The sequence below is a fragment of the Gammaproteobacteria bacterium genome (assembly GCA_011375345.1).
Taxonomy (GTDB): Bacteria; Pseudomonadota; Gammaproteobacteria; order DRLM01; family DRLM01; genus DRLM01.
Genome location: DRLM01000126.1, coordinates 1 through 42,047 on the forward strand (window position 1 = coordinate 1; position 42,047 = coordinate 42,047).

Consider the following 42,047-nt stretch of genomic DNA (forward strand, 5'->3'; position numbering starts at 1 on the left):
AGCGACAATGCGCCGGGCCGGAGCGGCGCTCCGGCGCGGGCCAGCCACGGCAAGGCCCCCGCCACAAACAGCCACGCCCCCACCAGGCCCACCACGGAAAACAAGGCCACCTGCCGCAAGCCGGGCAGCGACGTGGACGCCAGACAGGCATAGGCGATCACCGTGGTGACCAGGGCCAGCGCCATCCCGGGAAACACGGCGGCCAGGGCGGCGCGGCCGCCACCGCCCGCCCCCATGGCATACAAGCGGGTGAAAAAATGCAGGGCATAATCCACCGCCACACCGATCAGACTGGCGCCGAACACCAGGGTGAGCACATGCAGGCCGCCGAACACCGCATGGCTCACCCCCACGGCGCACAAACACCCGAACGCGATGGCCGTGAGGCTGAGCAACAGGGGGGTGAGGGAGCGAAAGGCCGCCCAGAACAACAGCACAATGCCCGCGAGCGAGCCCAGGGCAATGACGGACACGTCCCTTTGGGCCTGGGCGGCGGCGGCGGCGGCGTGGAAGACGAACCCCGAACGCAACACGGCCACGCCGGGATGGCGCCCGGCCACGGCGGCGCTCAGCGCAGCGACGGCCGCGGCCACCTGCCGCTGTTGCGCCAGGCTGAACGCGTCACCGCTCAGGCGGGCCGTAATCACGGCGTAGTGCTGCCGCGGGTTTTCCCGGCTCACCAGCACCAGCCCGTCCTCCCGCCGGCGGCCGCCGTCGTCGCTCAGAAGCTGGCGGATGTAATCATTGAAGAGGTACAGCGGGTCCTCCTCCGGCGTCGCCACCGCCGCCCAGCTGTCGATGCCATACAGGGCCCGCTCCGCCCGGACCAGCAAGGGCTGGACCGTCCCCGCCGCCAGGGCGGCCCGCTGCGACGCCGACAGCAAATGAAAGCGATATTGCTTCAGCAGGGTGACCAATGCCGCCGCGCCGCCGTCTTCATCCTGCACCGGCGCCAGGCCGGGGAGCCGGGCAAGATCGCGCTTAAGCGCCGCCGCGGCCGCCTTCACCGCGGCCTTGTCGGCGCCCGCGACGAGCAACACCAGGGTCTGGTTGGCACGCGCCAGCAAACGCCGGTTGGCGGCTTCCACCAGCGCCCCGTGCTGCACCGGTGGCAGCAAGGCGCGCAAACTCGCTTCAAACTGAAAGCCGCGCTGGCTTTGCTGCACCAGCAGTGCCAGCGCCCCCAACAACACCGCCGCCAACACCGCGCCCAAGATGCGCTGCCACCGCGCGGACAGGCTCAGCCCGCCGGGCTCAAGGCGCGGCGGCATCTTGCCCGGCTGGCGGCCATGCCGCACACAGCCCCCGCCCCGCGCCGAAATAGCGCCGGCAGGCGGCGGCACTCAGCCCGGGCAGCACCCGGAGCTGGGAAAACGCCACTTCGGTCACATCACCCCGGGCCGACCGCACCCGCAACCCCTCAATGAATTCCCCGCCATGAATGCTGGCGCCGCGCAGCACTTTCCCAAGCAGGGCGTCGCGCGGCCGCAAGTCCAGGGTCCAGCGCCCGCCCTCCACCTGCCAGTCAAGCTCAAACAGGCGCGCCAGGGCCTCGAGGTCGGCGCCGAAAAAGGCCAGCAGGATCTTATTGCTGTGCTTTTCCATGGCATTGGGGGGGCCGGCGGCGTCCGCCGCCACCCCCGGAGCCTGCCAGTGTATAGGGCCCTGGCCGGTGAAGGTGGTGGCACTGGTGAACGGGGTTTCGGTCCGCCAGTACAACCCGCCCTCGCGCCAGAAAACGAACCTGCCGGTGGACTTGAGAGAACGGGAAAAACCTTTCAAGCGGCGCTGTTGCACAAATTCACCTGCGACCAAGGCGTGGCTTTGCAAGCGCGTGATCACCTCTTGCAGCGCCTGGTTTTCCGCGGCCGGGGCGACGCAGGGCGCGGCCCAGACCAACAAGCCCCAGGCGAAACACCGCCACGAGTGCGGAAAACGCCTCATGGACGGGCAAGCCCCAGCTTCTGCCACAACACCGGCGGCGTTTCATAACACATCTGCTCGGTGTTCAAATCCACTGCCGCCTGCACCGTGTAGCCCTTGCTGAGCCTGAGGCCGCTGGCGGCATCGGTGATGAGATATTTGATTTTGAGGCGGTACTCCCACTCCGCGAGGGTGGCTTTGAGGCGGATCCGCTGGCCGTAACGCAGGGGTTTGGCATATTGGATGCGCAGGTCCACCACCGGCCAGGCATAGCCGGAGGCCAGCATGTCCTCGTAACCATACTGAAACGATTCCAGCAGCTGGCAGCGGACGATTTCCAGATATTTCACATAGCGCCCGTGCCAGACCACACCCAGGGCATCCACGTCGTGAAACGGCACGGTCAATTCGGTTTCTGCGCTTTTCATGGCCCGGTCTCGTCAGCCCCGCACCCGTCCGCGGACAAGGCGCCTGATCCGCTGCCCCGGGCCTGCCCTTTGCGGCGCTGCGCGGTCAACGGACCCTTTCCCACTTCCTCAGCAACAAACGGGGCAGGCGCCGCAACATGCCCACAAACAACCGGCTGTGCATGGCGGAAATCCGCAGATTGTCCCGCACCATGTGGAAATGAGAAGGCACGCCGTCAGGGTAGCGGACCTGGACCTCGATCTGCTCCAGCGGCACCCCCTCCCACAGCAGGCGCACCAGGATATCGGTGTCGAAGTCCATCCGTTTCCCGATCCCGGTGCGGTTCAATAACGCAACCGTGGCGGCCAGGGGATAGAGCCGGTAGCCGCACATGGAATCCCGGACCGCCGGGGACAGGGTGTGCAGCCACACCCAAAAATCAGTGATCGCGCGCCCGTAACGCCGCCCTTTGGGCATGCTGGCATAGGGACGGCAGCCGGCAATCACCGCCTCCGGCCGGGACCGCGCCGCGGCCAGAAAACGGGGCACCGCCGCCAGGTCATGCTGGCCGTCGGCGTCCACTTGCAGGGCGTGGCTGTATCCCGCCCGGGCGGCCGCCCGCAAACCGTCACCCACCACAACCCCCTTGCCCCGGTTGCGCTCGTGGCGAATCAGCATCACACCGGGGTGGGCGGCGGCCAGACGGGCCAGCACCGCGCGGCAGGCCCGGCCGCTGCCGTCGTCCATGAGATAACAGGGCAGATCCCGGGCCACGAGCGCCGCCACCACCGCGGCAATGTTTTCCCCGTGATTGTAAACGGGAATGACGACACAGGGCCGAAACACCTTTATTCCGCAAACACGATGTGGCCGGCAGAATAGCGGCTGCGCTCATCGAAATAGCAGAACCGGAGACCAGGCCGGTCCCGGAGCGCCCCAATGTGCAGGCTGAGGCGGGCGGCGGGCAGGATGGGGCGGGTGAACTTCAACCGCTCCAGCTTTGCAAACGCCCCCGCCGGCCGCAAACTCCCGGCCAGTTCCAAAACCCATTTGATCTGCACCACGCCGGGCAGGATGGGGTGAGCCGGAAAATGACCGCAAAAGAAAACGAGGTCGGTGGGAATATCAAGCGCGTATTCCACCCGGCCGGGCCGGGCGCGTTGCTCCAGGATGACGGGCGACTGGGAGTGTGCCACAACAGCTCCCGCCCTCAGCGCTCATTCAGCACCACATACACCGCCTCGACCACATCCTGTACGGTGCGGACATCCTTGAAATCCGAAGGCTGCATGCGTTTGCCGGTCAAGTCCTTGAGCTTGATCACCATGTCCACGGCGTCGATGCTGTCGATGTCCAGATCCTCGTACAACCTGGCCTCAGGTCGGATGGCCGCCGGATCGGTCTCGAACAGCTCCATGATGACGTTCTTCAGATGATCGTAAATGTCTGCTTTGCTGTGCATGATCTGATCCGCCTTGCCCCCCCTGGAAAATCATTATAAAGCAGCGCGGCGCCCGCAAGGGGCGCCAATTCTAACAGAGCGGGCCGCTCCCGCCACACAGGCGCCGGGAAAACCCACCCTCACGGACACGCGGCGAAATACCGGTCATGGTAGAAACGCTCCAGGACCGTGGTCAGCTCACGCGCCGCCCGCCCCGGCGTGGTTTTGGCCGCGGCGCGATACGGGGCAATGGAAATATCCGGCAGGATTTCGACGGTGAAATGAGGCACCTGGTCGGGCACCCGGTACCACTTTTGCCGCTTGAGCAGGGTGGCCGGTTCGCAGCGGATCAACACCGGGGTGATGTCGCAGTCCGCCGCCAGGGCCACGTGGGCGGTGCCACGCAAAAACTTAAGCGGCCGCCCGGGCCGGGAACGCGTTCCTTCGGGGAAAACGATGAGCGCATCCCCGCTGCGCAAAGAGGCCGCGCAGGCGGCGATCAGCTGCTCATGGTCATTGGCGATGTACCCCGCCGCAGTCACCGGCCCCCGGGTGAAGGGATTGCGCCACAGGCTGCTTTTGACGATGCAATTGGCATTTTCAATCAGGGCAATCAAAAACACCACGTCCAGCAGGGAGGGGTGGTTGGCGATCACCAGTTGCCCCGGGCGCAGCCGTTCCTGCCCCCGCAACTCGTAACTCAACAGGCCCAGACCCCGCATCAGCGCGATAAACAGCCGGAAAGTTCTGGAGACAGCGGCGCGGGCACAGGCCCGTTTTTTTTCTTTCGCCAGGGGAGCGGGGTAGACGAACGCGTACATCATCAGGGCAATGGCCGCGCCCCCCAAACCAAACAGCACAAAGCTGAGTCCGGTGGCAAACACCCGCCACCCCTTTCCCAGGCCGGCCTGCCACCGCTGAGCCCGCGGAACGCGCATACGTCAACGCCCCCCGGCACCCACGGGCAAAGACAGACCCCGGCACCGCGGCGGCTGTATCCGGCTAGCGCTCACCCACCCCCTCCAGTTCTATGGCCAGATCCCGGCGGCAGATATCACCGCGCAGCAGCACCAAGGGCACTTGGTCACCAAAATGCGCGCGCAGCCCCCGGCGCAGCCCCGCCGCCGCCTCGGGCTCCCGCAGGTAGGCTTTCACACCGGTCAGGCGCGGCGGCGCCGGCAGGGCCGCCCTCGCCGCCACATGTTGCAGCAGACCCTCGATATTGGCCAGGGTCACCCCGAGCTGGCCCGCGGGGTCACCCGGGTGCAGGGTGCGGTGACCCACCACGCTGGCAGTGCCGGAAAGGAACAGCTCAGCACCGCCGCGGGATTCAAGCAGCGTCGCCCGGGCAAAGGAAGGACTGCGGGGACCGTAGCAGCGGGGATAGCGGTAGGCGCTGACCTGCTGGGGGTTTTCGAAGTGCCGGGGAGGCACCTGGGCGGCAAGCAGATAAATCACCCCGTCCCCCCCGCCGTGGCCGATGGCACTGGCGGCGGGGTAGTGGGCCTCGGCATAGCCGGCGGCCTCGAAAGCCTGGGCCCGGCCGACGCAAAACCGCTTGTAGCGCTCGCCGTCCCCCTCACCCTGGTTGATGTGGGCGAAATAATTCCAGATCCGCAGAACATGCGGAAACCCCCGCGCCCGCGCCTGACCCAACAACAGGCCGTAAGCATCCCGCACCGCGGCGCCCAAATCCTGGCCGCGCCCCTCTTCAATGCGCCTGGCAAGCAGCAGCACAGCGTCGCTATGAGACCAGTGGCACCCCCCCTCCAGGCCGCTCACGACGGGCGCATCGCAGCGCCACACCTCCCGCCAAGGTTCCGGCGACAGCAACGGCAAGCCTGGGTTGATGTAGCGCGCCCCGAGTTCCACCTGCCCGGCGGCGCTGAAATCCACCACCGCCAGCACCCGCTCCGACTGTAGCAGTCGCTCGGCGGGCTCGGTAGAATAGCGGCACGTCAGTCTCGGCATGGGATCGCTGGCGAAGATAACAACACCCGGCGCCGTGGCAGCGGCCGAGTATTTATCCGTGGGGAAGTTCGGGGCGGAATACTATCACAAAGCCGGACCGCGCCACGGCCGTCCCGCCTCATCGCCACCGGACCGGCAGCCGCCCCGCTACCAACACCATCACAGACCCAGGACATGCGACCATGAAACCCGAGCAAAAAGCGCAGATTGCTCCCCATCCCGTGTTGCCGGAGTACTACGACAACGAAGGCACCCGCCGCAAAGTGGTGGACGCCATGTTCGACGCCTCCGCCCGCCACTACGACTGGATCACCACCATGATGAGCTTCGGCTCCGGCAAGTGGTACCGGCGCCAGGCCTTGTTGCGCGCCGGCGTGGCGCCGGGCATGCGGCTGCTGGATGCGGGCGCGGGCACCGGCGTCATCGCCCACATCGCCCAGGATATCACCGGCGAAGACGGCCTGGTGGTGGCGCTCGACCCCAGCAAGGGCATGCTGAACGAGGCGCGCAAACTGGGCGTGCAACACACCGCCCAGGGCCTGGGCGAAGGGCTGCCTTTCCCCGACAACAGCTTCGACCGGGTCACCATGGGCTATGCGCTGCGCCACGTGGCCGATCTCAAAACCTTGTTCGCCGAATACCTGCGGGTGCTGAAACCGGGCGGCGGAATGCTGATTCTGGAAATCACCCGGCCGGAAAACAAGCTCGGCCTGGCCGTGCTGAAGTGTTACCTGAAAGGCGTGGTGCCCACCCTCACCCGCTTGTTCCGCCGGAGCAGCGACGCCCAAAAACTCATGCGCTACTATTGGGACACCATCGAAAACTGCGTGCCCCCGGCCACCATCCTGGACGCCATGGCCCAGGCCGGCGTGCACCAGCCCCGGCGCCACGTGGTGCAGGGCATCTTCAGCGAATACAGCGGGAGCAAAACATAACCATGGCGCAGCAAAGCGAACAAGAACGGGAACTGGCGGCGGTGCTGGTGTCGGCCCTGGATCTGGACGACGTGGACCCTGCCGACATCGACCCACAGGCCCCCCTGTTCGGCGTGGACGCGCCCGACAGCCTGGGCCTGGATTCCATCGACGCCCTAGAAATCGCCCTGGCGGTGGCCCAGAACTACGGCGTGCAACTCAAAGCCGACGACGAAAACAACCGCGCCATCTTCGCCAGCCTGCGGGCCTTGTCCGAGCACATTGCGGCGAACCGTTGAGGCTGCCAGGCACCCATGGAACGTGACCGCTCCCCGATCCATCCCCTGTCTTTGAATACGCCCCACCTCCCCCCCCCCTTTGAAAAAAGGGGGGGGCCGGGGACGGCGGGCTGAGGCAAGGCCATGCAGCCTGCCCTGCTCATCGCCTACCCACTGTTTGTCCACCTGGGCGTGGCGCTGGACGTTCCCGCCCTGCACGTGCTGGCCATGATCTGTCTCGCCGCCGGGCTGCTCTACACGGGCCTTGCCGCGAGGCACCGTGACGCCTGGGGAATACTGGCCGGCGTCAGCCTGCTGGCCGCCGGCGTGGGCTACGCCGACTTCAGCCTCTACGTGCTGTATCTGCCGCCGATACTGATCCCGCTGCTGTTTTTCGCCGTGTTCCTGCGCTCTTTGCTGCCGGGCCAGGTGCCCCTGATCACCGCCATCGCCGATCAGGCCCGCGGGCCACTCTCAGACGCCATGCGCCGCTCCACCGACGCCTCCACAGCCATGTGGACCGTGCTGTTCGCCGCCATGACCCTGTGCTCCGCCGTGCTGCCCTGGCTGGCTTCTGCGGCCACCTGGTCGTTTGTCACCAATTTTCTGAACTATGCCGTGGTGGCACTGGTGTTCTTCGGTGAGTTCGCATATCGCCTGTGGCGCTTCCCCGAGCACAACCACCCCAGCTTTTGGGAGTATATTCTCATCGCGGTGCGCGCCAACATCGGGAAATCGTGATGACGGAGAAGGCCCTGCCCCTCATCAAAGACTACCGCCCGGAGGCGGTGTTGATTCAACAAGGCGGCAACCCCATCACCCAGAGCGAATTCCTCGCCGCCACCAGCGCGGCGGCCGAGGCACTGCCCGACGCGCCTTATCTCATCAACCTCTGCCGCGACCGCTACGCCTTCATGCTGGCCTTCTGTGCCGCCCTGCTGCGCCACCGCACCACCCTGCTGCCGCCCAACCGGCAGGCCGCGACGTTGGCGGAACTGGCGGCGGATTACCCCGGCGCTCACTACCTGTCCGACCGCGAGGAAGACCTGCCGGACATCCCCGGCATGACGGTCTCCGGCATCAAAGCCCCCGGTCCCGCACCTGCCGTGCCCGCCATCCCTGCCGACCACATCGCCGCCATCGCCCACACTTCCGGCAGCACCGGCAGACCCGAACCCATAGTGAAACCCTGGCGCACCCTGGCGGGCACGGCCGCCCTGTTGAACCGGCGTTTCAACAACGACGCGACCGTCACCCCCAGCGTCGTCGCCACCGTGCCTTCCCAGCACATGTACGGCCTGGAAATGACCGTGCTGCTGGCCCTGCAAGGCCGCGCCCGGCTGAACAGCGCCCATCCTTTTTACCCCAGCGATATCGCCGCCACCCTGGCCGCCGTCCCCGCGCCGCGGCTGCTGGTCACCACCCCTGCGCACCTGCGCGCCCTGCTGGGCAGCAATATCGAACTGCCGCCCGTGGCCAAAACCGTCTCCGCCACCGCGCCCCTGGCCCGGGAACTGGCCGCCCAAGCCGAACAAGGCTTCGGCGGCGCGGTGGAAGAAATCTACGGCTGCACCGAAGCCGGCAGCCTCGCCACCCGCCGCACCACCACCGGCGAACCCTGGCGGCTGCTGAACGGCATGCGGCTCACCCAAGGCCCGGACGGCCTGCGGGTCACCGGCCCCCAACTGCCCAACGCCCCGCTGCTGCAAGACCACCTGGAACTCATCGACGACACCCACTTCCGCTTCCTCGGGCGCGCCTCCGACACCATCAACGTCGCCGGCAAACGCGGTTCCCTGGCCGACCTCACCCTGAAGCTGTTGAGCGTGCCGGGCGTGGAAGACGCTTTCGTCTACCTGCCCGAAGGGGCCCGGCGCCCCGCCGCCGTGGTGGTATCAAAGCGCAGTGAACAGGCCCTGCTCAAAGACATGGCGGCAAAAGTGGACCCGGTGTTTCTGCCGCGGCCGTTGCGGAAAGTGGCGGCGATACCCAGGAATGAGACGGGCAAAGTGACGCGGGAACTACTCAAAACATTAGCGCCATGAACCGCTGCTCCTCCAACTCCCCTTTGAAAAGGGGGTTGGGGGGATTTGTCGAAATGAACAAACTGTCCTTATTTGAATTTGAAAATCCCCCCTGCCCCCCCTTTCCCAAAGGGGGGGATATGGAGTGTCTTGTCTTCGCGGGGGCATTGCGATGATCGAGATATTGCTCAAGGCCCCGGCCGAACATCCCTGCTACGCCGGGCATTTTCCCGGCCGGCCCATTGTCCCCGGTGCTTTGCTCACCCATTGGATTGTCCAGCATTGCCAACACACCTTTCCCGGCCACACGGTCACGGGCATTAAAGCGATGAAGTTTTTGCACGTGGTGGAACCGGGGGATGAATGCCTGGCACAGTTCTCGCTGAATGAGGCCGGTACCGAGGCGCGGGTGCTTTGCCGTACCGGCGGGACGGTGATCTGCAAAGGCACGCTGCGCCTGGCGGTGGATCCGGCGCCGTGAACGGCCATTGGTCCGAGCAAGGGGAGCGCAGCAATCGCCTGATGCAGACGCTGCTGGTGTGGATTGCGCTGAAGCTGGGGCGGCGCAGCGCGCGGCTCATACTTTATCCCACGGCGGCCTATTTTCTGCTTTTCCACGGCAGCGCCCGGCGCGCCTCGCAAAACTATTTGCGCAAAGTCCTGGGACGGACGCCGAGGTGGCGGGAGGTGTTTCAACACTTTCTCACCTTCGGCACGGTATCAGTGGACCGCTTGTTTTTTCTCTCCGGCCGCTTCGAGGAATTCGATATCGCGCTTGCCGGCCAGGAACTGTTCGGGCCCTTGCGGGCAAACCAGCAGGGCGCCTTGTTGCTGGTGGCGCATTTGGGCAGCTTCGATGCCATGCGGGTTTTGGGCGCCCGGGAGGGGACGCTGCCGCTCAAAATAGTGCTGGACCGCCGGCACAACGCCCGCGCCGCCACGCTCTTGGATGCCCTGGACCCGGCGCTGGCGGCCAACATCATCGACGCCGGCCGCCCCGCCCCGGAGTTGGTGCTGGCGCTGGATGACTGCCTCAAAAACGGCGCCATGGTGGGCATCATGGCCGACCGCGCCCGGCGGGACGAGCGGGTGCAGGCCGTGCCTTTTTTCGGTGAACCCGCCCACTTCCCCTTGGGCCCCTGGCAACTGGCCTTGAGCCTGAAAGTGCCGGTGATTCTGTGCTGCGGCCTGTACCGCGGCGGGAAGCGCTACAGCCTGCATTTTGAAACCCTCAGTCCCGGCATTGCGGCGGCCCGCGGCCAACGGGGCGAGGTACTGGGCCGGCATCTCGCCCATTACGCCGCCCGCCTGGAACACTACGCCCGCCTGGCGCCGTACAATTGGTTTAATTTTTACGATTTCTGGTCCCATGCAGCCCCTGACGATTAACGATTACACCCTGGTCACCGCCCTGGGCGCGGGACGGGCGGCCCAGCGCCGCGCCCTGCTGGCCGGCGAAACCGGCCTGGCGCCCTGCCGTTTTTTCGATATCACCGATTTGCCCACCTTCGTGGGCGAGGTGGCGGGGCTGGACGAGGTCACGCTGCCTACCGAACTGGCCGAGTTCGATTGCCGCAACAACCGCCTGGCCTGGCTGGCTTTGCAGCAAGACGGCTTCACCGCCACTGTGGCCGGGGCGGCGGACCGCTACGGGCCGGACCGCATCGGCGTGTACGTGGGCACCAGCACCGCCGGCATTCATCACACGGAGCTGGCCTATTTCGCCCGCGCCTCCATTGATGCGCCCCTGCCTGGCTGGTACCGCTACGACAGCACCCACAATATGTACTCGGTGGCGGAATTCGTGCGGCTGGCGCTGGGGCTGAACGGAATCAGTATGGCCATCTCCACCGCCTGTTCCTCCAGCGCCAAAGTGTTCGCCTCGGCTGAGCGGGCGATGGCGGGCGGTTTGATCGACGCGGCGGTGGTGGGCGGCGCGGACAGCCTGTGCCTTACCACGCTCTATGGTTTTCATTCCCTGCAACTGGTGGCCGACGAACTGTGCCGCCCGGCGGATGCGGCGCGGCGCGGCCTCAACATCGGCGAGGCGGCCGGGTTTGCGCTGCTGGAGCGGGACGGCGACCCGGCGCGGCCCAAACTGCTGGGATACGGGGAAAGCGGCGATGCCTATCACATGTCCTCCCCCTGCCCCGACGGCGCCGGGGCTTTGCTGGCCATGGGGGCCGCCTTGCGCCGTGCCGCTCTGGCAAGCGATGATATCGATTACATCAATCTGCACGGCACGGGCACCAAGACCAACGATCTGGCCGAGTGCACCGCCGTGCAGCGCCTGTTCGGGCCACGCACACCCTGCAGCTCCACCAAAGGCTGGACCGGGCACACCCTGGGTGCGGCGGGGATCGTGGAAATCGCGTTTTCACTGCTCGCTCTGGAGCACGGTTTTATGCCGCAAAGCCTGAATACGCGGGAGGTGGACCCGGCCATCACCTGCCGCATTGTCACCGAAACGCGGCATGCGCCGCTGGGGCGGGTGCTGTCCAATTCCTTTGGCTTTGGCGGCAGCAATTGCAGTTTGATTGTGGGTGCGGGGGCATGAAACCGGTCTACGTGAATGCGGTGGGGCTGGTGGCGCCGGGCCTGCCCGGCTGGCATCACGGCCACGCGGTACTAAAGGGCGAGGCACCCTTTGTCGATGAACCGCTCACCCTGCCCAAACCGGCCCGCCTGCCCACCAACGAACGCCGCCGCGCCACTGAGCTGATCAGGCTCGCGTTTCAGGTTTGTGCCGATGCGGTGGACGGGCGTGACCTGGCTGTGGACCAACTGGCCTCGGTGTTCGCGTCCTCGGGGGGGGATTATCACATCGTGGATCAAATCTTCCGCGCCTTGAGCAAACCGGAGCGGCAGGTCTCGCCCACACAGTTCCACAACTCGGTGCACAACGCCGCAGCGGGTTACTGGAGCATCGCCACGGGTTCGCAGGCGCCCTCCACCAGTCTGTCCGGCCACGATTTCACGGTAAGCGCGGGCTTGCTGGAAGCGGCATTGTTGTGCAACGCCGAACAACGTCACACCTTGTTCGCGGTATACGACGTGCAGCCGCCCGAGCCCTTGCTCACAGCGCGGCCCATTGCGGCGCCCTTTGCGGCGGCTTTGTTGTTGTCGCCGGACCGCGGGCCGGACGCCATCGCCGCCCTGCAGTGCGCGGTCGAACCGGCTGCAGCGGGCGAATCCGCCGCGACCGACCCGGCCTTGGAAACCGTCCGCCAGGGCAACCCCGCCGCACGCATCCTGCCCTTGCTGACATGCCTGGCCCGGCAACAAAACGACACCGTGCACCTCGCCATGGCCGGCACGCAAACACTAACCGTGGAGGTGAGCACGTGCCGCTGACGCGCAAAGACATCGCCCGCCTGATTCCGCACGGTGCAAGCATGTCTTTGCTGGATGCGGTGGCGGGGTGGGATACCGACCGCATCCTGTGCACCACCACCTCGCACCGCCGCGGCGGCAATCCTTTGTGGGCAGGCGGCATGCTGCCCAGCGCCTGTTTGATCGAGTACGGCGCGCAGGCGGCGGCCCTGCACTGCGCGCTGGGCCGCCAAGGCCAGGCGCTCACCGGCCCCGCCTATCTGGGGTCAGTAAAAGACGCGCAGTGGCACAGCGAAACCGTCAATAAATCCATCGACAAGCTGCACATCGAAGCACGCTGCGTGATGCAGCAGAGCGGCGGCGCAATCTACCAGATCAAGGCATCGGCCGGGGCGCAGCCGCTCATCGAGGCGCGCATCGTGCTCGTCCAGGCCGTCTGAGCGTTACATCACGCTGCGGTTTTTCCCAATGATTTTCAGGAGCACTTAAACCGGCGCGGCCGAGGGTGTTATAAACTGAAAAGGAAAACGGCAGATTCAACCGCCATTCACTCTGCCAGTCACCACTTTCTCAGGGAGGGTGTCATGAATTTCAAATCCCAACGTACACGGTTGTTCGCGCTGTTGCTCCCCGTCCTCGGATGGCTTGCCACACCGGCCGCCTTCGCCACCGCCGAGGATGTGGAAGCGGAAATCCAGCACTACATCGACGTGTTCCGCCACGGCGGCTTCGATGCGCGCCACGAGGCAATGGGGGAACTGAAGTGGTCCGGCATTTCCGACCCCCGTGTCTACGACATCATCGAAGCGGCGCTGCTGAAAAACTTCACCGACACGCGGCCGAGGCACGTTGACGAAAACGCCTGGTATGCCAAAACCCTGGCGATATCCGGCCTGGAGAAATACCGCGCCACCTTGCAAAAAATCCACGATGAGACCAACAGCAGCAAACTCAAGAAACACGTGGCCTGGGCGCTGGCCCGAATTAATGACTACGCCCGCTGGAACCCCGTCATCGCCCGGGGCCTGGCGGAGGCGCCGCCCGGCGGCCTGGCCGCCGCCCGGGTACGCAACCTGCTGAACTCGGACATTCCCGAACTCATCCGCGCGGGCGGCAAGCGGGTGTACTTCGCCCACAATGCGGACGATGCCCTGCTTGAACTGACCAAGGACACTTTACTCAAGCACTACCGGAGCGTGGGCACAGACCGGGTGGACGTGGATGCCCTGGCCTGGCTGTGCAAAGCCCTGGCGAAGTCGGGGCAGCCTCAGTACAAGTCTGTACTCGAAGAGGTTGCAGAAAATACGACCAGTAAAAAACTGGCCAAATATGCCAAAAAGTACGCCAGAAAACTCTGACACCACCCCCCTCCGCCGCCGGTATGGCCTCAAGAGGCCTGCAGGAAGGTGCGCCCCGGGGAGGAGGGAGGGATACCCCCCCACTCAGTGGCGAGGGTAACCGCCATCACCCTGGACGAGGCCGACATTCACCTGTGGCTGTGCCACCAGCGGGACGGGGTGGATGCGTGCTTAAGGCGGCGTTACCTCGCACTGTTGGCGGCAGAGGAACGTGCCCGTTACGACAGCATCACGCGAGACGCGGTGCGGCGCTGTTTTCTGCTCAGCCGCGCCTTATTGCGCACCACCCTGTCGCACTATGCCCCGGTCGCGCCGGCAGACTGGGAATTCTGCACCAACGCACACGGCAAGCCCGAAATTCTCTCGCCGGCACTCCCCCTGCGGTTCAATCTCAGCCACGGCGGTGATTATGCCGGCTGCGCCGTCACTCTCAATGCCCGCCTCGGCGTGGATATTGAAGCGGCGCACCGCCAGACCCGGGCCCAGGCCATCGCCAAACACTATTTTTCAAAAGCCGAATATGATGATTTGCTGCGCCAGCCCCATGCCAGGCAGGGGGAGCGTTTTTTCGACTACTGGACATTGAAGGAAGCTTACGTCAAAGCCTTGGGCACGGGGCTGGCCACTTCGCTGAAGTCGTTCGGCTTTGAGCTGCGAAAGGAAAAACCCATTGCGGTGCGCTTTTTCGACAAAGCCCTGGGGGAGCCGGACAAGTGGTGGTTTGCGCTGTATCGCACCCCGGCGGACCACCGCCTGGCGCTGGCCTGGGAGCGTTGTCCGACCCCGCCGCCCGTGGTGCGCGCCTTCCGCACGGTGCCTCTGGAAGGGTGTCGCCCCTTGTCTTTGGTCCCCGCTTTGGGGTGATGCTACGGGCCCACCAGGTCGAGCACCTGTTGCAACACCCGCTCCTGCGCCGCCGGTTCCGCCAAAGAGACGGTCACGTGGCCGAGCTTCCGCCCCGGCCGTGCTTCCTTGCCATAGAGATGCACACGGGCACCGGGAATGGCGAGGAGCCGGGCGATGTCCGGCGGCTCCCCGATGAGGTTGACCATGGCCGCCGGCGCCACGGCGGCGGTGGCGCCCAGGGGAAAACCCAAAATGGCACGCAGATGGTTTTCGAACTGGCTGGTGAGGGCGCCTTCGATGGTCCAGTGGCCGGTGTTGTGCACCCGCGGGGCGATTTCATTGGCCAGCAGGCGCCCGCCCACCTGAAAGAGTTCCAGTGCCAGCACGCCCACATAGTCCAGGGCATCCAGCAATGCCGTGCCATGGGACTCGGCCCGGGCCTGCAGGGGATGGCCGGGGCGGCACTGGGACAGGCGCAGGATGCCGTCCCGGTGGACGTTCTCGGTGAGGGGATAAAAAGCCGTGTCCCCGCCGCGGCCGCGCACGGCGATGAGGGACAACTCGCGCTCGAAGGGAACCTGCTCCTCCAGCAGGCAGGGCACCCCCGCCAGGCGCGCCCAGGCGCCGGCCAGCTCCCCCCGCTCGCGCAGCACGGCCTGGCCCTTGCCGTCGTAACCCAGGGTGCGGGTCTTCAACACGGCGGGCAGACCGAGGTCGTCCACCGCCGCCATCAAGCCCTCCAGGCTGTCCACCGCGCGATAGCGGGGGGTGGGAATGCCCAGTCCGGTGAAGCATGTTTTTTCCGCCAGCCGGTCCTGGGCCGTGGCCAGCGCTGGCGCCGGGGGATATGCCGGCACCCGCTCGGCCAGCACGGCCATGGTGGCCGCGGGCACGTTTTCAAACTCGAAGGTAACCACATGAGCCGCGTCCGCCAGGCGTTGCAGGGCGGCGCGGTCGCGGTAATCGGCGCAAAAGTGCGTCCCCAGCGACGCCGCACAGGCATCGGGCGCGGGGTCGAGGAAGGCGAATTTCAGTCCCAGGGGATGGCCGGCCAGGGCCAGCATGCGGGCCAGCTGCCCGCCGCCCACGATGCCGATGATCATTCCCCGCTCCGTGGATCCGGCCCGGCCAGCACGTTCTCGGTTTGTTTTTCGCGAAAAGCGTCCAGGGCCTCACGCAAAGGGGGGTATTTATTGGCCAGCATGGCAGTGGCCAGCAGCGCCGCATTCACCGCCCCGGCCCGCCCGATGGCCAAGGCCCCCACCGGCACCCCGGCAGGCATTTGCACAATGGAGAGCAAAGAATCCATCCCCTGCAGGGCCTTGGACTGCACCGGCACCCCCAGCACCGGCAGGGTGGTTTTGGCGGCCGTCATGCCCGGCAGGTGGGCCGCCCCGCCGGCGCCGGCGATAATCACCTCCAGCCCCCGCTCCGCGGCGCCCTCAGCGTAGGCAAACAGCAAGTCCGGCGTGCGGTGGGCGGAGACCACCCGCACCTCGTGGGGCACGCCCAGGGCGGCCAGGGTGTCTGCGGCATGACGCAGGGTGTCCCAGTCGGAGGTGGAACCCATAATAACGCCCACCAGCGGCTTGTCGGCATGTTCCGGGGTAGTCATGGGCTTATGATAACCCAGGCGCAGCCGGCGTGGCGCCCCCGGAGGCTGGTTCAGCACGCGCAAATCCAGCTTGCCCCGGGCCACCGGCGGACACCAGCAACAGCCGCCGGCGAGGGGCCGGCTGAAGCGGAAACGGGGCGTCGGGAATGCCATCTTCCCCGCCCCCCATGCACCGCAGCAAGGCTTCAAAAGCCGCCAGGGAATGGCCAAAGGCGACGAAATTCAAACCCGCCTCCTCCGGCTCCACCTTATCTCCCTTGCGGCGGCCGATGGCGTAATCCTGTTCCCGCCGCTCCATGGCAAACGCACCGCCCGATGACACCTCAATCAACCCGGCAATTAAAATTGCCGGGTCCGCTCTGTCGCGGCACGGGGATGCCAAGACAGCCTTGGTGGACCCGCAGCATATCTGATATAAAGATCAGTGCCTCTCTTTGAAGTCTGAAAGAGTCAAGCAGGATCCAGGAAGGCTATTTGTCGTACCCATCATTCCTTAAGGAAACCACAGGGAGAAACAACCATGGGTATCGTTCAGGCATTTCTCGTTGTCATCGGCTTGTCTCTTGCTCTCTACTTCATCATGTCGTTTTTCTACGAACATCTGCTCAAAAAAGCCGTGCCCCACCTTGCGCCGGACAATATGCCCGAATTGCAACCGCTCCCCATCCCCACAAAACACCTGCCGGGGAGTGTCAGGAAAATCCTGGCGGGGCTGTTTGGGGTGCGCCAGTGGCGGGTGCTTGAAAACCGGGAATATAAAATCAACGCCGGCACCGCCGTGGTGATGCCTAAGGGTTTTGTGTGCGACGGTGCCTCCATCCCCCGGCCGCTGTGGGCGTTATTGAGCCCCACGGGCTTGCTGTTGATTCCGGGGCTGCTGCATGATTACGGCTACAAATACGACATGCTGTGAAAAAAAGCCGGGAGGGGCGAAATCAAGCCCTACTGCAAGGGAGCGGGCAAAGCGCATCGGAACCGGTTGTTCCGCGACGTGGGCAATGAAGTCAACGGCTTCAGCCTGACCCACCAGCTGGGCGCGCACTACGGCGGCAGGGGGCCGCGGCAGGCCCATCGCGACAACAACAGCACGCCCACGAAACCGGAACTGGAGATCAAGACAGCTTTAAGGACGCTCTGATTTTATTCAGAGAACTCGCGGCACAGGGATGTGCCAACACCTCCGTGCAAGGCGCGCACCGCACCCCGTTCCCGCTGCCTGACACAAGACCGCCCGTCACAAAGCGGCGCAAAGCCACCGGCTTTTTGTATTTTGTGCCACTATTTAAGGACGGTGCGCGACGCGCACCCTGCCATTCATTTATGACAACACCTATTAGATGGGAACCCTTGTTTCCCCAACTCGCTGCCCCCGCAGACGCGGCGCTGGCACAACTCATGGCAACCGCCAGACCCCTGGTGGCACCGGCGGACGCGGTGGTGTTCAGCCCCGGCACGCCCTGCCAAAGTTATCTCCTGGTTCTGCAGGGCTCGGTGCGGGTGAGCTTAAGTGCCGAAAACGGGCGGGAGATCGTGCTCTACCGGGTGCGGGCGGGCGAGTCCTGCATCCTCACCACGTCTTGCCTGCTGGGCGCGACCCGCTACCCTGCCGTGGGCATCACGGAAACGGAGACCACGGCGCTGTCCCTGCCCCTGGCCGCTTTCAACCGGGCCCTGGAGGGCTCCGCGGCCTTTCGCCGTTTCGTGTTTGCCCGCCTGGGGGAACGCCTGGCGGCGGTGATCGCCCGGATGGAGGAGGTGGCCTTCCGCTCCATCGATTCGCGCCTGGCCGCTGCCCTGCTGGCGTTCAGTGAGGCCACGCCCGAGCTGCGCCTCACTCATCAGTCCCTGGCGACAGAACTGGGCACAGCGCGGGAGGTGATCTCCCGCCACCTGAAGCGGTTTGAAGAACAGGGGTGGGTACGGCTGGGGCGGGGGACGATCACCGTGCTGGACCGCGCCGCCCTGGCGCGGGCGGGCGAGGGCGAGACTCGGTGACCCAGTCACTGAAGGGGCGCAACACGGCCTGCTATGGTGCGGTCATCAATCCAAACTGGAGGATAGAGCAATGACTGCCAATGTGGGACAGCTCGACCGCACCATCCGCATCGTGCTGGGCCTGGTGTTGATCAGCCTGGTGTTCGTCGGCCCGCAAACGCCCTGGGGCTGGATCGGCGCGGTGTTTCTCGTGACCGGCCTGGTGAAATTCTGCCCGGCTTATGCCGTGCTGGGCCTGCGCACCAATAAGAACAAATAGGAGCAAACCGCGGACTTGGAGGCGCAATCGCGGCGCCCGGGACGCCGCATTGCGCCGGCGGCTCAGGCCGCCGGCCGCCCCAGCCGCAGCGCCACCTTGAAGCCCCCCAGGACAGCCGAGCGCCCCAGGCGCATCTCGCCGCCGTAGTGCTGCACGATGTCGCGGGCAATGGCCAGACCCAGGCCGTGGCCGCGGGTGCCTTCGTCCAGACGCCTGCCCCGCTGAAACAACGCGGCCACGTCGGCGGCCGCCACGCCGGCCCCGTCGTCCTCGATCATTATCTCCCCTTCCCCCGCCGCGCTCAGGGACACGCGCACCCGCCGCTGGGCCCATTTGCAGGCATTGTCCAGCAGGTTGCCGAACAATTCCAGCAGGTCTTCCCGCTCGCCGCGCAGCACCAGGCCGGGCGGCAGGTCCAGTTCAATGTCCAGGGCCTTGTCCCGGTAAATCCGCTGCAAGGTGTCCACCAGCGGCGGCAGTTCCCGGGCCGGCTCGAAGCGCTGGCCGGGTACCACACCACCGGCCAGGCGGGCGCGTTTGAGTTCCCGCTGGAGGTATTGGTCAATGCTGGCAGTGTGTTCGAGCAATTCGGCACGGAGTTCCGGATGGGCCGCGAGGGTGTCGCTGGCGGCCACTTGCTGCAACACCGTGAGGGGCGTTTTCAGCGCATGGGCGAGATTGCCCACGGCGTTGCGGGAGCGTTCCAGACGCTGGCGGATCAGCCCGATGAGGCGGTTGATTTCTTCCACCAGGGGCGCCACTTCCTTGGGCAGACCGACAGCGGACAAGCGGTGCACCTCGCCGTATTCCAGCTCGCGCAGTTCGGCCTGGGCGCGCCTCAGGGGCCGCAGGCTGCGCCGGACCACCCAGGCCTGGAGCAGCAGCACCCCACCCAGCGCCACCAGGGCCCCCCCCAGGTAACGCCAGCGAAAGGTGTTGAAATCCTCTTCGATGGGCGAATAGTCTTCCGCCACCACCACGGTCACCGGGTGGCCGGCTTTTTCGTAGGCGGCGGCGAGCATCAACAGGGTTTGCCCGGCCGGGCCGCTGCCCAGGCTGAGCCGGGTCTGGCCCGGCGCCGGCGCGGCACCCGGATACGCCATGTCGCTGTCCCACAGGGAGCGGGAGCGCAGCACAAGCTGCCCGGTCTGGACGCGGTAATAGTGACCGGAGTACGGCCGCCGGAATATGGGCCCCACCCGCTGTTCGTCCACCACCGGCCGGCCCGCCGGATCGAACTGGAGCAAGGCCAGCAGGCCTTCGGCGTCGTGCTTCAGGCGCTCGGCCACATAGGCCCCGGTGAGATGGCGCAGGGCCGCATCCACCACGTAGCCCTGCGCCAGAAATACGGCGAGAAGCACCGCTGCCAGCCCCAGGCCCAAACGCGCGGCCAGGGAATTCACGGCGGCTCCGGCCGAAACACATAGCCCTGCCCACGGCGGGTTTCAATATGGGCCTTGCCGATTTTGTGCCGCAGGCGGTTGACGTAGACTTCGATGACGTTGCTGTCTTTGTCAGAATCGTAATCGTAGACATGCTCCGCCAGGCGGCTTTTCGACAGCACCCTCCCGGGATGCAACATGAAACAGCGCAACAGGCGGAATTCAACACCGGTAAGTTCCCGTTCCCCGCCCCGGGCGGTGCGCACGGTCTGGCGCTCTTCATCCAGTACCAGGCCGCCCTGCCGCACACTGCCACCGGTCAGGCCGTGGCCCCGCCGGATCAGGGCGTTGAGCCGGGCGATGAGTTCGGCCACGTGAAAGGGCTTGGCCAGGTAATCGTCCGCCCCGGCCTTGAAGCCCTCCACTTTTTCATGCCAGGCATCACGGGCAGTGAGGATGAGCACCGGCAGATTCCGGCCGGTGGCGCGCCAGTGGCGCAGCACCTCCAGCCCGGGACGGCGCGGCAGCCCCAGATCCAGAACCACGGCGTCATAGGGCTCGGCGCTGCCCAGGTATTCACCGTCCACCCCGTTGTCCGCCACATCCACGGCGAAACCCGCCCGGGTGAGTTCCCCCTTGAGACGCCGGCTCAGCGCCGCATCATCTTCCACCAGCAACAGACGCACGGCCTCAGTCCTTCCCGCCCCGCCATCCGTCGTCGTCCTCGCGGCCCTGGCGCCGGTGGTAGAATTCGTCGGACTCCAGGCCCAGGTAGCGGCCGCTGACGGCGTCGAACAGCAACTCGTGCACCCGGCCACCGGCATCCAGCAGTTCCACTTCGTACCTGGCACCATCGTGGGCGGGCTCCAGCTCCGCTTCCAGCAGGCGGCCACCGGGATAGCGCGCCCGGGCCGCGGCGATAATCTGGCTCAAGGGGACGATGTCACCGGCCTCCACCCGGCGCCGGGCCTCGTCGTGGTCCGCCCTGGCCCAGCCGCCGCCCCAAGCCGCCAGCAGCAATGTGGCACTCACCAGCACCATCAAGACACAGGTGGCGCTGCGCCCGCAAGGGCCGTGGCGCGCTCCGGCCGGACCCGGGCCCTCGCCGCGCTTGCAACCGTGCCACATGGCGCCCACCAGATTCTCCTTGTGCACTATGCTTGCCACCACCACACCGGCAATGTGGATCATCACCAGGACCAGGGCGAAATGGGCGGCAAATTCGTGGATCTCCTCCCACAGGTGTTCCACCCCCTCCGGTGAGCCGGCCAGCATCCCGCCCAGGGGCCCGGCGCCCTGGTCCGCGCCGTAAACCATCAGGCCGCTCACGGTGACGGCTGCCAGGACCGCCAGCATCAAGAAAATCATCCATGCCCCCGCGGGATTATGCCCAAGATAGCGCCGGGCCCGGCCGCTGAACAGTGCTTTAACGTAGCGCCAGGCCACCGCGGGGGAACAGCTGAAATCAGCAAAACGGGCATGGCCGCGGCCCACAAAGCCCCACAGCAGGCGCACCAGCAGCAGGGCGGCCAGGGTGTAACCGGCCCACACGTGCACACCCAGCCCCTCGTCCTCGGTGACATAGGCCACGGTGAAGGCCGTCACCACGCCCCAGTGGAACAGCCTGACCACCGGGTCCCACACTTTCACAGCAGCTCGATCGGCCATGGAAACCCTCCAAGCTTTCCGGCGCCAAAATACGCCGGGCAGATGCAATCCCGGCGGGCATTGGTGTTATCACAGCTCATCAGGTTAAAACCGGGGGCTTAAACCAAGCTGAAAGGAAGCAGGGGGAAAGGGCCACGACAGCGGGCACCGCGCCCCCGGCCCGCCTCAGCGGGCGCTCCGCAACAGGCGCAAAAAGGCCGCCTCGTCCAGCATGGGAATGCCCAGGTCCCGCGCTTTGTCCGCCTTGGCACCGGCCCCGGCGCCAACAATGACATAGTCGGTCTTGCGGGATACGCTGGCGCCCACCCGGCCGCCCAGGGCCCGGAGACGTTCCCCGGCCTCCTCACGGCTCATGGACTGGAGCGCGCCGGTAAGAACGAAGGTCTTGCCCGCCAGTGGCAGCCCCGGGCGCGGCCGTGCCGGCTTGGGCCAATGAACCCCGGCCGCGCCCAGGGCCTGGACCACCTGGCGGTTGTGGGGCTGGCGGAAAAAGGCGCTGATCTCCGCCGCCACATTGGGACCGATGCCCTCCACTTCCTGCAAAGCCGCCTCGTCGGCATCCAGCAGCCGGTCCAGGTCGCCGAAATGTTCCGCCAGGGCCCGCGCCGTGGCCTCGCCCACCTGGGGAATGCCCAGGGCGTAGAGCAGGCGCGGCAAGGTGGTGGTTTTGCTTTTTTCGATCTGATCCAGCAGGTTCCGGGCGGATTTCTCCCCCATGCGTTCCAGGGCGGCGAGGTCCGCCTGCTTCAGGCGGTAAAGATCAGCCACCGTCCGCAGTAAACCTTTCGCCACCAGTTGTTCCACCAGCTTTTCCCCCAGCCCCTGAATATCCAGGGCGCGGCGCGAGGCGAAGTGGCGCAAGGCCCCCATGCGCTGGGCCGGACAGTACAAGCCTCCCACGCAGCGATGGGCGGCGGCACCTTCCTCCCGCACCACGTCGGCGCCGCACACCGGGCAATGGGCCGGCATCCGCCAGGGCCGGGTACCGGGGGGGCGTTTTTCCCTGATTACGCCCACCACTTCCGGAATAACGTCACCGGCACGGCGCACGATCACGGTATCGCCCACCCGCACGTCCTTGCGTTCCACCTCGTCCTGATTGTGCAAAGTGGCGTGGGTGACGGTCACGCCCCCTACCTGCACCGGCCGCAACACTGCCACCGGCGTCACCACCCCGGTGCGCCCCACAGACGCCTCGATGCGCGCCACCACGGTGGTCTCCTCCTGGGCCGGGAATTTGTGGGCCAGGGCCCAGCGCGGCGCCCGGGCGGTAAAACCCAGCCTGTCGCGCGCCGCCAGTTCGTCCACTTTGTACACCACCCCGTCAATCTCAAAGGGGAGCGCATCGCGCCGGGCGGCCACCTCGGCATAATAGGCGAGGCAGGCCTCCACCCCGGCCACGGTCCGGAACAGCCTCGTCACGGGAAAGCCCCACTGGCGCAGCATGGCCACCACTTCCGAATAACGCCCCGGCAGCCGCCCTCCCGCCACCTCCCCCAACCCCCAGGGGAAAAAGCTCAAGGGCCGCGCGGCGGTGATGCGTGGATCGAGCTGACGCAGGCTGCCGGCGGCGGCGTTGCGGGGGTTGGCGAACACTTTGCCGCCCTGTGCCAATTGCTGGGCGTTGAGCCGCTCAAAATCTTTTTTGCGGATCACCACCTCGCCGCGCACTTCCACCACCCGGGGCCAGCCGCGCCCGCGCAGCTTGAGGGGGATGCTGCGGATGGTGCGGACATTTGGGGTGACGTCTTCCCCGGTCCGGCCGTCGCCGCGGGTGCCGGCGCGCACCAGCAGGCCGTCTTCGTAACGCAGACTGAGGGAGGCGCCGTCGAACTTGGGCTCCGCCGTACAGGCCACCGGCCCCGCCGTACCCAGCGCCTTGCGCACCCGCTCGTCCCAGGCCCGCACTTCGGCCTCGGTGAAGGCGTTGTCCATGGACAGCATGGGTACCCGGTGGCGCACCTGGCCAAATTCCCGGGCCGGGGCCGCGCCCACCCGCCGGGTGGGCGAATCGGGGGTGATGAGTTCGGGCCAGGCTTGTTCCAGGGTCTTAAGTTCCCGCAGCAGACGGTCGTACCGGGCATCGGATATCACCGGCGCATCCAGCACATAATAGCGGTAGTTGTGTTCGTCGAGTTCGGCGCGCAACTGCTGCACGCGTTTTCTGATGTGGGCCGGCACAGTCATGGCGGGGAGTGTAGCCCGCCCCCGGCGCCGCTGAAAGGGCACCCCGCCCTGATCGCATGGGAAGATACCCGTTACGACTTCCCTTAACTCTGATCCTTAACGCCAAAGGGCAGGACGAAACCCATGCTTCGGAACGAACATCAGGGACGGAATCAGCCGGCGGCCGACAAGGACCGGCTGGTACAGGGCTGCGAGCGCATGCTGGCGCGGGAAAAAGCGGTGGAACTGGATGAGCCAGGCCGGGAAGAGGCGGACACGGTGCACAACTTCGTCAGCCGCGACCTCCATGATGCGGGACGCCACCTGACCACGGCGGGAGCCGGCCGACTGGCCACGCTTCTCAGACGATCACCGCTATTTCCACGTCCCCTTCCTTGCGCAGAACATTGATGCCCACATCCCGCGGGTGACGGCGGAACACCAGGTCGATCACCCCGCTGTTGAAGCGCAGCCGGGTGATCTTGATCCGGTCCAGATAATCCGGCAGCTTGGGATGATAAAAACGGAGCTGCGGTTTTTCCGGGGAGAACACCAGCCCCAGGCAGGATTGCAACAAGTGAAACACCGCCCCACTGGCCCAGGCCTGGGGCAGGCAGGCCACGGGATAGAGGGTGGGCCCCTGGCCCCGCAGGCGGTCGAAGCCGCAAAACAACTCCGGCAGGCGGTGCAAATCCAGGGTGATACTGGCGTCGAACAGGCCAGTGAGAATTTTCAGGACATCCTCCTTGTTGCCGTAGCGCGCCACCCCCGCCGCCACCAGGGCGCTGTCGTGGGGCCAGACCGAACCGTTGTGGTAAGACATGGGGTTGTAGCGGGCCTCCCCGGCAGCGATGGTGCGCACGCCCCAGCCGCTGAATGAAGCGGGCGCCAACAAGCTCTGGGCGACCTGCCGGCCCCGCACCGGATCGGCGATGCCCGTGGCCAGCACATGGCCGGCGTTGGAGGAGCGCACCCGGCAGGGCCGCTTGGCACCGTCCAGGGCCAGGGCGTAGGTCTGGATCTCCTCACACCAAAAGACCGCGTTGAAGCGCCGCTGCAGCGCCACCGCCTGGGCCTCCAGATCCGCAGCGAAGCGTTCCTCTCCCAGCAGGCGCGCCAGGGCCGCCGCCTCCCGCTTGGCCTCATAAACATAGGCCTGCACTTCGCACAGGGCGATGGGTCCGTCCGCCGCACTGCCGTCGGCGTGAAAGACGGAGTCGTCGGAATCCTTCCAGCCCTGTTGCACCAGGCCGTTGGCGCTGTGGCGGGTGTATTCCACGAAACCGTCGCCGTCCGCATCACCGTAGTGATCGATCCACTCCAGCGCCCGCCGGATATTGGGCCAGATGGCCTCGATCAAGGCCCGGTCGCCGCTGCGGCGGTAATAGGCCCCCGCCAGCCACACGAACAAGGGGGTGGCATCGACGCTGCCGTAATAGCGGGCAAAGGGCACCTCCCCCAGGGCCGCCATTTCACCGCCGCGCATTTCGTGGAGAATCTTGCCCGGTTCGGCATCGCTGGCGGGGTCTTCCTCCTCCGCCTGGTGGTGGGCGAGAAAGGCGAGCACGCCGCGGGCCAGGGCCGGGTTCAGCCACAGGGTCTGCAAGGCAGTGATCAGCGCGTCGCGGCCAAAGGGAGTGCTGAACCAAGGCGTCCCGGCATAAGGATAAGGCCCTTCGGGCGTGTCGGTGGTGAGCATGTGCAGATCGGCGGCGGAACGGTTGAGCCAGTCGTTGAACTGCTCGTTGGAGGTGAACACTTCCGCCGCCGCCTCCCGCCGCTTGCGCAACAGGGCGCGATGGGCGCGCAAAGCCTCATCGTAGCGGACCACGGACGCTGCCTGCACGCCGCTGTCGCAGGTGATGGTGAGATAGAAATCCTGCCCACCGCCGGGTGGCAGACAACAGTCCATGCGCGCCCGGCCGCCCTCTTCCCAGCGGGGCGCGGGAGTGAGGCGGATGCGGGTGCGACGCAGCACGCCGTCCAGGCCGCGGTAAGCCAGCGTCAGCTTTTCGCCTTCCGTTTCCGCAGACAGGCCGGCACCGCTGCGGACCCGCGCGGCGCCGCGGACTTCGAAGATGTCGCTGTAGTCGGCCTCAAACACCAGCTCCAGCTCCATGCGCACCTCGGCATCGCTGTAGTTGTGCAGGCAGAAATGCTCGTAACACTGCCCCTGCCAGAGCAACTTGGAACGAAACAGATGCACCGTTCCTTTGCGAATCGCGAGGACACCATTGTCGTACAGATCCGGCAGGGTGAGGTCCACCACCATCAGGGCATTGTCTTCCTGGACCGTGGAATTGAGCAGCAGCGGACGGCGCTGGTTGACAGTCAGTTCCAGGCGGGAGAGAAAGCGGGTGCCTTGAAAATACAGCCCCTGTTCGCCCAGGCCGATGTGCTGCACATCCCCCCAGCGATCGAACAAACCGAACAAATCGTCATGCTTGAGCACCCGGGTACGGTCGTCGGTGCGCGAGGAGGTGGCCAGCACATACCAACGGTCGTCGATCTGGATGACATCCTTGGGCGCAGCCACGGGACTAGCCCGCCTTCAGTGACAGCGCCGGATACCGCTCCAGCAGGCCCGCATACGCACGCAGATACCTCTCGGCCATCTGCCGGGCGCTGAAACGGCGCTCGAAATACCGGCGGCAGGTGTGGCGGTCCAGGCGGTCCAGCCGTTCCACGGCCGCCACCGCTTCTTCCGGGCCGTCGACGATGTAACCACTGATGCCGTCGGCCACCACCTCCGGCACTGCGCCGCGGCGATAGGCTATCACCGGCGTGCCGCAGGCCATGGCCTCGATCATCACCAAACCGAAGGGCTCCGGCCAGGCCAATGGGAGCAGCAGTGCCCGCGCCCCGCCCAACAGCTCGTTTTTGCCCCGCTCGTCCACCTCGCCCACGTATTCGATCAAGGGATGGCCCAGGTGGGGCTGGATGCGCGCTTTGAAGTAGGCCTCGTCCACCACGTCGATCTTGGCGGCGATTTTCAAAGGCAGACCCGCCCGCAGGGCAATCTCAATGGCGGCCTCGGCGCCTTTTTCCGGCGAGATGCGGCCGAGGAACACCAGATAATCCCCCCCTTCGGCCCGGAAGTCGTAGCACTCGGCCGGCACGCCGTTGTAAACCGTGGCCAGCCATTGGGCCTGTGGCAAGGGCGCGCGCTGGGCGTCGGAAATGGACACCACGGGCTGGTCATGAAACTCGGCGTAAACCGCCTGCAGGTCGGGCAAATCGAGGCGGCCGTGCAAGGTGGTGAGCTGGGGGGTGCCCACCAGGCGGCACAGGGGAAAATGAAGAAAATCGGTATGAAAATGAATCACATCATAGTTGTGGGCCTCCCGCGCCACTGCGGCCAGCAACAGGGTGTGCCAGACCGTGGGGTCGCGGCGAACGCGGCTGAGGCGCAAAGCCTCCGGCACGATGGGGCGCAGCTCGGCCCGGGTCCTGGAATCGCCGCTGGCAAACAAGGTGACCTGGTGCCCGAGGCGCACCAGCTCCTCGGTGAGGTAGTGCACCACCCGTTCGGTGCCGCCGTAGGTTTTCGGGGGAACGCTCTCGTAGAGCGGAGACACTTGGGCGATTTTCATTACTCAACTTACCTCCGTCAGTTTCATTTTCCATCCACCAAGGGACTCCCGCAGGAATGCAAGTCAAGGAATAGGGTTGATTGTTACAAGATCAAGTCTCCGATTTTCTGTTGCACATCGTCGTCATCGCAAGCGGACGGCGGCCACCGGCAGCGGCGGCCCCGCCGGAAGAATAACAGGCTCCTAACTGGTGCCGGCCTCAAGAGTGACGGCCACATCCCTCTCCCGCCCGGACCGCCAGATACGCAAGGTGACCCGGTCGCCGACACGGTACGCGTCCAACTGCGTCAGCAGGGCCGCCACCGACGCCACCGGATGACCGTCCACAGCCAAGATGACGTCGCCGGGAATCACCTGCCCGCTGCGGTCCACCCGGGTTTCCCGCAGGCCGGCCCGCTCGGCCGCTGAGCCCGGATAGACCTTGAGCACCGCCACCCCCCGCACCCCCAGCCGGGCGGTGAGTATTTTATTCAAGTCCTCGTCCACGGCGACACCCAGGCTGGGACGAATGTACCGGCCCTGGGCAATCAGGCGCGGCACCACCCGGTTTACCGTGTCCACGGGCACCGCAAAGCCAATGCCCGCATAGGCGCCGGAGGGGCTGTAAATCGCAGTATTGATGCCAATCAAGCGGCCGGCGCTGTCCAGCAACGGCCCGCCGGAATTGCCGGGATTGATGGCGGCATCGGTCTGGATGAGCTTGTCGATGCGCGCGCCGTTCTCTTCCGTCAAAGACCGGTTCAGCGCCGAGACCAGCCCGCCGGTGAGGGTGTAATCCAGCCCGAAGGGATTGCCGATGGCAAAGACCTTCTGCCCCACTTTCAGATCAGCGCTGGTGCCGATGGGCACCGGCGGCGGCCGGTCGAAGGCCACGTTGATACGCAGCACCGCCAGATCATGGGCCGGGCTGGCCCCCACCAGCACGGCCTTGTAGCTGCGCCCGTCATTGAGCCGCACAACGGCCTCTGACGCGCCCGCTATCACATGATGGTTGGTGACCACGTGACCCAGGTCATCCCACACAAACCCGGAACCGGTACCCTTGGGCACGGTGAAAATGTTGCGGGTCCAAAAGTCCCGCACCCGTTTGCGGGTGGAGATGAACACCACCGAGGGGCTGGCCTGCTCGAAGATTTCAATGGTGGACTGTTCATCCGCCGCCAGATCGCCCCGCGGCGTCACCGCCCGCGGCTCGGCAGTGAGGCCGATCACATAGCGCTCCACCCAGGGCAGGACCTGCCACAGGATGACCACCAGGACAATGGTCCAGGTCAGCCAGCGCAGGCGGCGCAGGACAGGATCATCAACCGGGGTGGGCTTGGGCATGGAGGCGGCTCCTTGGCAGGGGGCAAAGACAAACCTCGCGGCGGGAATGATGCCGCCTGCGGCCCCCTTGCCGGATCGTGGCGGATGCCGCTTAACGCGACCCGGCTTGTTCCACCGCGGCCCTGACCATTTTTTGCAACTCGCCGCGCTCGTAAAGTTCCAGGGTGATGTCGCAGCCGCCGATCAACTCGCCGCCGATGAACACCTGGGGGAAAGTGGGCCAGTTGGAAAACCTGGGCAGATTGCGGTGAATTTCCGGGTCTTCAAAAATATTGACATAAGCCAGCTCCTCGCTGCAGGCCCTGAGGGCCTCGGCGGCGCGGGCGGAAAAACCGCACTGGGGAAAATCGGGCGTCCCCTTCATGAAGATCACCACCGGGTGGGTGGCGACCTGTTCTTTGATGAAATCCATCACGTCCATCGCATCATTACCTCATAGTGAAACCGGCTTGCGGCACATGGCCGGAGATGCCGCGGGGATGCAGACCGTCCTCTATGCCAGGGCCGGCGGCGCGTCAAGCCCGCCAACTGGTGCGGCTGTCCCGCCCCGACTTAATCCCCCGGAAACAATCCCGGATTCTAACCCGTCGCTGCCCCGGAATTTAAGGGGTGGGCATTGTGGCTTTGCCCCACGCACCGCCGCCGGGCGTCTCCACAGTGAGCCGCTGGCCGGCCTCAGCGGTGATATGCACCTTGGGCGGCAGGCTTTGCCCCTGCAAAAGATTGCGGCCCGGCGCCCCTGCCTCCCCCCCCTGCAGACCCCAGGGGGTATGGCGACGCCGTTCGGTGAGCAGGGTGACGCGGGTCTCCTCCAGAAATTCGTATTCCCGGATCAGGCCGTCGCCGCCGGGACACCGGCCACGGCCGCCGGAGCCGCGCCGCACGGCGTAGGCCCGCACCCGCAAGGGGTAGTGCATTTCCAGGCTTTCCACCGGCGTGTTGAGGGTGTTGGTCATATGGGTCTGCACGGCGTGCAGGCCACCGCCCAGGAGACCGGCCCCCATGCCACCGCCCAACGTTTCGTAGTAGTCCCACTCCAGGCCACCCATGGCAACATTGTTCATGCTGCCGTGGCTGGCGGCGGGAATGCGCGCTGGGATGGCCTGGGCCAGGGCCCCCAGCACCGCATCCACCACCCGGGTGCTGGTCTCCACATTGCCCGCCGCCACGGCGGCCGGCGGGCGGGCGTTGAGCAGACAGCCCGCCGGCGCCCGCAGGGCAATGGGCCGGAAACTGCCGGCGCAGGCGGGGGTGTGGGCGGGCATGAGGCAGCGGAAGACGTAGTACACCGCGGCAGCCGCCACCGACAAGGGGCAGTTCACATTGCCCGCGGCCTGGTCCGCGGTGCCGCTGAAATCCACCCCGATGGCGCCGTCGCCGGCCGTCACGGTGACCACGATGGGCAGATCGGTGTGCCCGGCGCCGTCGTCGTCGAGCACATCGCGGAAGGTGTAGCGGCCATCAGGAATGTCGCGCAAAGCGGCCCGGGCCAGGCGCTCACCATAATCATTCACCGCACTGAGGGCACGGCGGTACGCCCCCGGCCCCAGGCCGGCCACCCATTCCTGAAGCCGCCGCAAGCCGGCGCGGTTGGCGCTGATCTGGGCGGCGAAATCCCCCCGGGCCTGGGCCGGATTGCGCAGCGCCCCCAACAGGTGCTCGAACCAGCCCTCTTCCATCCGCCCGTGCCGCAGCAAGTGGGTGGGCGGAATCACCATGCCCTCCTCGTCCAGGGAGCGGGACAGGGGCATGGAACCGGGCGCCGCCGCGCCGATGTCCGCATGGTGGGCGCGGTTGACCACGAAACCCAGCAGCTCCCCGCCCACAAAGAACGGCGCCACCAGGGTCACATCGGGCAGATGGGTACCCCCCAGGTAGGGATCATTGACAATGACCATGTCGCCGGGCGCCCAGTGGCAGCGCCGCACGATGCCGCCCATGGCATAAGCCATGCTGCCCAGATGCACGGGAATATGGGCCGCCTGGGCACACAAGCGCCCCTGCTCGTCGAACACCGCACAGGAAAAATCCAGCCGGTCCTTGATATTGGGCGACAAGGCCGCGCGGCGCAGCACCGCGCCCATTTCCTCGCACACCGCACTGATGCGGCTGGCGAAGAGGCTGAGTTCGACGGGGTTCATGAGGCTTCAGGCGTCGCAGGCGCAGCCCCCGGCGCCGGCCATGCCGGTGCCGACGAATTTGGCATCCCAGGCCAGCACCCGCGCGGTGACGTCGGTGGGCACGGCCAGGGCGGGGACGGCAGCGACGAGCACACTACACAATACGACCAGGCCGCGACATGTTTCATGGCCATCCTCCCGGGGGCGGGGCGGGCGCCCGCATTCCTGCTGTGTTGCAAACCATTGTAGAATCCGCGGGGCTCCGGGTGGGCCGGGGACATGCCCCGGTCACACCCAAAACACCCTTCACCTTAAACCAACAGGACCCTCATGCGCTACCGCACCGCCCCCCTGCCCTCCCCCACGCTGCCACCGGGCATTCCCTACATCATCGGCAACGAGGCCGCCGAGCGCTTCAGCTTTTATGGCATGCGCGCCATTTTGGTGGTGTTCATGACCCAGTACCTCATGGACAGCGAGGGAACACTGGCCACCATGAGCGAGGAAGAGGCCAAGGGGTATTTTCATCTTTTCGTCTCGGCGGTGTATTTCCTGCCGCTGCTGGGCGCCCTGCTGGCGGACGGGGTGTGGGGCAAGTACCGCACCATCATTTTTTTGTCACTGGTCTATTGCCTGGGCCATTTCGCCCTGGCTTTGGATCACACCCGCCTGGGGCTGGCACTGGGGCTGGCCCTCATCGCCATCGGCTCGGGGGGCATCAAGCCCTGCGTCTCGGCCCACGTGGGGGACCAGTTCGGGCCGTCCAACCAGCATTTGTTGTCGCGGGTGTTCGGCGGGTTTTACTTCGCCATCAACCTGGGCGCTTTTGTCTCCATGCTGGCCACACCCTGGCTGCTGGCGGAATACGGCCCCTCGGTGGCCTTCGCCGTGCCCGGCGTGCTCATGCTGCTCGCCACTTTGGTGTTTTGGGCGGGGCGCCACCAGTTCGTCCACATCCCGCCCGGCGGCCGGCGCTTTGTGAAGGAGACCTTCAGCGGTGAGGGGCTCAGGGCCCTGGGCCGGCTGTGCCTTATTTACGCCTTCGTGGCGGTGTTTTGGGCGCTGTTCGATCAGACCGGCTCCGCCTGGGTGTTGCAGGCCCAGCAGATGGACCGGGAAGTGTTGGGTTTTGAGGTGCTGCCGTCCCAGATCCAGGCCGCCAACCCCTTGTTGGTGATGATCTTGATTCCCTTGTTTTCCTACGTGATTTATCCCGCCCTGGAACGGCTGGCCCCCCTGCCGCCCTTGCGCAAGATCGCCCTTGGCTTGTTCCTGGCAGCGGCGGCGTTTTTGATTCCCACCTGGATTCAGATGCGCCTCGACGGCGGCGCCACACCCCATATCGGCTGGCAGTTGTTGGCCTATGTGGCGCTGACGGCAGCGGAGGTGATGGTGTCCATCACCTGCCTGGAGTTTTCCTACACCCAGGCACCCAGGACCATGAAGTCGTTCGTGATGGCCTTTTTCATGTTGTCCATTTCCGCCGGCAACCTGTTCACCAGCGCGGTGAATTTTTTCATTCAGAACGAAGACGGCGGCGTGGTCCTGGCCGGGGCCGACTATTATTGGTTTTTCACCGGCCTGATGCTGGTGACGGCCGTCTTGTTCAGCATCGCCGCCCGCTTTTACCGCGGCCGGACCTACCTGCACGAGGAGCACGGCGAGGCCTTGAGCGGCAGAGACTGAAAACGGCGTTTTGTGCTTGCAGCGCCGCGACCGCTTATTTTAGACTAAGTCTTAAACTATAATCCGCACCCGCTGCCACCATGCCTGGAAGCAGCATTCATCACACACGATTGGAGGAAATCACCCATGGAGCACAAGCTGCCGGAACTGCCCTATGCCATGGACGCCCTGGAGCCGGTCCTGTCCCGGGAAACCCTGGAATACCACTACGGCAAACACCACGCCACTTACGTGGCCAATTTGAACAAGCTGATCAAGGGCACGGAGTTCGAGGACATGCCCCTGGAGGACATCATCAAAAAATCCTCGGGCGGAATTTTCAACAACGCGGCGCAAGTCTGGAACCATACCTTTTACTGGAACGGCCTCTCCCCCGCCGGCGGCCAAGCCGGTGGCGCTTTGCTGGACGCCCTCAACAACACCTTTGGCTCGCTGGATGCCTTCAAGGAGAAGTTCTCCCAGACCGCCGTCACCACCTTCGGCTCCGGCTGGGCCTGGCTGGTGAAAAACCCCGACGGCACTTTGGACGTGGTCAGCACCAGCAATGCCGGCACGCCGCTTGCGGAAGGCAAAGCGCCCCTGCTCACCTGTGACGTGTGGGAGCATGCCTATTACATCGATTACCGCAACGCCCGCCCCAACTACGTGGAGAGCTTCTGGAATATTGTCAACTGGGATTTTGTGGCGAAGAATTTCGCCGGCTAGGGCGCATTCCTCACCAGCCTGAGGGAAAGGACGGCCGGCGGCCCCCCTGAAGAGGGGGCACTCAGACCAAACAAGGGCGGCGCTTTACCGCCCTTTTTTGTTTTGCTTCACCGAAGGCTCATTGCGGTCTGCGCGTCCCGCGCACTTCCTCTTCCATCTGCTCCAGGCTGGTATGGCGCACGTCCTTGCCTTTGACCAGATAAATGATGTATTCGCAAATGTTGCGGGAATGGTCACCGATGCGCTCCAGGGCGCGGGCCGCCCACATCACGTTGAGTACCCGGCGGATGGAACGCGGGTCTTCCATCATGAAGGTGATGAGCTGGCGCATGAGGGCGTTGTACTCGCGGTCTATTTTGGGATCCTGACCCGCCACTTTGACGGCGGCTTCCACATCGGTGCGGGCAAAGGCGTCCAGAGCATCGTGCAGCATCTGGCGAACATGATTGCCCAGGGTATCCAGTTCCGTATATGCCACCTTGCCCTCTTCCAGCTCCACCAGCTGCTCCGCCAGACGGCCGATTTTCTCCGCCTCGTCGCCGATGCGTTCCAGGTCAGTGATGGTTTTGATGACCGCCACCACCAGACGCAAATCTGTGGCCGTGGGCTGATGGCGCGCCAGGATCTGGGTGCACTCTTCGTCTATGGCCACTTCCAGGGCGTTAACCTTGAAATCGTTGGTCACCACCACCCGGCCCAGATCGCTGTCGCCGGAACCGATGGCGACCATGGCGTCGGCCAGTTGCTGTTCCACCAGCCCACCCATGGCCAGCACCTTGTTGCGCACGTCCTCCAGCTCTTCGTTGAAGCGCTGGGAGATGTGGTGCCCGATATCTACTTTGTCCATACACCTGTCCTCGTCGCAATGCCCCATAAATGCCGCCGCTCAGCCATAGCGGCCGGAAATATAATCTTCGGTCTGCTTTTCGCGGGGGTTGGTAAACAAGGTGTCCGTGTCCGAGTATTCGATCAGTTCACCGAGATACATAAACGCGGTGTAGTCAGACACCCTGGCGGCCTGCTGCATATTGTGGGTGACGATCACGATGGAATACTGTTCCTTGAGTTCGTAGATCAGCTCTTCCAGCTTCAGCGTGGAAATGGGGTCCAGGGCCGAGGCCGGCTCGTCCAACAACAACACTTCCGGCTCCACGGCGATGGCCCGGGCGATGACCAGGCGCTGCTGCTGGCCGCCGGACAAACCCAGGGCGCTGTCGTGCAGCCGGTCTTTGACTTCGTCCCACAGCGCCGCGCCCCGCAGCGACCGCTCCACCACTTCGTCCAGACGGTGCCGGTTCTTTTCCCCCTGCAGGCGCAGGCCATAAGCCACGTTTTCGTAGATTGACTTGGGAAACGGGTTCGGTTTTTGAAACACCATGCCCACGCGGCGGCGCAGATCCACCACGTTTTGCCCTTTGGCATATATGTCCTTGCCATCCAGAAAAATCTGCCCCACCACCCGGCAGCCGTCCACCAGGTCATTCATGCGGTTGAAACAACGCAGCAAGGTGGATTTCCCGCAGCCGCTGGGGCCGATGAAGGCGGTCACCCGGTGCTCGGGAACAAGCATGCTGATCCGGCTCAGGGCCTGCTTGTCGCCATAGTAAAGATCCAGGTCCCTGACCTCCAGCGCCACGCTCTCGTCACTCAGTTTAAGACGATTGCGCGGCTTGCCCAGGGCCGCCATGTCCACGGCGTGGGTGCGCGAATTCGCAGTTTTCATAGTCTCTTCCACCACTGCGCCCATCAGCTCTCCAGGGCGCGGTATTTTTCCCGCAGACGATTGCGGATCGCCACCGCGGAGAGATTCAGCACGACGATAACAACAACCAATAACAAGGCGGTGGCATACACCAACGGCCGCGCGGCTTCGACATTGGGGCTTTGGAAGCCGACGTCGTAGATGTGAAAGCCAAGATGCATGAATTTACGGTCCAGATGCAAATAGGGGAAATTGCCGTCCAAAGGCAGGGACGGCGCCAGTTTCACCACCCCCACCAGCATCAGGGGCGCCACTTCACCGGCGGCGCGGGCCACTGCCAGGATCATGCCCGTCATCAGGGCGGGACTGGCCATGGGCAGCACCACCCGCCACAGGGTCTCAAACTTGGTGGCGCCCAGGGCCAGGCTGCCTTCGCGCACGGAACGGGGCACCCGGGCCAGACCCTCCTCGGTGGCAACGATGACCACCGGCAGGGTGAGTATGGCCAGGGTCAGTGAGGCCCACATGATGCCCGGTGTGCCAAAGGTGGGCGCGGGCAGGGCCTCGGGATAAAACAACTGATCCAGGTTGCCCCCGAGAAAGTAAACGAAAAAACCCAGGCCAAACACGCCGTAGACGATGGAGGGCACCCCGGCGAGGTTGTTCACGGCGATGCGGATGAGGCGGGTCAGCACACCTTGTTTGGCATATTCGCGCAGATACAGCGCCGCCACCACACCAAAGGGGGTGACAAACACCGACATGACCAGCACCATCATCACCGTGCCGAAAATCGCCGGGAAAATCCCCCCTTCGGTGTTGGCCTCCCGCGGCTCGTCAGCAACAAACTCCCACACCCTGGCGAGGTAGTGCCCGGTCTTGTCCCAGACGGACATGGCATTGGGACGGTACACCCGCACCACTTTGGCCAGGGGCACTTCGATGTTTTGTCCACCGGCCACTTCGGCGGTGAAACTGTCCCGGCGGGCCGCGCGGTAGAGGTCCTTCAGGCGCAATTGCAGCGCCTGGTATTGCTGTTCCAGTTCCTGCCGCTGCTCGGCCAGCGCCGCCAGAGCCTCGGGCGTGTCTTCACCATCCAGCTCCAGACGGCGGCGCTCCAGGCGCAGGCCTTCCATCTGGTAATTGATGGCGCCGATGTCGTCTTTTTCGATGGTGTGAATCTCGTCATTCAAGGTCAGGGCCCGCCGGAGACGCTTTTGCAAGGCCTCCCAGGCCGCCTCGCCGGTCGCCACCACGGCGCCGTTTTCCTTGACGTTCAGCAGATAGCCATAGAGGTTGCCCCATTCCCGCCGTTCCACCGCCAGCAAGGTTGCGGGATAATCGCGGGACAGAATGTAGGGCTCGATAATGACCTGGAAGTCCATCCCCGTGACGTCGCGATTGCCTTCCTTTAGCAAATAGCGGGTCACCCGGTGGGCGCCGGGGGGCAGCTGCAGCCCGGCGCTATGCAGACGTTCAGCGGAGACGACTTCGGATTCGACCACCTCGCCGATCAGGCGCTCAACCTGGCCGCCCGGTTCCTGGTATTGCAGTTCGACAAGATCGGCGGGCCAGAAGCAGCTCAGGCCCCGCACCGCGATCAGAAGCAACAGCCCGAACACGGCGATCAGACTGACCGCCACCGCGCCGGCGCTGAGCCACACCCAGGGCGCGCCGCTGCCCCACCATTGCCCGAAATGCCGTTTTACCGCCACAGGGGTCACAGACTGCTGTATTTCCTGCGCAGGCGCTGGCGCACCAGCTCGGCCAGGGTGTTGAAGAAGAAGGTAAACAGGAACAGCACCAGTGCCGCCAGGAACAAAACCCGGTAATGGGTGCTGTCCACTTCCGATTCAGGCATTTCCACGGCGATATTGGCCGCCAGGGTGCGCATGCCCTGAAACACGCTGAAATCCATCACCGGCGTATTGCCCGTGGCCATGAGCACGATCATGGTCTCCCCCACGGCGCGGCCGAAGCCGATCATCACAGCGGAGAAAATCCCGGGGCTGGCGGTGAGCAGAACCACATACACCAGGGTCTGCCAGGGGGTGGCGCCCAGGGCCAGGGAACCCTGGGTCAGATGCTTGGGCACGCCGAAGATGGCGTCCTCGGCGATGGAGAAAATCGTCGGCACCACGGCAAAGCCCATGGCCAGCCCCACCACCAGTGAGTTGCGCTGATCGAAGGGAATGCCCAGGTCATGACTGAGCCACTGGCGCATATCACCGTCGAACCAAGCCGTCTCCAGCGCAGGGCTTATGACCATGGAAAGCCATCCCAGCAAAGCCACCACGGGCACCAGCAAAGCGGGCTCCCAGCCCTCGGGCACAGCGGAACGAAGAACCACGGGCAGGCGTGACCACAGGTACGCCGCCAGCAATATACCCAGGGGCACGACGAGCAGCAAACTGAAAATGCCGGGCAACCGGGCTTCCACATAGGGCGCCAGCCACAACCCGGCCAGGAAACCCAGAATGACGGTGGGCAGGGCCTCCATCACTTCCACGCTGGGCTTGACCAGGCGGCGCATGCCCGGCGCCATGAAATGAGCCGTGTACATGGCCCCCAGAATGGCCAGGGGCACAGCCATCAGCATGGCGTAGAACGCCGCCTTCAGAGTACCGAAGGAAATAGGCATAAGGCTGAACTTGGGCTCGAAATCATTGCTGGCGGAAGAAGACTGCCAGATGTACTTCGGCTCGGAATAGCCTTCGTACCACACCTTGCCCCACAGGGCCGACCAGGACACCTCGGGGTGCTCGTTGCGGATGGCCGCAAACTGGATGCGTCCGCGGCTGTCTTCCGCCAGCAGGGCGTTGGCCCGCGGGGCCACCGCCAGGGCGGTCAGGGGCGCCGAAGACAAGGGCGTCACCATCAGGGTGCGGTGGGCGGTGGCATGATAAACGCCCAAGCTGCCTTCACGGTCCGCCACAAGAAAACCCTTGCGCGCCTGTTCCGGGGCAATGGCGGTGATGGCGGCGCCCAGAGGATCGAAATCGCGCACATGCTTCAGGCTGTAGTTGTTCTGCTCGTCGCGCACCGGGAACCACTGGGACAAACCACCGTGGTCATCACCCACCAGCAGGGAAATACCTCCAACCAACAGCTGCAGGGCCGTGAGCTTGCGGCCCTTGGGCACCACGCTCACGGTCTGCACCAGACGGGGCCCGGACTTGTCCACAATGTCGAAATAGTGCAGGCGGCCGTCCGGCAGCGCCACGTACAAATTACGTTGCTCCGGCTCGACGATCAGAAAGCGGACCGCGCCTAAGGCCGTGGACACCGTGACCGCTTCGCGCTCCCAGGTCTCTTCCTCGTCCAGAAAGGACACCTCCTTGCTCAGCGCCACCAGGCGAATGTCCCCGCCGGCCACGCTGGCGGCCAGGGTGGCACCTTCCTCGCCCACGGCCACCGCCAGCCGCACCAAAGGCCGGCCCAGCTCGTCCACCGTGATGGGGTCCTCACCCAGGGGAAAGCCGATCTCAGGCGTGATCAGCCGCCGGTCACCGGGATAGGTCACTTCATATTTGTGACGCACCACCAGGGCCTGTCCGTCTGACAGGCCCAGGGCGACCACCCCGCTGGCAGGCAGCGCCGTGGCGAAGGCCGTAACCGAAGTTCCCGGGGGCAGGGGCAGATCAACCTGTCTCACCACCTCGCCCCCCTGGGTGCGAAAGAACACCACTTTGCCGGCAGCGGTAAAACGAACGCCGATTTCCCGTTGCTCCTCCATGGCCAGATACAAGGTGGCCCCCGCCCCGCCGGGCGCCTCGTAGCGAGCCTCCGACTTCAGCTCAGCCGACTCAAACAGGGGGATGACCACGTAGAGCAGATAGAAAAAAATCAACAAAATGGCAATGATCACGCCGACGCCGCCCACGCCCACGGCGTGGTGGGCCAGGCGGTCTTTGAACATGCGCGCGCGCCAGCCACGACCCGCAGCCTTGGGGGAGGGGGAGAGGGTGGACGTCATGAGCGGCAACATACGCGAAGGATGTTACATTAATGTGACAGCGGCGGCTTGAGAGTCAGCCGGTGCGGGCATCCGCCGGCCATCAGCCTGAAGAGCGCCCCCCAAGACAACACAGTCCCGCATCAGCGGGACTCTGCAAAAGCGGACCGGCGGGGCGTTCCGCTCAATTCAACTTGGCCAGTTCCTTGGCCACCACCCTCGCAGGCAGGGGAATGTAGCCGTCTTTTATGACCACTTGCTGACCCACCCTGGACAACACCATCTTGATGAACTCCCGTTCCAGGGGGGGCAGGGGCTTGTTGGGGTGTTTGTTGACATAGATATACAAAAAGCGGGACAGGGGATACTTGCCGCTCAAGGCATTGCCGGGAACCGCTTCCACGAACTTCGCACCCGCTTTTTTCGCCAGAGGCACAGCTCTGACGCCGGAGGTTTTGTAGCCGATACCGGAATAGCCGATGCCGTTCAGGGACGCGCTCACCGACTGCACCACGGAAGCGGAACCGGGCTGCTCATTGACGGTGGGCTTGTAATCACCCTTGCACAGGGCTTTTTTCTTGAAATAGCCGTAGGTGCCGGAGACGGAGTTGCGGCCGAAAAGCTGAATGGAGCGATTGGTCCAGGCACCGCCGAGCCCCAGTTGGCCCCAGCGGGTGATGTCTTCAGGATAGCTGCATTTGCGGGTGGACGAAAAAATCGCGTCCACCTGGGGGATGGTCAGACCCTTGATGGGGTTGTCTTTGTGCACATACACCGCCAGGGCATCGATGGCCACGCGGACGGGGGTGGGCTTGTAGCCGTACTTCTCCTCGAAGGCGGCCACTTCCTTGGCTTTCATTTTGCGGCTCATGGGCCCCAGGTTGGACGTCCCTTCGGTCAGGGCGGGCGGCGCGGTGGATGACCCTGCCGCCTGGATTTGAATATTGACGTTGGGGTATTCGCGCTTGAACTGTTCCGCCCACAGGGTCATCAAATTGGCCAGGGTGTCGGAACCCACGCTGGAGACATTGCCGGACACGCCGCTCGCCTTGCTGTAGGTGGGCAGTTTGGGGTCAAGCTCCAGCGCCCCAGCCGTTCCCGACACCAGCGCCGCACTCACCAGACCCAAAGTGGCCAGAAACCTGAAAGATCGCTTCACGATGTATCTCCTCTCAACGGGTTGACGGCGCACCTTGCTCCCCTGCACCCAGGTGGGCGGTATTATTGGTCAAGAATATTTCACCACAGTGACGCCAATATGACAGGCGCGTGACAATCATCGTCCCGGCACCGCCGCTACCGGGGGGAAACAGCAGCGGAAAGTGCTGCCGCGGCCGCTCACGCTGCGAACCTCGAGACGGCTGCCGTGGCGTTCCAGCACATGTTTGACGATAGCCAGCCCCAGCCCCGTTCCCCCGGTCTGGCGTGAGCGGGCCACATCCACCCGGTAAAAACGTTCGGTAAGCCGCGGCAGATGCTGGGGCGCGATGCCTATGCCGGTGTCCCGCACTTCAAAACACGCTTTTCCCTCCCGGAAATACCAACGGATACTGATCTGCCCCCCAGCGGGTGTGTAGCGCACTGCGTTGGTGACCAGGTTGCTAAAGGCACTGCGCAATTCCTCCTGCCGCCCCCGGATATGCAGGTCCTGGTCCATGTCCCACTGAATCTGGTGACGACCGCCGCTCAAGGACAAGGCCTCCCCCTTCAGGCCATCCAGCAGGCGGGGCACATCCACCCGGACACCTTCCACAGGCAGGCGCTCCGTCTCCAGGCGGGACAACAGCAACAGGTCGCTCACCAGGTGCTGCATGCGGTCCGTCTGCTCCGACATCAGCTGCAAGGGCCGGCGCCAATGGGATGGACAGTGCGCCCCGTCATCGCTCAGCGTCTCCAGGTAACCCGCCATGACCGTCAAAGGGGTACGCATTTCGTGGGACACATTGGCCACAAAGTCGCGCCGCACCTGCTCCAGGCGGTGCAGGCGGGTGATGTCCCGGGCCACCAGCAGCCGCTGGTCACGGCCAAAGGGGACGACCACCACAGACAACATGACCCGCTCGTCCGCGGGGGAGGGAAGCACCACGGGCTCTTCATAGTCCCCGCCGTGCAGGTACTCGACAAAGGCCGGATGGCGCACCAGATTATCCACCCGTTGACCGATGTCCTGGGGGGAATGCAGGCCCAGCAGACGCCCGGCGGCCCCGTTGAACCATTCGATCTCCCCCACCGCCGTGGCCACCACCGTGGCGTCCGGCATGGCGGCGGTGAGTTCGCGAAAACGGTTCAGATAATTGGAGATGGTGCGCTTGCGCCGCCAGTGGCGGCGCCGCAGACGATAGAGATGATAAAACACATCCGCCCAGACCCCGTAGCCATGCAGGGGCTGACCGCCGGCACCCATGCGCAGCCAGCGCTCCAGTTTGTGCAGATAAAAGAGATGACCGGCCAGATAAACCAGCAATGCCACCAGAGCGGCGGCCCAGGGCCGGTCAAACCAGGCGCCTGCGGCCAGGGCGAGGGCAGCCAGCCACAGGGCGCGCCAGAACTCGGACCACCAGGCCTTGGACACAAAAACTCCTTACAAACAGGCTATGGACTGCCCGCACGGGAAGGCACGCACCCTCCCCCTCCACCAAGCCGGTCAGGGCGGCCGGCCTTGAAAATGGCCGGCAAGGCCTTTTTCAACATCCTGCTAAACCTGCTGGGAAAAGCGATACCCCGCCCCCCGCACAGTCTGGATATAGCGCTCGTGGCCGTGGGGTGACAAGGCCTTGCGCAGACGGCGGATGTGCACATCCACCGTCCGCTCTTCCACGTACACATTCCCGCCCCACACCCGGTCCAGCAGCTGCCCGCGGCTGTACACCCGTTCCGGATGCGTCATAAAGAAATGCAGCAAGCGGTACTCCGTGGGGCCCATTTCCAGGACATCCCCCCGGGCGGTCACCCGGTGGCTGGCGGCATCCAGGCACAAGCCGTCCACCTCGATGATCTCGTCGGCCATGTGGGGCGCAGCGCGGCGCAGCACAGCATTAATGCGCGCCACCAGCTCACGAGGGGAGAAGGGTTTGGTGATGTAATCGTCGGCACCGCTGTCCAGTCCGCGCACTTTGTCCGCCTCTTCGCCCCTGGCAGTCAACAATATGATCGGCAGGTCGCGAGCCCGGTCATCGCGCCGCAGGCGACGGGCGTATTCCACGCCGCTGACCCCGGGCAGCATCCAGTCCAGCAGCACCAGATCCGGCATTTTGGCGACCAGCCGGCTTTCGGCGTCCATCACGTCCGCCGCCAGTTCCACCTCAAAACCCGCCCGTGACAGCGCCGTGTCCACCAGCTCACGTATCGCGGCCTCGTCGTCAACAAATAAGATTCTCGC

The 42,047-nt window shown here is 65.1% G+C and carries 41 protein-coding genes and 1 pseudogene; 16 read left to right on the plus strand and 26 right to left on the minus strand.

The window, feature by feature from the left end; translation table 11 throughout:
- Positions 1–762: 762 nt before the first annotated feature.
- The 8 genes and pseudogenes from ENJ19_09705 to ENJ19_09740 all read right to left on the minus strand — a co-directional run bounded on the left by ENJ19_09705 (position 763) and on the right by ENJ19_09740 (position 5,743).
- Positions 763–867 (minus strand): annotated as a pseudogene (locus tag ENJ19_09705) (BA14K family protein).
- Between the two features lie 387 nt (positions 868–1,254).
- On the minus strand, positions 1,255–1,944 hold the full coding sequence (locus ENJ19_09710; GenBank protein HHM05998.1) for an outer membrane lipoprotein carrier protein LolA: 690 nt from the start codon (positions 1,942–1,944) through the stop codon (positions 1,255–1,257).
- Entirely contained in the window at positions 1,941–2,351 is a 411-nt protein-coding gene (locus ENJ19_09715) for an acyl-CoA thioesterase (GenBank protein ID HHM05999.1), read from the minus strand. Before ENJ19_09715 ends, ENJ19_09710 begins: the two co-directional genes overlap by 4 nt.
- An 85-nt stretch (positions 2,352–2,436) precedes the next feature.
- The gene (locus ENJ19_09720; GenBank protein HHM06000.1) at positions 2,437–3,183 is read right to left on the minus strand and encodes a glycosyltransferase family 2 protein; all 747 of its coding nucleotides are present in this window, start codon (positions 3,181–3,183) and stop codon (positions 2,437–2,439) included.
- Positions 3,180–3,545 carry a hypothetical protein gene (locus ENJ19_09725; GenBank protein HHM06001.1) on the minus strand — a complete coding sequence of 122 codons (366 nt, stop codon included), beginning with the start codon at positions 3,543–3,545 and terminating at the stop codon, positions 3,180–3,182. Before ENJ19_09725 ends, ENJ19_09720 begins: the two co-directional genes overlap by 4 nt.
- On the minus strand, positions 3,542–3,793 hold the full coding sequence (locus ENJ19_09730; GenBank protein HHM06002.1) for an acyl carrier protein: 252 nt from the start codon (positions 3,791–3,793) through the stop codon (positions 3,542–3,544). Before ENJ19_09730 ends, ENJ19_09725 begins: the two co-directional genes overlap by 4 nt.
- Before the next feature lie 119 nt (positions 3,794–3,912).
- A complete protein-coding gene (locus ENJ19_09735) occupies positions 3,913–4,710 on the minus strand; it encodes a 1-acyl-sn-glycerol-3-phosphate acyltransferase (protein ID HHM06003.1) in 798 nt (265 codons plus the stop codon).
- 64 nt (positions 4,711–4,774) lie between these two features.
- Complete coding sequence (locus ENJ19_09740) at positions 4,775–5,743, minus strand: pteridine-dependent deoxygenase like protein (GenBank protein ID HHM06004.1); 969 nt, start codon at positions 5,741–5,743, stop codon at positions 4,775–4,777.
- A gap of 182 nt (positions 5,744–5,925) precedes the next feature.
- Between ENJ19_09740 and ENJ19_09745 the strand changes: the two genes are divergently transcribed.
- From ENJ19_09745 to ENJ19_09795, 11 genes are all read left to right on the plus strand, one after another.
- Positions 5,926–6,678 carry a methyltransferase domain-containing protein gene (locus ENJ19_09745; protein HHM06005.1) on the plus strand — a complete coding sequence of 251 codons (753 nt, stop codon included), beginning with the start codon at positions 5,926–5,928 and terminating at the stop codon, positions 6,676–6,678.
- A 2-nt stretch (positions 6,679–6,680) separates the two neighbouring features.
- Positions 6,681–6,956 carry an acyl carrier protein gene (locus ENJ19_09750; GenBank protein HHM06006.1) on the plus strand — a complete coding sequence of 92 codons (276 nt, stop codon included), beginning with the start codon at positions 6,681–6,683 and terminating at the stop codon, positions 6,954–6,956.
- Between the two features lie 123 nt (positions 6,957–7,079).
- Positions 7,080–7,676, plus strand: a complete 597-nt coding sequence (locus ENJ19_09755; protein HHM06007.1) for a hypothetical protein — start codon at positions 7,080–7,082, stop codon at positions 7,674–7,676.
- Positions 7,676–8,980 carry an acyl-CoA synthetase gene (locus ENJ19_09760; protein ID HHM06008.1) on the plus strand — a complete coding sequence of 435 codons (1,305 nt, stop codon included), beginning with the start codon at positions 7,676–7,678 and terminating at the stop codon, positions 8,978–8,980. Before ENJ19_09755 ends, ENJ19_09760 begins: the two co-directional genes overlap by 1 nt.
- A 151-nt stretch (positions 8,981–9,131) precedes the next feature.
- Complete coding sequence (locus tag ENJ19_09765) at positions 9,132–9,440, plus strand: hypothetical protein (GenBank protein HHM06009.1); 309 nt, start codon at positions 9,132–9,134, stop codon at positions 9,438–9,440.
- On the plus strand, positions 9,437–10,348 hold the full coding sequence (locus tag ENJ19_09770; GenBank protein HHM06010.1) for a hypothetical protein: 912 nt from the start codon (positions 9,437–9,439) through the stop codon (positions 10,346–10,348). Before ENJ19_09765 ends, ENJ19_09770 begins: the two co-directional genes overlap by 4 nt.
- Positions 10,329–11,516 carry a beta-ketoacyl-[acyl-carrier-protein] synthase family protein gene (locus tag ENJ19_09775; GenBank protein ID HHM06011.1) on the plus strand — a complete coding sequence of 396 codons (1,188 nt, stop codon included), beginning with the start codon at positions 10,329–10,331 and terminating at the stop codon, positions 11,514–11,516. Before ENJ19_09770 ends, ENJ19_09775 begins: the two co-directional genes overlap by 20 nt.
- Positions 11,513–12,313 (plus strand): hypothetical protein, encoded by an 801-nt coding sequence (locus ENJ19_09780; GenBank protein HHM06012.1) that lies wholly within the window; start codon positions 11,513–11,515, stop codon positions 12,311–12,313. Before ENJ19_09775 ends, ENJ19_09780 begins: the two co-directional genes overlap by 4 nt.
- A complete protein-coding gene (locus ENJ19_09785) occupies positions 12,304–12,732 on the plus strand; it encodes a hydroxymyristoyl-ACP dehydratase (protein HHM06013.1) in 429 nt (142 codons plus the stop codon). The genes ENJ19_09780 and ENJ19_09785 overlap by 10 nt, the downstream gene beginning before the upstream one ends.
- Before the next feature lie 144 nt (positions 12,733–12,876).
- Complete coding sequence (locus tag ENJ19_09790) at positions 12,877–13,650, plus strand: hypothetical protein (protein HHM06014.1); 774 nt, start codon at positions 12,877–12,879, stop codon at positions 13,648–13,650.
- Between the two features lie 48 nt (positions 13,651–13,698).
- Positions 13,699–14,514 carry a 4'-phosphopantetheinyl transferase superfamily protein gene (locus ENJ19_09795; GenBank protein HHM06015.1) on the plus strand — a complete coding sequence of 272 codons (816 nt, stop codon included), beginning with the start codon at positions 13,699–13,701 and terminating at the stop codon, positions 14,512–14,514.
- A 2-nt stretch (positions 14,515–14,516) separates the two neighbouring features.
- Here the strand turns inward: ENJ19_09795 and ENJ19_09800 are convergent, their stop codons facing one another.
- Both ENJ19_09800 and purE read right to left on the minus strand, forming a co-directional pair.
- Positions 14,517–15,599, minus strand: a complete 1,083-nt coding sequence (locus ENJ19_09800) for a 5-(carboxyamino)imidazole ribonucleotide synthase (protein HHM06016.1) — start codon at positions 15,597–15,599, stop codon at positions 14,517–14,519.
- On the minus strand, positions 15,596–16,111 hold the full coding sequence (gene purE / locus ENJ19_09805) for a 5-(carboxyamino)imidazole ribonucleotide mutase (GenBank protein ID HHM06017.1): 516 nt from the start codon (positions 16,109–16,111) through the stop codon (positions 15,596–15,598). The genes ENJ19_09800 and purE overlap by 4 nt, the downstream gene beginning before the upstream one ends.
- Positions 16,112–16,631: 520 nt before the next feature.
- Here purE and ENJ19_09810 point away from each other — a divergent pair.
- The 3 genes from ENJ19_09810 to ENJ19_09820 all read left to right on the plus strand — a co-directional run bounded on the left by ENJ19_09810 (position 16,632) and on the right by ENJ19_09820 (position 18,365).
- Entirely contained in the window at positions 16,632–17,024 is a 393-nt protein-coding gene (locus tag ENJ19_09810) for a DUF1353 domain-containing protein (protein ID HHM06018.1), read from the plus strand.
- A 407-nt stretch (positions 17,025–17,431) separates the two neighbouring features.
- The gene (locus tag ENJ19_09815) at positions 17,432–18,106 is read left to right on the plus strand and encodes a Crp/Fnr family transcriptional regulator (GenBank protein HHM06019.1); all 675 of its coding nucleotides are present in this window, start codon (positions 17,432–17,434) and stop codon (positions 18,104–18,106) included.
- 70 nt (positions 18,107–18,176) lie between these two features.
- Positions 18,177–18,365 (plus strand): DUF2892 domain-containing protein, encoded by a 189-nt coding sequence (locus ENJ19_09820; protein ID HHM06020.1) that lies wholly within the window; start codon positions 18,177–18,179, stop codon positions 18,363–18,365.
- Positions 18,366–18,427: 62 nt separating this feature from the next.
- On the opposite strand, the gene ENJ19_09825 is transcribed toward ENJ19_09820, so the two are convergent.
- From ENJ19_09825 to ENJ19_09865, 9 genes are all read right to left on the minus strand, one after another.
- A complete protein-coding gene (locus tag ENJ19_09825) occupies positions 18,428–19,768 on the minus strand; it encodes an ATP-binding protein (protein HHM06021.1) in 1,341 nt (446 codons plus the stop codon).
- The gene (locus ENJ19_09830) at positions 19,765–20,433 is read right to left on the minus strand and encodes a response regulator transcription factor (protein HHM06022.1); all 669 of its coding nucleotides are present in this window, start codon (positions 20,431–20,433) and stop codon (positions 19,765–19,767) included. Before ENJ19_09830 ends, ENJ19_09825 begins: the two co-directional genes overlap by 4 nt.
- A gap of 4 nt (positions 20,434–20,437) precedes the next feature.
- Positions 20,438–21,415 (minus strand): DUF4405 domain-containing protein, encoded by a 978-nt coding sequence (locus tag ENJ19_09835; GenBank protein HHM06023.1) that lies wholly within the window; start codon positions 21,413–21,415, stop codon positions 20,438–20,440.
- Positions 21,416–21,580: 165 nt separating this feature from the next.
- Positions 21,581–23,602 (minus strand): NAD-dependent DNA ligase LigA, encoded by a 2,022-nt coding sequence (gene ligA, locus ENJ19_09840; GenBank protein HHM06024.1) that lies wholly within the window; start codon positions 23,600–23,602, stop codon positions 21,581–21,583.
- A 340-nt stretch (positions 23,603–23,942) separates the two neighbouring features.
- Positions 23,943–26,117, minus strand: coding sequence for an amylo-alpha-1,6-glucosidase (locus tag ENJ19_09845; GenBank protein ID HHM06025.1), 2,175 nt, complete (start codon positions 26,115–26,117; stop codon positions 23,943–23,945).
- Positions 26,118–26,121: 4 nt separating this feature from the next.
- Positions 26,122–27,174: a glycosyltransferase family 4 protein gene (locus tag ENJ19_09850; protein ID HHM06026.1), complete on the minus strand. Its 1,053-nt coding sequence runs from the start codon at positions 27,172–27,174 to the stop codon at positions 26,122–26,124.
- Positions 27,175–27,357: 183 nt separating this feature from the next.
- Positions 27,358–28,500, minus strand: coding sequence for a PDZ domain-containing protein (locus ENJ19_09855; protein HHM06027.1), 1,143 nt, complete (start codon positions 28,498–28,500; stop codon positions 27,358–27,360).
- A gap of 91 nt (positions 28,501–28,591) precedes the next feature.
- A complete protein-coding gene (gene grxD, locus ENJ19_09860) occupies positions 28,592–28,921 on the minus strand; it encodes a Grx4 family monothiol glutaredoxin (GenBank protein ID HHM06028.1) in 330 nt (109 codons plus the stop codon).
- 181 nt (positions 28,922–29,102) lie between these two features.
- Positions 29,103–30,641, minus strand: a complete 1,539-nt coding sequence (locus tag ENJ19_09865; GenBank protein HHM06029.1) for a hydantoinase B/oxoprolinase family protein — start codon at positions 30,639–30,641, stop codon at positions 29,103–29,105.
- A gap of 309 nt (positions 30,642–30,950) precedes the next feature.
- Between ENJ19_09865 and ENJ19_09870 the strand changes: the two genes are divergently transcribed.
- Together ENJ19_09870 and ENJ19_09875 are read left to right on the plus strand one after the other, a co-directional pair.
- Positions 30,951–32,306, plus strand: a complete 1,356-nt coding sequence (locus ENJ19_09870) for an MFS transporter (GenBank protein HHM06030.1) — start codon at positions 30,951–30,953, stop codon at positions 32,304–32,306.
- 126 nt (positions 32,307–32,432) lie between these two features.
- Positions 32,433–33,011 (plus strand): superoxide dismutase, encoded by a 579-nt coding sequence (locus tag ENJ19_09875; protein ID HHM06031.1) that lies wholly within the window; start codon positions 32,433–32,435, stop codon positions 33,009–33,011.
- 118 nt (positions 33,012–33,129) lie between these two features.
- Here ENJ19_09875 and phoU read toward each other — a convergent pair whose 3' ends face one another.
- The 7 genes from phoU to phoB all read right to left on the minus strand — a co-directional run.
- Complete coding sequence (gene phoU, locus ENJ19_09880; GenBank protein HHM06032.1) at positions 33,130–33,858, minus strand: phosphate signaling complex protein PhoU; 729 nt, start codon at positions 33,856–33,858, stop codon at positions 33,130–33,132.
- 39 nt (positions 33,859–33,897) lie between these two features.
- Positions 33,898–34,734, minus strand: coding sequence for a phosphate ABC transporter ATP-binding protein (locus tag ENJ19_09885; GenBank protein ID HHM06033.1), 837 nt, complete (start codon positions 34,732–34,734; stop codon positions 33,898–33,900).
- 23 nt (positions 34,735–34,757) lie between these two features.
- On the minus strand, positions 34,758–36,449 hold the full coding sequence (gene pstA, locus ENJ19_09890) for a phosphate ABC transporter permease PstA (GenBank protein ID HHM06034.1): 1,692 nt from the start codon (positions 36,447–36,449) through the stop codon (positions 34,758–34,760).
- Positions 36,434–38,689: an ABC transporter permease subunit gene (locus ENJ19_09895; GenBank protein HHM06035.1), complete on the minus strand. Its 2,256-nt coding sequence runs from the start codon at positions 38,687–38,689 to the stop codon at positions 36,434–36,436. Before ENJ19_09895 ends, pstA begins: the two co-directional genes overlap by 16 nt.
- A 163-nt stretch (positions 38,690–38,852) precedes the next feature.
- Positions 38,853–39,827: a phosphate ABC transporter substrate-binding protein PstS family protein gene (gene pstS, locus ENJ19_09900; protein ID HHM06036.1), complete on the minus strand. Its 975-nt coding sequence runs from the start codon at positions 39,825–39,827 to the stop codon at positions 38,853–38,855.
- Between the two features lie 117 nt (positions 39,828–39,944).
- Positions 39,945–41,240 (minus strand): phosphate regulon sensor histidine kinase PhoR, encoded by a 1,296-nt coding sequence (phoR, locus tag ENJ19_09905; protein ID HHM06037.1) that lies wholly within the window; start codon positions 41,238–41,240, stop codon positions 39,945–39,947.
- A 123-nt stretch (positions 41,241–41,363) separates the two neighbouring features.
- On the minus strand, positions 41,364–42,047 hold a 684-nt coding region (phoB, locus tag ENJ19_09910; GenBank protein ID HHM06038.1), incomplete at its 5' end, for a phosphate regulon transcriptional regulatory protein PhoB.

Coding starts and splice junctions, on each gene's coding strand:
- ENJ19_09710 (HHM05998.1), bottom strand. CDS start 1,944: ATGAGGCGTTTTCCGCACTCGTGGCGGTGTTTCGCCTGGGGCTTGTTG.
- ENJ19_09715 (HHM05999.1), bottom strand. CDS start 2,351: ATGAAAAGCGCAGAAACCGAATTGACCGTGCCGTTTCACGACGTGGAT.
- ENJ19_09730 (HHM06002.1), bottom strand. CDS start 3,793: ATGCACAGCAAAGCAGACATTTACGATCATCTGAAGAACGTCATCATG.
- ENJ19_09735 (HHM06003.1), bottom strand. CDS start 4,710: ATGCGCGTTCCGCGGGCTCAGCGGTGGCAGGCCGGCCTGGGAAAGGGG.
- ENJ19_09740 (HHM06004.1), bottom strand. CDS start 5,743: ATGCCGAGACTGACGTGCCGCTATTCTACCGAGCCCGCCGAGCGACTG.
- ENJ19_09745 (HHM06005.1), top strand. CDS start 5,926: ATGAAACCCGAGCAAAAAGCGCAGATTGCTCCCCATCCCGTGTTGCCG.
- ENJ19_09750 (HHM06006.1), top strand. CDS start 6,681: ATGGCGCAGCAAAGCGAACAAGAACGGGAACTGGCGGCGGTGCTGGTG.
- ENJ19_09755 (HHM06007.1), top strand. CDS start 7,080: ATGCAGCCTGCCCTGCTCATCGCCTACCCACTGTTTGTCCACCTGGGC.
- ENJ19_09760 (HHM06008.1), top strand. CDS start 7,676: ATGACGGAGAAGGCCCTGCCCCTCATCAAAGACTACCGCCCGGAGGCG.
- ENJ19_09765 (HHM06009.1), top strand. CDS start 9,132: ATGATCGAGATATTGCTCAAGGCCCCGGCCGAACATCCCTGCTACGCC.
- ENJ19_09775 (HHM06011.1), top strand. CDS start 10,329: ATGCAGCCCCTGACGATTAACGATTACACCCTGGTCACCGCCCTGGGC.
- ENJ19_09780 (HHM06012.1), top strand. CDS start 11,513: ATGAAACCGGTCTACGTGAATGCGGTGGGGCTGGTGGCGCCGGGCCTG.
- ENJ19_09790 (HHM06014.1), top strand. CDS start 12,877: ATGAATTTCAAATCCCAACGTACACGGTTGTTCGCGCTGTTGCTCCCC.
- ENJ19_09800 (HHM06016.1), bottom strand. CDS start 15,599: ATGATCATCGGCATCGTGGGCGGCGGGCAGCTGGCCCGCATGCTGGCC.
- purE (HHM06017.1), bottom strand. CDS start 16,111: ATGACTACCCCGGAACATGCCGACAAGCCGCTGGTGGGCGTTATTATG.
- ENJ19_09810 (HHM06018.1), top strand. CDS start 16,632: ATGGGTATCGTTCAGGCATTTCTCGTTGTCATCGGCTTGTCTCTTGCT.
- ENJ19_09815 (HHM06019.1), top strand. CDS start 17,432: ATGACAACACCTATTAGATGGGAACCCTTGTTTCCCCAACTCGCTGCC.
- ENJ19_09820 (HHM06020.1), top strand. CDS start 18,177: ATGACTGCCAATGTGGGACAGCTCGACCGCACCATCCGCATCGTGCTG.
- ENJ19_09835 (HHM06023.1), bottom strand. CDS start 21,415: ATGGCCGATCGAGCTGCTGTGAAAGTGTGGGACCCGGTGGTCAGGCTG.
- ligA (HHM06024.1), bottom strand. CDS start 23,602: ATGACTGTGCCGGCCCACATCAGAAAACGCGTGCAGCAGTTGCGCGCC.
- ENJ19_09850 (HHM06026.1), bottom strand. CDS start 27,174: ATGAAAATCGCCCAAGTGTCTCCGCTCTACGAGAGCGTTCCCCCGAAA.
- ENJ19_09855 (HHM06027.1), bottom strand. CDS start 28,500: ATGCCCAAGCCCACCCCGGTTGATGATCCTGTCCTGCGCCGCCTGCGC.
- grxD (HHM06028.1), bottom strand. CDS start 28,921: ATGGACGTGATGGATTTCATCAAAGAACAGGTCGCCACCCACCCGGTG.
- ENJ19_09865 (HHM06029.1), bottom strand. CDS start 30,641: ATGAACCCCGTCGAACTCAGCCTCTTCGCCAGCCGCATCAGTGCGGTG.
- ENJ19_09870 (HHM06030.1), top strand. CDS start 30,951: ATGCGCTACCGCACCGCCCCCCTGCCCTCCCCCACGCTGCCACCGGGC.
- ENJ19_09875 (HHM06031.1), top strand. CDS start 32,433: ATGGAGCACAAGCTGCCGGAACTGCCCTATGCCATGGACGCCCTGGAG.
- phoU (HHM06032.1), bottom strand. CDS start 33,858: ATGGACAAAGTAGATATCGGGCACCACATCTCCCAGCGCTTCAACGAA.
- ENJ19_09885 (HHM06033.1), bottom strand. CDS start 34,734: ATGAAAACTGCGAATTCGCGCACCCACGCCGTGGACATGGCGGCCCTG.
- ENJ19_09895 (HHM06035.1), bottom strand. CDS start 38,689: ATGACGTCCACCCTCTCCCCCTCCCCCAAGGCTGCGGGTCGTGGCTGG.